The 57,671-nt window shown below is 45.5% G+C and carries 42 protein-coding genes (2 of these 42 running past the window's edge); 17 read left to right on the forward strand and 25 right to left on the reverse strand.

Annotation, left to right across the window (positions count from 1 at the left end; genetic code table 11):
• A protein-coding gene (pruA, locus tag B7P33_RS16750; protein ID WP_097443371.1) for an L-glutamate gamma-semialdehyde dehydrogenase crosses the window boundary here: on the reverse strand, positions 1–846 show its 5' portion. Its footprint begins 783 nt before the window's first position; 846 of the gene's 1,629 nt are visible here — the first part of the coding sequence; the start codon lies at positions 844–846; its stop codon lies off the left edge, out of view.
• Between the two features lie 195 nt (positions 847–1,041).
• Between pruA and B7P33_RS16755 the strand changes: the two genes are divergently transcribed.
• Positions 1,042–1,692 carry a lysoplasmalogenase gene (locus B7P33_RS16755; RefSeq protein ID WP_172435981.1) on the forward strand — a complete coding sequence of 217 codons (651 nt, stop codon included), beginning with the start codon at positions 1,042–1,044 and terminating at the stop codon, positions 1,690–1,692.
• A gap of 91 nt (positions 1,693–1,783) precedes the next feature.
• Here B7P33_RS16755 and apaG read toward each other — a convergent pair whose 3' ends face one another.
• Genes apaG through B7P33_RS16770 form a run of 3 tightly spaced genes read right to left on the reverse strand, consistent with a single transcriptional unit; the run spans position 1,784 to position 4,549 of the window.
• A complete protein-coding gene (gene apaG, locus B7P33_RS16760; RefSeq protein WP_097443559.1) occupies positions 1,784–2,170 on the reverse strand; it encodes a Co2+/Mg2+ efflux protein ApaG in 387 nt (128 codons plus the stop codon).
• A 7-nt stretch (positions 2,171–2,177) separates the two neighbouring features.
• On the reverse strand, positions 2,178–3,305 hold the full coding sequence (locus B7P33_RS16765) for a DUF3667 domain-containing protein (protein ID WP_097443373.1): 1,128 nt from the start codon (positions 3,303–3,305) through the stop codon (positions 2,178–2,180).
• Positions 3,305–4,549 carry a type IX secretion system plug protein gene (locus B7P33_RS16770; protein ID WP_097443374.1) on the reverse strand — a complete coding sequence of 415 codons (1,245 nt, stop codon included), beginning with the start codon at positions 4,547–4,549 and terminating at the stop codon, positions 3,305–3,307. The genes B7P33_RS16765 and B7P33_RS16770 overlap by 1 nt, the downstream gene beginning before the upstream one ends.
• A gap of 183 nt (positions 4,550–4,732) precedes the next feature.
• On the opposite strand from B7P33_RS16770, the gene B7P33_RS16775 reads away from it, so the two are divergent.
• The 8 genes from B7P33_RS16775 (at position 4,733) to B7P33_RS16810 (ending at position 12,228) form a co-directional block, all read left to right on the forward strand.
• Entirely contained in the window at positions 4,733–6,085 is a 1,353-nt protein-coding gene (locus B7P33_RS16775) for a Na(+)-translocating NADH-quinone reductase subunit A (protein ID WP_097443375.1), read from the forward strand.
• 2 nt (positions 6,086–6,087) lie between these two features.
• Positions 6,088–7,338, forward strand: coding sequence for an NADH:ubiquinone reductase (Na(+)-transporting) subunit B (locus tag B7P33_RS16780; RefSeq protein ID WP_097443376.1), 1,251 nt, complete (start codon positions 6,088–6,090; stop codon positions 7,336–7,338).
• A 3-nt stretch (positions 7,339–7,341) separates the two neighbouring features.
• The gene (locus tag B7P33_RS16785; RefSeq protein ID WP_097443377.1) at positions 7,342–8,097 is read left to right on the forward strand and encodes a Na(+)-translocating NADH-quinone reductase subunit C; all 756 of its coding nucleotides are present in this window, start codon (positions 7,342–7,344) and stop codon (positions 8,095–8,097) included.
• A 5-nt stretch (positions 8,098–8,102) separates the two neighbouring features.
• Complete coding sequence (locus B7P33_RS16790) at positions 8,103–8,747, forward strand: NADH:ubiquinone reductase (Na(+)-transporting) subunit D (protein WP_097443378.1); 645 nt, start codon at positions 8,103–8,105, stop codon at positions 8,745–8,747.
• Between the two features lie 25 nt (positions 8,748–8,772).
• Positions 8,773–9,510: an NADH:ubiquinone reductase (Na(+)-transporting) subunit E gene (gene nqrE, locus B7P33_RS16795; protein ID WP_097443379.1), complete on the forward strand. Its 738-nt coding sequence runs from the start codon at positions 8,773–8,775 to the stop codon at positions 9,508–9,510.
• 2 nt (positions 9,511–9,512) lie between these two features.
• Positions 9,513–10,820 carry an NADH:ubiquinone reductase (Na(+)-transporting) subunit F gene (gene nqrF / locus B7P33_RS16800; RefSeq protein ID WP_097443380.1) on the forward strand — a complete coding sequence of 436 codons (1,308 nt, stop codon included), beginning with the start codon at positions 9,513–9,515 and terminating at the stop codon, positions 10,818–10,820.
• 66 nt (positions 10,821–10,886) lie between these two features.
• Entirely contained in the window at positions 10,887–11,243 is a 357-nt protein-coding gene (locus B7P33_RS16805) for a Na(+)-translocating NADH-quinone reductase subunit F (protein WP_097443381.1), read from the forward strand.
• The gene (locus tag B7P33_RS16810) at positions 11,221–12,228 is read left to right on the forward strand and encodes an FAD:protein FMN transferase (RefSeq protein ID WP_097443382.1); all 1,008 of its coding nucleotides are present in this window, start codon (positions 11,221–11,223) and stop codon (positions 12,226–12,228) included. The genes B7P33_RS16805 and B7P33_RS16810 overlap by 23 nt, the downstream gene beginning before the upstream one ends.
• Before the next feature lie 34 nt (positions 12,229–12,262).
• On the opposite strand, the gene B7P33_RS16815 is transcribed toward B7P33_RS16810, so the two are convergent.
• The 5 genes from B7P33_RS16815 to gpmI all read right to left on the reverse strand — a co-directional run bounded on the left by B7P33_RS16815 (position 12,263) and on the right by gpmI (position 18,153).
• A complete protein-coding gene (locus tag B7P33_RS16815) occupies positions 12,263–13,027 on the reverse strand; it encodes a class I SAM-dependent methyltransferase (RefSeq protein WP_097443560.1) in 765 nt (254 codons plus the stop codon).
• Positions 13,028–13,057: 30 nt separating this feature from the next.
• Positions 13,058–13,468 carry a GxxExxY protein gene (locus B7P33_RS16820; RefSeq protein ID WP_245871819.1) on the reverse strand — a complete coding sequence of 137 codons (411 nt, stop codon included), beginning with the start codon at positions 13,466–13,468 and terminating at the stop codon, positions 13,058–13,060.
• A gap of 109 nt (positions 13,469–13,577) precedes the next feature.
• On the reverse strand, positions 13,578–14,384 hold the full coding sequence (gene map, locus B7P33_RS16825) for a type I methionyl aminopeptidase (protein ID WP_097443383.1): 807 nt from the start codon (positions 14,382–14,384) through the stop codon (positions 13,578–13,580).
• A 53-nt stretch (positions 14,385–14,437) separates the two neighbouring features.
• Positions 14,438–16,588: a glycoside hydrolase family 97 protein gene (locus B7P33_RS16830; protein WP_216359400.1), complete on the reverse strand. Its 2,151-nt coding sequence runs from the start codon at positions 16,586–16,588 to the stop codon at positions 14,438–14,440.
• A gap of 65 nt (positions 16,589–16,653) precedes the next feature.
• Entirely contained in the window at positions 16,654–18,153 is a 1,500-nt protein-coding gene (gpmI, locus tag B7P33_RS16835; RefSeq protein ID WP_097443385.1) for a 2,3-bisphosphoglycerate-independent phosphoglycerate mutase, read from the reverse strand.
• Between the two features lie 214 nt (positions 18,154–18,367).
• On the opposite strand from gpmI, the gene B7P33_RS16840 reads away from it, so the two are divergent.
• On the forward strand, positions 18,368–18,760 hold the full coding sequence (locus B7P33_RS16840; protein ID WP_097443386.1) for an ankyrin repeat domain-containing protein: 393 nt from the start codon (positions 18,368–18,370) through the stop codon (positions 18,758–18,760).
• A 270-nt stretch (positions 18,761–19,030) separates the two neighbouring features.
• Here B7P33_RS16840 and B7P33_RS19420 read toward each other — a convergent pair whose 3' ends face one another.
• The 13 genes from B7P33_RS19420 to pepE all read right to left on the reverse strand — a co-directional run bounded on the left by B7P33_RS19420 (position 19,031) and on the right by pepE (position 48,000).
• Complete coding sequence (locus tag B7P33_RS19420; protein ID WP_172435982.1) at positions 19,031–19,198, reverse strand: DUF6747 family protein; 168 nt, start codon at positions 19,196–19,198, stop codon at positions 19,031–19,033.
• Positions 19,199–19,321: 123 nt separating this feature from the next.
• The gene (locus B7P33_RS16845; RefSeq protein WP_097443387.1) at positions 19,322–20,092 is read right to left on the reverse strand and encodes a M48 family metalloprotease; all 771 of its coding nucleotides are present in this window, start codon (positions 20,090–20,092) and stop codon (positions 19,322–19,324) included.
• 29 nt (positions 20,093–20,121) lie between these two features.
• The gene (locus B7P33_RS16850) at positions 20,122–20,862 is read right to left on the reverse strand and encodes a M15 family metallopeptidase (RefSeq protein ID WP_097443388.1); all 741 of its coding nucleotides are present in this window, start codon (positions 20,860–20,862) and stop codon (positions 20,122–20,124) included.
• A 74-nt stretch (positions 20,863–20,936) separates the two neighbouring features.
• Positions 20,937–22,088, reverse strand: a complete 1,152-nt coding sequence (locus tag B7P33_RS16855; protein ID WP_097443389.1) for a gliding motility-associated C-terminal domain-containing protein — start codon at positions 22,086–22,088, stop codon at positions 20,937–20,939.
• A 115-nt stretch (positions 22,089–22,203) separates the two neighbouring features.
• Positions 22,204–23,712 (reverse strand): hypothetical protein, encoded by a 1,509-nt coding sequence (locus B7P33_RS16860; RefSeq protein WP_097443390.1) that lies wholly within the window; start codon positions 23,710–23,712, stop codon positions 22,204–22,206.
• Entirely contained in the window at positions 23,713–25,641 is a 1,929-nt protein-coding gene (locus B7P33_RS16865) for a hypothetical protein (RefSeq protein WP_141402505.1), read from the reverse strand.
• Complete coding sequence (locus B7P33_RS16870; RefSeq protein ID WP_097443392.1) at positions 25,641–26,027, reverse strand: hypothetical protein; 387 nt, start codon at positions 26,025–26,027, stop codon at positions 25,641–25,643. The genes B7P33_RS16865 and B7P33_RS16870 overlap by 1 nt, the downstream gene beginning before the upstream one ends.
• 101 nt (positions 26,028–26,128) lie before the next feature.
• Positions 26,129–35,875, reverse strand: a complete 9,747-nt coding sequence (locus tag B7P33_RS16875; protein WP_141402506.1) for a hypothetical protein — start codon at positions 35,873–35,875, stop codon at positions 26,129–26,131.
• Positions 35,876–36,404: 529 nt separating this feature from the next.
• Positions 36,405–40,445, reverse strand: a complete 4,041-nt coding sequence (locus B7P33_RS16880; protein ID WP_097443394.1) for a beta strand repeat-containing protein — start codon at positions 40,443–40,445, stop codon at positions 36,405–36,407.
• A gap of 167 nt (positions 40,446–40,612) precedes the next feature.
• On the reverse strand, positions 40,613–41,752 hold the full coding sequence (locus tag B7P33_RS16885; protein WP_097443395.1) for a gliding motility-associated C-terminal domain-containing protein: 1,140 nt from the start codon (positions 41,750–41,752) through the stop codon (positions 40,613–40,615).
• Positions 41,753–41,761: 9 nt separating this feature from the next.
• On the reverse strand, positions 41,762–44,596 hold the full coding sequence (locus B7P33_RS16890; RefSeq protein ID WP_097443396.1) for a beta strand repeat-containing protein: 2,835 nt from the start codon (positions 44,594–44,596) through the stop codon (positions 41,762–41,764).
• 192 nt (positions 44,597–44,788) lie between these two features.
• Positions 44,789–47,191, reverse strand: coding sequence for a hypothetical protein (locus B7P33_RS16895; RefSeq protein WP_097443397.1), 2,403 nt, complete (start codon positions 47,189–47,191; stop codon positions 44,789–44,791).
• Positions 47,192–47,304: 113 nt separating this feature from the next.
• A complete protein-coding gene (pepE, locus tag B7P33_RS16900) occupies positions 47,305–48,000 on the reverse strand; it encodes a dipeptidase PepE (RefSeq protein ID WP_097443398.1) in 696 nt (231 codons plus the stop codon).
• Between the two features lie 208 nt (positions 48,001–48,208).
• Here pepE and B7P33_RS16905 point away from each other — a divergent pair, with 208 nt between their 5' ends.
• From B7P33_RS16905 to B7P33_RS16930, 6 genes are all read left to right on the forward strand, one after another.
• Complete coding sequence (locus B7P33_RS16905; protein ID WP_097443399.1) at positions 48,209–48,952, forward strand: hypothetical protein; 744 nt, start codon at positions 48,209–48,211, stop codon at positions 48,950–48,952.
• 22 nt (positions 48,953–48,974) lie between these two features.
• Positions 48,975–49,721: a carboxypeptidase-like regulatory domain-containing protein gene (locus B7P33_RS16910; protein WP_097443400.1), complete on the forward strand. Its 747-nt coding sequence runs from the start codon at positions 48,975–48,977 to the stop codon at positions 49,719–49,721.
• A 37-nt stretch (positions 49,722–49,758) separates the two neighbouring features.
• Positions 49,759–50,262: a DUF6702 family protein gene (locus B7P33_RS16915; protein WP_097443401.1), complete on the forward strand. Its 504-nt coding sequence runs from the start codon at positions 49,759–49,761 to the stop codon at positions 50,260–50,262.
• Positions 50,263–50,322: 60 nt separating this feature from the next.
• On the forward strand, positions 50,323–52,626 hold the full coding sequence (locus B7P33_RS16920; protein WP_097443402.1) for a M1 family metallopeptidase: 2,304 nt from the start codon (positions 50,323–50,325) through the stop codon (positions 52,624–52,626).
• Between the two features lie 108 nt (positions 52,627–52,734).
• Positions 52,735–53,004, forward strand: a complete 270-nt coding sequence (locus tag B7P33_RS16925) for a Sec-independent protein translocase subunit TatA/TatB (protein WP_245871820.1) — start codon at positions 52,735–52,737, stop codon at positions 53,002–53,004.
• A gap of 2 nt (positions 53,005–53,006) precedes the next feature.
• Positions 53,007–53,585, forward strand: coding sequence for a phosphatase PAP2 family protein (locus B7P33_RS16930; RefSeq protein ID WP_097443404.1), 579 nt, complete (start codon positions 53,007–53,009; stop codon positions 53,583–53,585).
• Here the strand turns inward: B7P33_RS16930 and B7P33_RS16935 are convergent.
• Positions 53,563–54,204 (reverse strand): O-methyltransferase, encoded by a 642-nt coding sequence (locus B7P33_RS16935; RefSeq protein WP_097443405.1) that lies wholly within the window; start codon positions 54,202–54,204, stop codon positions 53,563–53,565. The two genes, B7P33_RS16930 and B7P33_RS16935, sit on opposite strands and share 23 nt — an antisense overlap.
• Positions 54,205–54,503: 299 nt before the next feature.
• Between B7P33_RS16935 and kynU the strand changes: the two genes are divergently transcribed.
• A complete protein-coding gene (gene kynU / locus B7P33_RS16940; RefSeq protein ID WP_097443406.1) occupies positions 54,504–55,781 on the forward strand; it encodes a kynureninase in 1,278 nt (425 codons plus the stop codon).
• Between the two features lie 65 nt (positions 55,782–55,846).
• Here kynU and B7P33_RS16945 read toward each other — a convergent pair whose 3' ends face one another.
• Together B7P33_RS16945 and B7P33_RS16950 are read right to left on the reverse strand one after the other, a co-directional pair.
• Complete coding sequence (locus B7P33_RS16945; RefSeq protein WP_097443407.1) at positions 55,847–57,004, reverse strand: peptidase associated/transthyretin-like domain-containing protein; 1,158 nt, start codon at positions 57,002–57,004, stop codon at positions 55,847–55,849.
• Between the two features lie 53 nt (positions 57,005–57,057).
• Positions 57,058–57,671, reverse strand: partial view of a hypothetical protein gene (locus tag B7P33_RS16950; RefSeq protein WP_097443408.1) — the 3' portion only. Its footprint extends 85 nt past the window's final position; the window shows 614 of its 699 coding nt (coding positions 86–699); the start codon falls outside the window, past its right edge; it ends in the stop codon at positions 57,058–57,060.

Here is a 57,671-nt window from a genome sequence, read left to right on the forward strand (position 1 = left end):
GTGTATATTGGTACCGATCTGTTGCCAAAGGCTTTTGAATACATGGGTAGAACCGGTAAAGTGCAATCCAGAGAAATCAGGACTTTCCAAAACGGTTTCGGTTACCATTACTGGGTCGCCATAAACCACGTTGATTACGCCATCGGGTAATCCGGCTTCCTTAAAAATATCCATCAAGACCTTGGCAGAGAATATTTGACTATCACTGGGTTTCCATAGCACAACATTACCCATCATGGCGGCACTGGCCGGTAGGTTACCTGCGATAGCGGTAAAGTTAAAAGGGGTTACGGCGTATATGAAACCTTCCAACGGACGGTATTCTACTCGGTTCCAAATGCCGTCTCCCGATTCGGGTTGATCATCATAAATATCGCTCATAAAGGCTACGTTGAACCTTAAAAAGTCGATGAACTCACAAGCGGCATCAATCTCGGCCTGGTGAATGTTCTTAGATTGGGCGATCATAGTTGCGGCATTGATCTTGGCGCGGTACGGACCGGCAACCAATTCGGCGGCCTTTAAAAATATGGCAGCACGTTGTTCCCATGCCAAGTTGGCCCATGCGGTACGCGATTCCAACGCATTGGCTATAGCGGCCTCAACATGTTTCTTTTCGGCAACATGGTAGGTGCCCACAACGTGTTTATGGTCGTGAGGTGGGGTCATATTACGGGTGTCTCCCGTACGAACCTCTTCGTTGCCAATGTACATAGGCACATCTACGTTGCCGTTAAAATAGGTTTTGTATTGGGCCAAAACGGCTTCCCTTTCGGGGCTTCCGGGAGCGTATCCCTTAACAGGCTCATTTATGGCCGGAGGAACATGAAAAAATCCTTTACCCATGGTGTTTCTTTTTGTTTTTAATGGCGCAAAGGTACTAAATAGGTAAGGCTTTGAAAAGTAGTAAGGATGGGTTTCTGCTTAATTAAACATAAGTTTGGGGCTGGGATAATTTTGAATTCCGCATTTTTTGGGTAAAATGGCCTTTGTTTGATGAAAGATTTATATTTTCATACACCGACCAAACCAAAATCTATTATGGGAAAACTGGATAATTTTTCATGGATCTTTGCGTGTATCCTAGCATTTGAACTTGTAGTGATCAATGTGCCTGCCTTGGCTGAATTACGTATGATCAGTAAGCCGGCCATCGTAATATCATTATTGGTATTTGTAAGCACGCGTACCTTTGGGGGAGAAGGCAAGCTTTTGTTGCTGTTGGCCCTGTTGTTCTGTTTGGCCGGTGATCTGTTCTTAATGTTCGATGGCTATTTTGTAGCCGGACTGGCGGCATTCTTGGTCGGGCATGTTTTTTATACGCTATTGTTGTTCCATAATAATGGGTTGCGGTCGCAAGGTATATTGCTTCTTTCGGCTTGTTTGGCCTTGTTGGTTGGGGTCATTTTGTATTTGGTGTTACCCCAGTTAGGTGAGTTGCTGCCTTATGTGATAGCTTATATGTTGGTGATTTCGGCTATGGCTATAAGTAGCTTTACGACTAAAGTGGCCTATCCGAAATTGGCGTTTACCCTATGCTTGGTAGGGGCTTTGCTCTTCGTGATTTCGGACTCCTTATTGGCGCTCAATGCTTTTTATAAACCTTTTGAAGGCGCGGGTACGGCGGTTATGGCCACTTACGGATTGGCACAATACTTTTTGGTAAGGGGTGTGGTAAAGGCGAAAGCTTAGGGGTTGTTTTAGAAGGTGATAGAATTGGCGTATGACCGTTTTTTCCAACTACGGTTGCCTGGGGAGAATTTAAGAATTTTAAAGTACACTCTTAATTCACAGAGAAAGGGGCACAAAACTTAAAGGTAGGTACATAAACCCTGAATTTTTCGGAGTTTTTAAAATCGACCATATTATAATGCCCGTTCATAGCGCCGATGGGCGAGGCCAATAAACAGCCCGAGCTGTAGGTGTGGGAGTCGCCTGGTTTGATAACCGGTTTTTTGCCGATAACACCTTCACCGTCCAAAACTTCCCTTTCGTTCAACGAGTCGAAGATGTTCCAGTGTCGGGAAGTTAATTGTACCGGGCTTTCGGTCTGGTTTTCAATAGTTATGGTATAGCCAAAGGCATAGTGCATTTTGTAATTCTTGAAGAAGGTGCCTTCAAACGAGGTTGATACCGAAATTTTAATCCCTTTGGTTACTTGTGTTACCATAATCATTCTAGTATGTAAACGCCGCCCCAAGCAATAGCATAGTCACGGACAAGAGCGCTAAAGTAAAAAATATGGTATTCAGCGCACTGTATTTAACAAACGTTTTAAAGAAGCCCTGTTTGTAAAATTTCTTCATGGAGAGAAAGAGATAAATTCCGAATACCATCAGGAAGAATCCTATGCTCGACCAAGCGAAAAAATAGTCTAAAACAGCACTAAGGATGAGCAATATAAATAAAAGGGACTGGTTGTGGAAACTAAAGATAAGATGATCGGTATAGGAATGTTTTTTCCTGATGTACGCCACTTTTAGGAAGAGTGAAAACACCGGTAGAAAGAAAAAAACCAGGAATGGCAACTTCGAAACGAAGTCGCTAAAGAAGCTTCCGGGGCGTTGGCTCGTCTTTAAAATTCCTTTGCTCGTCATTAATGAAAATTTGTTCTCACGGGTTTCGGGAACCTCATAGCGTTCCGCGATTTCGTAAAAGTTGTCCACCTTATCCTTGCGTAGCACGGTATTGAAGAAAAATTGCTTTTGTGCCATCCGATCGAAAAAACTAAGGTTCTGCACAGAGTCTAAAAAATGGACGCTATTATTCAGCATGCGTTTTTCAGATTTCGATATGGTGTTCTTTAATCGGTCTATGCCTTCCAAAGAATCTAACTCAACTGATGCGTTTACCCCAGTGTCCGGGCCAAATATATCCAAGGAATTGAAGGCATTGGCGTTGGGGTCGCTGTGGTCGTATCCGAACTTGTCGTACGAATCAAAGTCGCCTTGAGTGTTTAATAAAAGAAAATATATAATGGATAAACTGAGTAAGAACCGAAAAGGGTTGGTGTAGGTGATGCGTTTACCTGCAATAAAATCGAGACTGATCTTGCCTGGTTTTAAAAGGAGGGCTTTTAGCGTACGTAGCAATTTGGAGTCGTAAGACACCAGACTGGAGAAAAACTCATCGATAAAATCTTGAAGGCTTAAGGGCTTGGTCGTGTTGGCTTGAGAACAATTGGGGCAATACCGATGGCTTATCTTTAGGGGTTGCCCGCAATTAAGACAACTAACACCACGGTATTTGCTTAAATATCGTTTTTGCCTTTTAAATTTACTGGGTAAGCGTAATTTGTTGGCCATTAGTTGCTAATGTCTTTTGAGTTAGCCGTGCCAATGCCGATTACGCTGTCGTAACGCTGGCCGAAATCGCGGTAGTACACCAAGATAAGATACTGGTTTTCGGTAAAATGGAAATCCCCGCCTATGGTGTTGGTTTCTATAGTGCCGTTTTCTCGTTCTATAGCGTATTTGTAATTGTAGAAACCCTGTTTCATGGTAATCTGGCCTTCCATATTTCCGGTATCGGGGTTAAAACTCAATTGGTTCTCTTCGTTTATGGCGTAGTTGTTGAACTTGCCGTGTACATAAACCTTGTCCATGCCCATGAATTCTTCGTAAGGTAAGCTGAAGTGTACCACGGTATATTCGGCTTCACGCGAAACGTCGGTACCTTGTAGGGTGCGAACAATAAAATCGCCATTGATGTCGGGATTATAGGTGTATTCGTCTTGGTTTCTGATACGATTGGTGAATAGGTAGTGGTGGTACAGGTCTTCTAGGCTTATTTTGTGTATGGCAGAGCTGGGGGCCCTAAGGTCTTTGGTGTCGAAATAGAAGTATTCGTTTCCTCCGAAAAAAGAGGTTTCCTTATCGTATTTGTAGGTCAGTTGTTGCCCAAGCGTAAATTGGGGTTTAACGTCGTCTATAATGGTGGCCCAATCGTAATTCTGAATCAGGGCTACTTTAACTTCCTGTTTGGGGTTTACTAAATTGGCGTTGGCCGTATTAATATTGAATTGAACCGATTGTTTGGTGTACAGATAATCGAAGTCCCTAGAGCGTTTGACTTGAGCACCAACGGTTACTCGGTCTGTGTATACCACAAATCGTCGAGCAAAGACCAAATCGTCGCGGCTGTCATAAATTTCCAAAAGATAGTTGCCGGTGAGCCGGATGCGGGTGTTTTCGTTCGGCAGTCTTAATTTATAGTTGGAGTAGGATTGCAGGGTGCTATAGCTGTTCTCGTAATCCAATATACGCTGGTTGTCGGTCCCGCTTAAATATTGTGATTTTAGTATACGTGAAGGCTTCCAGTCGTAATCGGCATGTTTTATTTGGTAATAGTAGTCTTCTTCGGTGGCGTTGAGGTCGTCGAACTCCAAAGTAATGGTTTCGCCAATCTTAACCAGGGGGAATTGATCTTCGGTAGGCCCTTTAAAGATAATGGTCTTTATATGGGCAGGGGGCTCTACTTCTACCAGTTTGTCCTGCGACCAAAGCCAACCGCAGGTCAGAAGTAAAATGTAAGCTATTTTATTTGGCATAGTGTCCCTTTGTTTGGGGTAAATATAGGAAAAACCGCTCCCACCGACCTACTGGCATCGACGAGTGGTAATTTATTATTTAGAACAGGTATAAATAATATTTACCAAGCGCTATCACAAGGTTATCTGCACTAGAAATTTTAAATTTGCACGAAATTTTGTTAACCTAAAGGTTCGCGCTTTATGTCTAAAGACATTCGTATCAAAAAAGGGTTGGATATCAACCTTTTCGGCGAAGCCGAGAAAACTACTTCAAAAGCGGTTCCTAGTAACGTATACGCCTTAAATCTTGACGATTTCCATGGTATTGCCCCAAAGATGCTCCTGAAACAAGGAGAATCTGTAAAGGCAGGCGAGCCCTTGTTCTATAACAAGGAGAACGCTGATATGGTTTTCGTGTCGCCGGTAAGCGGTGAGTTGGTAGAAATCGTTCGTGGAGCCCGTAGAAGGATATTAACGTTGAAAATTTTGGCCGATAAAGAGCAAGAGTATGTGTCGCACACTGCCCTTGATCTTGCCAAGGCCGATGCCGATGCCATAAAGGCGCACTTGTTGCAAAGCGGGTGCTGGCCTTTCATCAGACAACGCCCGTACGATATAATTGCCAATCCGGAAGTGGCCCCTAAAGGCATTTTTGTTTCCGGTTATGCATCTGCCCCTTTGGCGGCTGATCTCGATTATGTACTGCAAGGGAAAGAAAATGAATTGCAAACCGCCGTGAATGCCTTGGCTAAACTTACTTTCGGAAAAGTACATGTTTCCGTGGGTAAAGGAGCCCAGTCGCCCTTGGCAGGTCTGTCCGGTGTTGAAAAGCATACGGTTTCCGGGCCACACCCGAGTGGACTGGTAGGTACCTTGATCAATAGGGTGGATCCCGTGAACAAAGGTGAGGTCGTTTGGACCGTTACCCCGCAAGACTTGGTAATGATCGGTGAGTTGTTATTAACCGGTAAGTTCAATGCCGAGCGTACCATTGCCTTGGCAGGTTCTTCGGTAAAAGCACCGAAATACTACACCACCAAAATCGGGGCCGAGGTTTCTACCTTTTTATATGCCGCTGGTGTTTATGGTGAGAATATTCGTGTGATCAATGGCGATGTGTTGACTGGTGCCAAAAGTACGCCAGATGGCTACTTGGGCTACTACAACAATACCGTAACGGTTATTCCGGAAGGCGATGATTATGATCTTTTTGGTTGGAACCGTCCTATCTTCGATAAAGTATCTACTTCTAGGGCTTTTACCTTCTCTTGGCTGAACCCGAAGAAAAAATACAAATTGGATACCAATACCAACGGAGAGCATAGGGCTTTTGTGGTGACCGGAGGTTACGAAGAAGTGTTTCCGCTGGATATCTATCCCATGCAGTTGCTAAAATCCTGTATGATCAAAGATCTAGACGAAATGGAGCAGTTGGGCCTTTATGAGGTAGCTCCTGAAGATTTTGCCCTTACCGAGTTTATTTGTGTATCGAAACAGCCCCATCAGCAGATTATCCGCGATGGTTTGGACCTGTTGTATAAAGAAATAGGATAGTCATGGGAATGAAGCAATCGTTACATAATCTAAAAGAAAAGTATAAAGGCAAAAAGATGGCCCCGGCCTTCAATGCCTTCCATACCTTTTTATATACGCCGAACGAAACTACCCACTCGGGGTCTCATGTTCGTGCGGCAGATGATCTAAAACGTACCATGAATACCGTAATCATGGCCTTGGTGCCTGTATTGTTGTTCGGTATTTTCAATGCGGGCTATCAGCATTTTCATGCGATCGCCGAAGCGCAGGGTACGGCCCAGGCCTTTTCTTGGGATCTGTTCCTGACTTGGGACAACTTCTGGACAGGGGCCATTAAAGTACTTCCTTTACTTATCGTTTCCTATGGTGTCGGTCTTGGTGTCGAGTTCCTTTTTGCCGTGATCAAAGGTCATGAGGTGGAAGAAGGGTACTTGGTTACCGGTATGTTGGTGCCTTTGATCGTACCTATCGATATCCCACTTTGGATGTTGGCCGTTGCCGTGGTATTCGGTGTGGTTATCGGAAAAGAGGTTTTCGGGGGTACCGGAATGAATATCTTGAACCCTGCACTTACCATACGTGCCTTTTTGTTCTTCGCTTATCCTACCTGGATGACCGGTGACAAAGTTTGGGTGCACGGTGCCGTAGAACGTGCCGGTACACCGGATGCGATTTCTGGAGAGACCGTTCTTGGGTACTTGGCCCAGAATAAAGATGTAGGGAGTATCTACAGCTGGATGGATTACTTTATCGGTAATATCCCTGGTTCTGTTGGGGAAACTTCGGCCATGTTGATCTTGCTGGGCGGATTGTTCTTGATTTTTAGTAAGATTGGAAGCTGGCGCATTATGTTAAGTGGTGTGTTAGGTACCATAGCCATGGGCTTGATTTTTAACGGGGTCGTAGATGCCGGATGGATTACCGAGAGCAGTAAGTTTTATGGTCTCATGAGTTTCTCTTGGTGGCAACACCTATTAGTTGGGGGTATCGCCTTTGGTATCGTTTATATGGCTACCGATCCGGTAACCGCTGCCCAAACCAACAAAGGGAAATGGATTTACGGATTCTTGATTGGGTTTATCTCTATCATGATTCGTGTGTTCAACCCGGCCTTCCCAGAAGGGGTGTTCTTGGCTATTCTGCTTATGAACGTGTTCGCACCGACCATTGACCACTATGTGGTTCAGGGCAATGTGAAAAAGCGTATGAAGCGTTTGAAGAACATCGCCAAGGCGCCAGAGAAAAAAGAAGTTAACGTAGAAACGGTATAAGACATGGCAATCAATACGGAAAAAAATTCCTATACGGTCATATTCGCTGCGGTAATGGTAATCGTAGTGGGTTCGCTCTTGGCTTTTGTGGCTTCCGCCCTTAAACCTGCCATTAAAGAGAACCAGCGCTTCGAGAAGCAACAGAATATTTTGTACGCCATGGGGGTACATGAGAATAGCGATGCAGGTAGTGTAAACTTTATTCCGACCGATAAGGTGGAAGAGGCTTTTGCCAAGCATATCAAAGAACAATGGGTCATTCAAGGCGGACAGATTACCAAAGATGACACTGAGGCCTATTTGATAGATCTTAAAAAACAGAAAACCGCGGCTAAAGAAGGTAGACCGCCAAAATTGCCTCTATTCGTTGGGGAAAAAGACGGGGAGACCTTCTACATTATCCCTATGTTGGGTAATGGTCTTTGGGATGCTATCTGGGGCTATATGTCAGTAAACCAAGATATGGTGATTCAGGGTGTGTTCTTTGATCATAAGGCTGAAACACCTGGGTTGGGTGCCAACATCAAACAGCGTTATTTTATGGATGATTTCATTGGGGAGTCTATCCGTAAAGATAATTCCTACTATGGGGTAGATGTTAGCAAGACCAACAATGACCCGACCAATAACGATAAAGTGGACAACCAAGTAGATGCCTTGGCCGGTGCCACTATTACAGGAGATGGTCTGGCGGCCATGGTAAAGGCTACTGTTCGTCGCTATGCACCTTATCTAGAACAAATTAGAACGGAAAATTAAGCGATATGGGATTATTAACTAAAAAAGATCAGGCATTGATCCTGGATCCGTTAGCCGATAACAACCCGATTACCATTCAGGTTTTGGGTATCTGTTCGGCCCTGGCCATTACTGCCGAATTAAAAGCTTCCATAGTAATGGGTATTTCGGTACTCTTTGTTTTGGGGGTAGGTAACGTGGTTATTTCGCTAATCCGTAATATCATTCCTTCCAAGATCCGTATTATCGTTCAGTTGGTAGTTGTGGCTACCTTGGTAATTATCGTGGATCAAGTGCTTAAGGCCTTTGCCTATGAGCTCAGTAAAACCTTGGCGGTTTTCGTAGGTCTGATTATTACCAACTGTATCATTATGGGACGTTTCGAGGCGTTTGCCTTGGGTAACGGGCCTTGGAAATCGTTCTTGGACGGTATAGGAAACTCATTGGGTTACGCCGTTATCTTGATTATCGTAGGTTTCTTTAGGGAGCTTTTAGGTTCCGGAACTTTGTTAGGTTTCCAGGTTTTGGGTGATCCCGTCGCCAAAACCGGATTGTATGCCTTGGGCTACGAGAACAATGGTTTTATGGTGTTGTCTCCCATGGCATTGATCGTGGTAGGTATCATCATTTGGGTACAGCGTTCGCGTAATAAAGATTTGATAGAAGATTAATCGAATACCATAAAAATTTGAAAAGATGTTAGAGCATTTAGAACTGTTTTTTAAGTCCGTTTTCGTTAGTAATATGGTATTCGCCACCTTCTTGGGTATGTGTTCTTATTTGGCCGTATCTAAAAAGGTGTCCACTGCCGTTGGTCTAGGGGCTGCCGTAATATTCGTATTGGCGGTAACCGTACCTTTGAACTGGTTATTGGATCAGTATTTATTACGAGATGGGGCCTTGGCTTGGTTAGGCCCGGAATATGCCGATTACGATTTGAGCTTCCTTTCGTTCATTTTGTTTATCGCCACCATCGCTACTATGGTACAATTGGTAGAGATCGTAGTAGAAAAGTTTTCACCTTCCTTATATAACTCCTTGGGTATTTTCTTGCCCCTAATCGCTGTAAACTGTGCCATCTTGGGTGGTTCTCTGTTTATGCAGTCTAGGGATATCGCCACTATAGGCTTGGCTTTCAATTATGGGTTAAGCTCTGGTATCGGTTGGTTCTTGGCTATTTTGGCCATTGCAGCCATTCGCGAGAAGATACGTTATTCCAACGTACCTGCGCCCTTACGCGGATTGGGTATCACCTTTATCGTTACCGGATTAATGGCTATTGGTTTCAATAGTTTCGGTGGTATGCTTACCGGGGGCGACGAAGGCGCCAAGGAAGAGCTTCAGCAATCGGCCAAAACCGAAGAAGTGAAGGAAGACGTGAAAAAAGAATTGGAAAAGAACGAGGTTTCGTTCAATAACGTACAAAACAATTAAGTATGTTTTTAGCCGCAAGTACTTCTGGTACCATTTTAATTACCGTAGTGGCCTTTATGGTCTTGCTACTTTTGTTGGTGGCCTTGTTGTTGTTTACCAAAGAAAAACTTTCCCCTTCGGGACCGGTAACCATTACCATTAATGGTGAGAAAAAAGTGGAAGTAGGTTCTGGTGGAACGCTACTTTCAACATTAGGTAACCAAAAGATATTTTTGCCTTCGGCCTGTGGTGGAGGTGGAACCTGTATCCAATGTGAGTGTCATGTTTTAAGTGGAGGCGGAGAGGCGCTACCTACCGAAACACCGCATTTTTCTCGAAAAGAGTTAGGGCACGGCGCCCGCTTGGCCTGTCAGGTTAAGGTAAAGCAGGATATGGAAATTACCATTCCTGAAGAGGTATTCGGAATCAAGAAATGGGAAGCTACCGTAGTTCGAAATTATAACGTAGCCTCCTTTATCAAGGAGTTCGTAGTTGAAATTCCAGAAGATATGGATTATAAGGCCGGTGGTTACATTCAGATCGAAATTCCGGAATGTGAGATTAAATATAGCGATATAGACATTACGGCGCACCCCGAAGAGCACGAGACCCCGGATAAATTCCAGGCCGAGTGGGATAAATTCAACCTATGGCCCTTGGTAATGAAAAATGGCGAGCTGGTAGAACGTGCCTATTCTATGGCTTCTTACCCTGCCGAAGGACGTGAGATTATGCTTAACGTACGTATCGCAACGCCACCATGGGACCGTTCCAAAAACGGTTGGATGGATGTAAATCCTGGTGTGGCCTCATCTTATATCTTCTCAAGGAAGAAAGGCGACAAAGTTACCATCTCCGGACCTTATGGTGAATTCTTCATCAATGAATCTGAAGCCGAGATGTTATACGTGGGTGGTGGAGCCGGTATGGCGCCAATGCGTTCGCATTTGTACCACTTGTTCAAGACCTTAAAGACCGGTAGAAAAGTTACCTATTGGTATGGTGGTCGTTCCAAGCGTGAATTGTTCTACCTAGATCATTTCTATGCTTTGGAGAAAGAATTCCCGAACTTTAGGTTCTTCTTGGCCCTTTCTGAGCCTTTGGAAGAAGATAACTGGAAAGTAAAAGAAACTATTGATGCACCTGGTGACGGATTCGTAGGGTTCATTCACAATTGTGTGATCGATAACTATCTAAGTCTTCACGATGCACCGGAAGACATCGAGCTGTATTTCTGTGGACCACCTTTGATGAACAAAGCCGTTCAAAAAATGGGAGAGGATTTCGGAATACCCGATGAAAACATCCGCTTCGATGACTTTGGAGGATAAAACTAAAAGCCGATATGAAAGTATCGGCTTTTTCATTGGTTCTTAACGTAAATAGAGGTTAAATTCATGAGGGCACTTACCGAACAAGAACTGCACAATTTGGCTATGAACACTGTCGGAAAGGAATTGGAGGAAGATGGTTATGAGTTTATGGCCGTAAATAGTACCTTGAAAAAGAACCCGCAATTCGTATGTTTAAAAGAAGGTAAACTGCATTTTATTGTAGTTAGGGCTGTATCGTATCCGAACGACCCCACGCGCTTCGATATCAATTTAATGGGCACTATAAAAGAACATGCCCAAAAGCACAATGCCAGGGCTTATTATGCTGGGGTAGGTTTGATTAACCCAGTAGATTATAATGCCCCGGTACAGTTAAACGAAGAATATATAGTTCGCTATGAAGGTTTGGTGGAAGTATAGTTGGATAATGGTCTTAATCGCCTGCCAACCAAAAAAGGCCGAGGTAAAAAACGTAAACTATGGGCCAGCCTTGGGAACTAGTTATTCCCTGGTGTATTTTACCGAATCAGAAGTAGATTATCAGCAACAGATCGATTCGGTCTTTGAGGTGGTGAATAAATCGATGTCTACCTATATCCCTGATTCCGATATCTCAAAGATCAATGCGGGTAATACGAATATAGCCGTAGATCATATGTTCCGAGAGGTTTTTGAACTCAGTAGTGACATCCACAAAAAAAGTGGGGGCTATTTCGACCCTACTGTGGGTACTTTGGTCAATGCCTGGGGTTTTGGCCCTGGTAAGCAGATCCAATTAGATAGTGCCCGTGTAGATTCCCTGTTAGATTATGTAGGGTTTAATAAGGTGTCCCTAGGTACCGATAATCAAATTACAAAGGCCGATGCCCATATCTATTTCGATTTTAACGCGGTGGCCAAGGGCTATGCCATAGACCGCTTGGCGGTAATGTTGGAAGAAAAAGGTGTGGAAAACTTTTTAGTCGAGGTCGGGGGCGAGATTGTGGTCAAGGGGCGACAGATAGAAAAGCAAAAACCCTGGACGGTAGGAATCGACGATCCTCAGGGGTTCGATCGTAACCACCCTAAAATTTTGTTGCATTTAAAAGAGGGCCAAGCATTGGCCTCTTCTGGGAATTATAGGAAATTCCGGGTCGATTCGGTTAGTGGTCAAAAATATGTGCATACCATTGATCCGAAAACTGGCTGGACGAAAAATTCGAATATTTTAGGTACAAGTGTTATCGCGCCCAATTGTGCTACCGCCGATGCTTATGCCACTACTTTTATGGCCCTAGATCTTGCTGACTCCAAAGCCCTGGTGCAATCGCTTTCGGATATCGAGGCTTTTATCATTTATGTAGACGAGGCCGGAAATACCCAACAGTTCATTACCGAAGGGTTTCAGCGTTGCATTGTTAATTAGATTTGACAGGTTTTCGAAACCTGTCAGGTCTATGTTATTTTCGAACCAACGGAATAATTTCCCCAGGGGCCAAACGGTATTTTTCTACTAGTTCCTTGGGCATCTCTTGGGTAAGGTTTATTTCATCTACCTGAAACCCAAAACTGCGGAGTTTATCAAAATAATCACGACCGTAAATGCGTACATGGTCGTACTGGCCAAAAATACGGGCCCTTTCCTTGGGGTCTGTAATGCTATCATCGGTAAAGGTTTCGGCCCGATTCAAATCTTGCGGTATTTGAAAAATGCCCCAACCGCCTGGTTTTAGAATGCGGTACAGTTCGCTTATGGCCTTGTCGTCGTCCGGTATGTGCTCTAGCACATGGTTACATAAGATAACATCGAAACTAGCATCTGGAAACGGTAGGTTGCAGATGTCGGCTTTTACATCGGCCAAGGGTGATTCTAGGTCGGTAGTAACGTAGTCCAGGTTTTTCTGATTGCGAAAACGTTTATAAAAAGCTTGTTCGGGGGCAAAATGCAACACCTTAAGGGGGGCTTCGAAAAAATCGGTATGTCCGGTTAAAAACAACCATAACAGCCTATGCCTTTCCAAGGATAGGGTGCCGGGGGCCAATACGCTTTCCCTAGGGTTCTCGTAGCCATAGGGTAAAAACTTGCGGTACGATCGTCCGTCTATGGGGTCGGTATGGCGGTTACCCCTTAACCAAAAAGCCAAAACCGGCCTAGCCAAATAACTAAGCTTAATAAGCCAGGGCCTAGGAATAGTGTTTAGGATAAGTTTGAAGAGTTTTGACACGAATTTCACGAATTTTCACGAATGTCCGTACTAAAGTACTATTCGTTTGTAATTTAAACTATCCTCCCCAAAATTGACCAAAAGCCCCAGTTTTAGTTTGGAGACGGCAAGATAGTTCAAAACTTGTTTGGTGTGACTAGAAGTTAGTCTTTCAATAGCTTTAAGCTCCAATATAATCTTATTGTCTAGAACAAAGTCAGCGTAGTAGTGTTTGTTTAGTTTTATTCCTTTGTAGTAAACGGGATATTTTTTCTCTCTTAAGTTGGGAACACCATTTTCCTTTAACTCTATTTCCAATGCTTCGGCGTAAATAATTTCATTAAAACTTTTACCTAGTTCATTGTAGACATTCATGCAAAGACCGATAATGTAATAGGCTTCGTTTTTGTAGATTAAATGATTCCCCATAATCCGTGCAATTAGTGAAATTCGTGTCCACATACTACATGAATATAGTATTGACCTACATTGCAAGCAATCTAAACCGATTAACCGCAATAAGAACTGTTGTTCTTTAAGTATAAGAAAACTTGTTTCGGGTATACCTGTCTTAAGAAGCCCTAAACTCAACCTCTTCATCGGTTTCAATACCCAGCGCATCGTAAATGTATTGAAAGGTAGAGAGTAGTTCTGGTTTACCGTTAACTATGGCCACATTATGTTCGAAATGGGCGCTGGGTTGACCATCGTGGGTTAAAATAGTCCAGCCATCACGAAGTTGCTTTATGCGTTTGGTGCCCATATTGATCATGGGTTCTATGGCGACTACCAGTCCTTCTTGAAATTTCTTTCCACGGCCACGTCTGCCATAATTAGGCATTTCCGGACTTTCGTGTAGTTTCTTGCCCAAACCATGGCCCACCAATTCGCGAACCACGCCATAGCCTTGGGCTTCGCAATAGTTTTGGATGGCAAAACCTACATCGCCCACGCGATTTCCGGCTTTAAATTGGCGTATACCTACATATAACGATTCTTTGGTCACCTGAAGTAATTTGGCGGTTTCAGGGGCAATCTCCCCTACGGGAAAAGTATAGGCATGATCTCCATAATAGCCATTTTTAAGGGCACCGCAATCCACCGAAATAATGTCTCCTTCTTTCAAAGGTTCGTCGGTGGGTATTCCATGAACTACTTGTGCATTCGGACTCCAGTTTAAGGTGTTAGGGAAATCGTACATACCCAAAAAACCGGGTTCGGCCCCTTGTTCTCGAATAAAATCCTCGGCCAGTTTGTCGAGTTGTAACCCGCTTACTCCTGGCTTTATCTCCGAGGCTAGCATGCCCAAGGTTTTAGAAACTACCAAAGCGCTCTCGCGCATTAAAGCTATCTCTTCAGCTGTCTTAAGTTTGATCATGCGGCAAAGGTAATGTTTTGTGTGTATACGGATTTTGGTATCTGTAAGAACCCTTAATAGGCCTTAAGTCTTCGTAAGCCTTTGAGTTTTTCAGGTTGTTCGGTAACATCGAGAATACTAATGGCAAAACCACCGCCGGGTGCACTGTACACCTGTAGTTTAGAACGGCTGCCTACTTTGAACTTCTCTACGGCATAGCCTTTGGGGTTATTTTTATAATGCGCATCCTTACTGTCGCGGTAAAGGGTCAATAGATATGTTTTTTCTGGGTCTAGAAAATCAAAAGCCAGTTTAGAGGTTCTTGGGTTTTCATCGTTGGTATTACCTATAAACCAATTATCCTTTCCTTTTTCTTTTCGGGCGTAGGTAATAAAGTCGCCGGGCTCGGCAGCAAGTACCATGGTTACGTCCCAGTCAAGGGCCACCTCCTTAATGAATTGAAAAGCATCGAGATGTTGTTGGTAATGTTCAGGCAGATCAGCGGCCATTTGCAAGGGGCTGTACATGGTTACATACAAGGCTAGCTGACGTGCCAAGGTTGAATTTACCCAAGATTTGTTTTTGGGGTTCAATTTGCTGACGTCCATTTCAAATATACCGGGGGTATAATCCATGGGGCCGCCTATTAAACGGGTAAAAGGTAAAATGGTGGTATGGTCTACTTTGTTGCCTCCAAAAGCTTCATATTCCGTACCTCGGGCCGATTCGTTACCAATAAGATTCGGATAGGTTCGGGAGAGTCCGGTGGGTCGTACGGCTTCATGGGCATTGACCATAATTTTATATGCGCCAGCTTTTTTTAGGGCGTATAGGTAATGGTCTACCATCCATTGACCGTAATGATATTCGCCCCTGGGGATAATATCGCCCACATAGCCACTTTTGACCGAATTATAGCCGTGTTGTTGCATAAAAGCATAGGCTTGGTCTAGATGCCTTTCGTAATTACGTACCGACCCCGAGGTTTCGTGGTGCATCATCAGTGCTATGCCTTTGTCTTGGGCGTACAATTCCAGTTCCTCTATGTCAAAATCGGGGTAGGGGCTCATAAAATCGAAAACGTAATCCTTCGATTTTCCGAACCAATCTTCCCAACCTTCGTTCCAGCCCTCTACCAAGAGTGCATCAAAGCCATGTTGGCTAGCAAAGTCTAAATAATCTTTTACATTATCGGTATTGGCCGAATGCGTTCGGTTGGGTAGGGTGTGCACATAGTTGGTTTTACCTAATTTAACACTGTTTAGGGCATCGGTATAGGCCCAACTGCCCTTGCCGGTGATCATCTCCCACCAAACGCCCATGTATTTTACGGGTTTGATCCAAGAAGTGTCTTCGTAGGCGCAAGGCTCATTTAGGTTTAGGGTGAGCGTAGACAGCAGGATGTCCGATGCCTTGTTACTAGCGATAACCGTACGCCACGGGGTTTGGGTGGGTGTTTGCATATAGGCCATATTACCTAAAGCATCAGGGGTTAAGTGTGATTCGAAAACCAAATTATCGTCGTCGAGCTCCAAATGCATGCAGCTATAATCTACCAAAGCGGCTTCGTGTATGTTGATGTACGTTCCCTTGTCAGTTTTCATCAATAAGGCCGTCTGAACGCCTGTGGGTGAAAATGAGGTCTGGGAGGCATTTGGGGTAATGGCCTTTTTCATTTTTCCCCTGATCTCCGATAGCTTCGAGTGGGTATAATCGTATTCTTGAGTATCGTAGTCGCCAGGAATCCAAAATGCGGTATGGTCTCCGGTCATGGCAAATTGGGTGCGCTCATCCTCCACGATAAAATAAGTGAGGTTGGGCTGCTCGGGAAATTCGTATCGAAATCCCAAGCCATCATTAAACAGACGGAACCTGATGTGCATCAATCGGTTACTGCCTTGCTGCTCCATAGCGACCAACAGCTCGTTGTAATGGTTACGGATCTCTTTGTATTCGCCCAAAACAGGTTCCCATGTCTCGTCTAAAGTAGTACGTTGGGTATCGACGATTTGAAATTGGGCCAATAGTGATTCCGTATCCAATAGGTCCAATCCTAAAAAACTTTTGGCGATAACAGGGCTGTCGTTAAGTTCCAATGCATAGGTTGGTCGCCCTTTTTCTATGGTAAATACCATTTTAAACTTACCATTGGGCGAATTAAGGGTGTGCTGCCCATAGGCTGACAGCATCGTCCCCAAAAAGAAAACAATAGCTAGGGTACGCATCATATATTAGTCCTTATGGGGGGCTAAGATAACTTACATAGTACCTCTCTTAGTCCCCTGTGATATTATACTAAGGATTTTTGGGTCATGGCTGCGGGTTGCTCTACCCCGATCATTTTAAGGATCGTTGGTGCCATGTCGCCCAAAACCCCGTCTTTTATCTCTTTCAAATCCGAATCTACCAAAATCAAAGGTACCGGATTGGTCGTATGGGCCGTATTGGGGCTACCATCTGGGTTTACCATAGTATCGCAATTGCCATGGTCTGCTATAACCAAGGTAGAATATCCGTGCTCCAAGCCCTTGGTAATAACAGCCTCAGCACATTGGTCTACCGTCTCACATGCCTTAATGGCGGCATTCATATCGCCGGTATGCCCAACCATATCGGGGTTGGCGAAATTCAGACATACGAAAGCGGCTTCTTCTTTTTCTAATTCGGGAATAATGGCATCACGAATCTCAAAAGCGCTCATCTCTGGTTGTAAGTCGTAGGTAGCCACCTTTGGTGACGGACATAATATACGGGCCTCGCCTTCAAAGGGTACTTCGCGACCACCGTTAAAGAAAAAAGTTACGTGCGGATACTTTTCCGTTTCCGCGATCCGAATCTGCTTTTTTCCTGCTTTGGCCAAGACCTCACCCAGGGTATCGGTTAGGTTCTCTTTATTGTAAACGACCTTAACGCCATTAAAAGACTCATCGTAATTCGTTAGGGTAACATAATACAGATCCAACTTTTTCATGTCGAAATCCGGAAAATCTTCTTGGGAAAGTACCTGAGTAAGTTCCCGGCCCCGGTCGGTACGGAAGTTGAAAAAGATGATGACATCGCCTTCTTGAATGTTCCCTTTGCCCAAACTGATTGGTTTGATAAACTCATCGGTGGTGCCGGCTTCATATTGTTCGGTGAGACTTGCAATGGCATCGGTTGTTTTTTTGCCCACTCCGGAAACCAATAGGTCATAGGCCTCTTTTACACGTTCCCAACGTTTGTCGCGATCCATGGCGTAATACCGACCGATGATGCTGGCCAATTCGGCATTGGTGTTTTTGCTATAATCCAATAGGTCGGTCAGATAACCCACCCCGCTTTTTGGGTCTACATCGCGCCCATCGGTAAAGGCATGGATGAACATTTGGGCCACTCCGGCTTCTTGCCCGGCGCCGATCAAGCCTTTCAGATGGTCGATATGGGAGTGTACCCCACCATCACTTAAAAGGCCTAGAAAATGAACAGGCTTGTTGTTTTGCTTGGCATAGTCAAAAGCCTGTTGTAAAACGGTTTCGTCTTTAAGGCTGTTTTCCTCTAAGGCTTTATTGATCTTGGCTAAATCTTGATATACGATTCGACCTGCCCCTAAATTCATATGGCCTACTTCACTATTGCCCATTTGGCCTTCCGGAAGACCAACATTCATACCGTCGGTCAATAGTTCGGCACTGGGGTATTGGTTGTAGAGACTATCTATAAAAGGGGTATTGGCCTGCGCAATGGCAGATACTTTGGGGTCGGGAGATTTACCCCAACCGTCTAAAATCATCAAGATCGTTTTTTTGTTCATGGTAGCATGGAATTATCCTTCAAAAATAGGATGAATTCCGGTTTCAAACTACGGTTAGCCCCTTTTTTTACAAGGATTTAGCATTATCAAAAAATGAAAACGTTGTAGTTAAGAAATGTTAAGGAATGTAAAAGAATTGATAAATGTTGTAACAAATACGTGTGGGTTAAGTCTAAATCGTACATTTAATCATCATTAATCAAAAATCGCAATCATGAAAAAAATGTTTATCATGGGTGCCCTGTCTCTTGGTGCCCTAACTTTCACGAACACCCTTTCCGCTTCTGTTGTTAATACCCCAAATACAGGGGCGAATATCAACTTGGTAACACTTGATGTAAGTTCTTTTTGTAAGGCCATTATGAAGGGTGACTTGGAAATGGTCAACCGTATGATAGACCTTGGGGAAGATATCAATCAGAAATCGGTTGGAGGAATGACCCCTGCCATGTTCGCCGCCAAGTATAACAAAGCGGAGATACTAAAATTACTTATTGAAAAAGGTGCTAAGCTCAATACCAAAAGTAAAGAAGGTTTTACCGCAAAAAAATATGCGAAACTTTCTAAAGCCAGTGATGCCCTTGCTGTTTTGGAAGCCCAAAGCTAAAACCCCGTAAACGACAGAATTCTAAAAGCCCGAGTAGCTTAAAATGTTAATTTTTTGTTATTCGGGCATTAAAGTGAAACATTTTCGACTTTAAGGAGTCTGTTATATTGTATTTGCATCGCAAACTCCAGTAAAAAAAATCCCAAAACTTGTTGGAGTTGGTTATGTATAACTAACGAACCATCTGAAAAGAATTAGGAGTTTATCATCAATCCAATCAAAAAAACCACGGCATTGCCGTGGTTTTCCTTTTTAGAACGTTTCTTTTTTCTAGAAGTGGAATCCGGTAAAGGCTCTATACACCAAGGCGTACAATCCTAAAACGAACATGGCCACACAGAAAAAAGTGTACACTTTCAAAAACTTCACCAAATAGTCTGGGTGACAATCCCGAAAGGCTTCGAAATAGATCTTTTTAAATTGTAATAGTGTTCCCATATAGTGTTCTTTAAATGATTAAATCACAGCTACAAGGGGTTAAATTTGGGACCTAATAGAAGATTTGTGGATTACCAAAAATAGAAAAAGTGGGCTGAAAACCAAATTAATGATCGTTTTATTCTATGAACGGTCGCCTTTATACTTTCGAATGGATTCTTGTATCTTTTCAATTCTGTTTTCGGGATCAGGATGGGTACTTTGGAATTCGGGTACCCGGTTTGGCCCGGCTGCAGCTTTAAGGATCTTCATCACTTGGATCATCTCTTGGGGATCGTAGCCCGATTGAATCATAAAAAGTACGCCGAGATCATCACTTTCCAACTCATCGCCACGTCCATTTTTTAATAATACGTTCTGACCAATACCGGAAACAAGGTTACCGGCATCGGCCCCAACCGAGGCTCCCATGGATATGGTTTGCCAATAGTTGCTTTCCGCAATGCGTTCTGCAGAATGTTTACCGATCACGTGACCTATTTCATGGCCTAAAACCCCAGCTAACTGAGCCTCGTTCAATTGTGAGAATAAGGCATGGGTTATAAATATTTGCCCGCCAGGTAGTGCAAAGGCATTTATGGTACGGTCATCGGCCAATAAATGGAATTCGAAACGATAAGGGGTTTCACGGGCAACACTATTTTGTACCAATCGGTTACCCACGGCGTCTACGAAAGCCTGTAGACGCTTATCAGGATAAAGCCCACCATGCTGTTGGGCCATTTCAGGAGCCGATTGTAAACCAATGGCGATTTCTTGATCGGTGGTAATATCTATATTCTGAACCCTTCCGGTATACGGATTGGTCTGTTTGTTATTACAACGTTTCACCATGGCAAAGCCAACGATGGCCAAACCAATGATTATCCGGATTTTCCAACTTCCGCGTCTCATAATGATCTTTGTGTTTAGGTTGCCCTAAACTACAAAAGATCTGGATTAATGTCCAGTATATGGTCTTGAATATAGTTTTTAAGGAAAGGTCCGGTAAAGTACTCGGCCCCCTCGAAGTATTCGGCTTTATATTCGGCCAAGATGTTTATACTTCGGTATTGTTCCAACATAGGTTTTGAGAGTGGGGCATAGGTGTAATGCCAAGGCTCGTATTTAAAACCCCTTCGTCTTGGGTTGTCTGTATATACTAAATGAAATCCGAAAGATTCGGCATGTTGGTCCATCCATTTTTTTTGATCGGCATAAGGACCGCCTTCCTCGAACTTTTGAGGGTCTAAAACATCGCCTTTTACTGGTTTGCTAGAATCAATTATGTCGGCATCGGTACCCCAATGATGCCTACTTGTACCAGGAATGGTAGAATACTCAATGATTTTCTCGATGGCGTCCATGGGTTCCAACCCGTCGCGGGTATAGGATATAAACTTCCGTTCCCAAATCCCTTCTTGTCTTTCAAAACTGCGATATCCTGAGGCGATTTTCAAGGTTATGCCATCTTGGTAGGCTTTCTTTTTCATTTTTTGGAAAGCCTCAAAGGCCTCAGGTCGTAATTGCCCACCCTTATCGCCAGAAAGTGGTATACTGGCCTTACCCATAAGCTCGGGAATACTGTATTCCGTGGTAAAGCCGTTGGCCCAAATATGATGGGGTATCAAACCTAATCCTAAACCGAAAACGGTACTGTTCCTTATAAATTTTCTGCGTTCCATGGCCCTGTGTGTGTTTAATTTTCAAAAGGATATATGATGTTCGTTTGGGGACGAACTATCCCCTTGAATACGGTTTATTGAGAGGTAAGGTGTAAATATCCTTGATGTTTTATTCCGGTGTCCTTAAGTTCAATCACATAAAAGTAAACACCAGAAGGCAACCCGGAACCTTTATCGTATACAATACCCTGATTGGCTTTACCCACGAATTCATCGGAATAATCTTCTTGTTGGAAAACCAAGCCTCCATGGCGGTTATATATTGATAAAAGATTGTTCGGGGAATCTTCGGTGGCAGCAATTTCTAGAAAATCGTTGATGCCATCGCCATTCGGACTTAGAATATAATTGGCTAGATCCGATTCACTGATTACATTGGAAAGACTACCAAAAGATAGGGCAGTATATTCGTTAGGGACAAAATTCTGTGAGGTAATGGCCCCGGTGGTCAAATCACCATCGGCTTGAATATTGCCTAGGTTTACCCATTGTTGGGCATCGCGGTCCCAGCCAACCACAACGAGGTCGTTAATATCGCTGGCCAATAGACCAATTTGACTAAACGCATCCCAACCAATTGTAATATTTGAAGGCAAACTACCTTCGAGTTTCCAATATTCTACATCACTGATTCTTACAATATCACCCTCTTTACTATCGGTGTCGAAAGCTACGGGCGAAGTAGATGGGCTATTCGGGTTTTCAAAGAAATAGGCACATTTGGCCAATACATTAAGGTCAGAAGAATTAAGCATTAGCGGACGTAACCTGCCTTCCAAACCAACCGGAAAAGTAAAGTCGGATTGTGCGGTAACGGCACTGTAGCCGTAAACCTTGGTATTGGCACCTTGACCCACATAAAAGCCATCGGTAGTAAACCCTAGATAGATAGTGGGAAATGCCTTGTCGGTAATAATATTACCCGAAATAAAATTGGCATTGTTATCTACTAACAAAGGAATTTCTAAATTAAAACCGCCATCGGTTGCGAATTCTACATCCTCAAATTTAGGGGTAAAGGTTCCCGATAGGTTCCGCAGGCCGGAACTGCTGTAAAAGCCTACCAAACCACGGTTTTGGTCGAAACTGCCATCATTTACCAAGTCGGTATGGAAACCGACAGTGGCATTTTCGTGAATACGCATACCACCAAAATGATGCACGGCGTTTTGTGCCGATATGGTCAGTGGTATCAGTAAAAGTAAATAAAACCAATTTTTATTCATGGCGTAATCTTCATATACTTAATCGTAGAATTCCTTTAAAAATTGTTCGTTTAAGGGCGTTTTCTCCCTTTTTTCGATGAGTTGGGCGGAAATCCGGTTACCCAACCTTCGGTTATTAATCCCCCATTTTCGTAAGCGTAAACAAGCTAGTGGCCGGTTGTGCCTGTGAGTTACCCGAATTGGCCTCACGTTGAGTTCGTATTTGTAAGGTGTCGTTCTGGGAGAGGCGTAAAACTACACTGAAATTAGCTGAAGCGGTTTGGTGCCCATCTAAATTCCGTTTATAGTTATTCGCCGAAACTACCCTACTCGCCGCGTTGTTCACAAACAATTGAACCCATACATTGGTTCTTGGGTTTATGGTATTTATACTACTGTTAAAGGTTATTTGGTAGATTCCGGCCTCATCAATACGTAAGGTACTGTTATTGGTCCGGGTTACCATACCATCGTTGCTGATCTCGGTGCTGAAAAAATCCTTGGCCGTTAGCGAGGCGGTATTCAATTCTAGGGCCGATCCGAACCCGTACTCGGCATGTTTTATAAGGTTTCCGCCATTTTGGTTGATCTGTTGCCATTGGGTACCATCACTTTGTAACCAAAGGACGCTGTTGTTGTTCACCGTACCGATTCCCGTTGTTCCGGCTGTATTGGTATAAGCCGAAATGGTAGTGGCAAAAGCGTTCGGGTTTTTTATCATATACACCCGTCCCGTACAACTAGAGGCCGGTGGTAACCCTAAGCTATGGTTGCCACCTAGAATAACCGAGTAATGGTCTTCGTTTAGGGTTAGGTTTCCCGAAGTGGTAACGATTGCGGTAGCCAAAGAACCTCCTATCTGAAGGGTGGAATTGGCCATGGACCCGGCATCGGGTACATCGTAGTAATTGGCGGGTATGGCTACTTGGGCCGGATTGATGTTGATACCAAAACGGGTTTTGGCGTTTGCACTTCCGTCACTTCCCTGAACCCTGAAAAACTCGGTATGGAAACGGCCGTTCCGGTAATCGTATCGTTTAAAGATGAAGGGTTCGTTTCCGTCGTCACCTATGATGAACTCCATACGGCCATTGTTAGCGTTTCCGGCCGAGCCCATTTCAAAAAGGTCGGTACCACCAGCACTTCCCTTTAAACGGAAACTACCATTGGTCGTGGTAAAGAACATGGGCCGATAAAAACTGGCCCCCGATGCGGTAAACTGTAAGGCGGAGGTGCTCCCGTTCCCATTTAATAGCACTAAAGGTTGGTCGTTATCGTCATAATCGGGAAAACCTTGTGTTAAACCAAGGGTTTGTCTTCTACCAAACCGGAGCATGGGTAGATTGTTCGAGCGTATTTCAAATACCTGGTCATTGATAATGCCCAAAAACTGACCGGTAGTAACCGAAGTATTACCACCCAATAACCAAGAACTACCATTTCCGTTCGTACCAATTTCCCTTAAGGTACCCGTTTGGATTCCCATATACAACCTGTCAGTGTCAGAGGTTAGGTATAGATCACCTTCACCTGCATCGGAAATTCCTGCAACACTGGCTTGGGTAACGGAGGTTTGTCCGAACCCTAGATTTGCCCCTAGTAGTGCCAAGATGAACCAAATGCTATGAACGCTACGTAGTTTCATTTAATTATTGCCAAGTTGATTTTTGATTACAGTGGTGTTCAATAAGACTCTTTGGGCCAATTGGATGATTTCTTCTTGGTTTTCCTCAGCGGGTGCTGAGCCTGAGATCGAATTGGTCGTCAGGTTGATAGGGGTGCTACTTTGATCGCCGATGGTGGCTTTAATACCCGAAGAATGCTGAAGCATTTTGTGCAATAAAAATTTAATACTTTCCTGATTGGCCAGGGTAGCGGCATTACCTGCCAAACTACTCTGTACCACCACAAAACTGAAAACGTCGTCCCCATTGCTTAAATCGAGGTCTACGGCCCAATTCGAATAGCCATCTCGGGTAGCCTTTACACTTACGGAATTACTGTTACTTTGGGTAACCAAGCTATAAACCCCCGAAATATTGGGAAAATTGGCCAGTTCCGTACTACTGTTGTTATCGGTAAGGGTGAGTACGTTGTTTTGTAGGTTGCTCAATCGGACCAACTTATATGAGCCGTTGGGATCGGTAAAGGCAATGGCCAAATTGTTCGTCGGATCCGGAATGGTACCGACCACATTACTTTGTACTTTATTGAATTTATCACAGGCAGCCACCTTATTGGTCCCGGTAATTACCAGTTGATAGTTGCCGATATCCAAGGTACCCCCCGATACCGTTGCGGCCAAGCTGTTTAGCGTAGGGGAGTAGGGACTGGTGCTTACCTTTTCCCATTTCAGGTAATCGTACAGTTGGCAAAGATCGATATTGGCCGAAACCGTTATGGTCTCGGCTACATGGTCAACGGCAATGCCTGCAATGGTCGCCGCATTGGCCGGATTTTGTTCCGTAATGTTGCTATCGTTGAACAATAGCACGTTAGAGATATAGTTCTCACCATTGACCCCCGGAACAAAATCTACGGTATGGTTGTTGGCGTAGAGACGCAGATTGTAATCCAATAATCCGATACTGTAATTGTTCTGTTGGCTGGCCGTTAAGGTGCCATGGGGCACGAGATATTGTAATAAACGAACGGTTTGTTCCCCATTGCCATCGAGGTTTAGGTTTTGGGTATAGGCGGTTCCGCCGATACGTTCCACTAAAAGGCGAACTCCCGCGGCAGCGCTACCATCTTCACGAACGGCATTGATGTTAACATCGCGGTGTACTTCCAAAACACCTCCTGTACTTGATCCTTTTGGGATATTGCCCAACGGATTGTTCAATTGGGCAATAAAACCGGAGCCTTCATGTATGGATACGTTACGCGATTTAAAGTTATCAAGTTGGTAGCGGGTATCGGTATTGTTTATAAAAACAAAATGACGGTGTGATGAGGTAGGATTGTTATCTACAAGATCTAGCCCATTAAGAACCGTTGGAATACCATCACGAGCAAATTCCAAGGCTACTTGGCCTCTTTGATTGTCAATTCGTAAGCCGTTGATCTCAACATCGGCACTGGCAAAATGAACAAAGGTATTGTTGGCGCCATCCAAGACTATCTCGGAATTGTTAAAACGCACCGTAGCACCCGTTCGAATGTCGAAATCACTCCGACTACTGGTTTTGGATATCCAGGTTACCCCATTTAGGGTTATATCACATCCGCTTTGAAAACGGGCGTTTCCGTTGTTGTAATTATCAACCCCATGGGTTACGGAGTTCGATTCCTCAATGATTAGAACGCGTCCTTTTACCTTGGGTAGGCCATCGTCACCTACGCCATCTACTTCGCCAAAAACAGCTTGGGCATTTGGCCCGAACCGTAAACGTCCGTTGTTTCGAATCAAAATAGTGGCGTCACTAATATTGGCAATGGTACTATTGACGTAAACATCTTGGCTGACTTGATATCTCGATCCACTTCGCGAGACCCCGGTATATCCTTCCAAAGTGGCCTGCCCATACATTGAAGTGAGACTGAATAGGAAAAAAGAGAGTAGTAGTCGCATCAATTGTAGGTTAAGGCTTCAACACTGGCTAAATCAGAAGGTTGTGCACCGGTCCCCGTAGCTTGGTCTTCTTGGTTTATGTCGCTTTTATCGTAACGATTAACCACATAGGCATTGGTGCCTTTTTGCATAGAGATGTAAATGTAATTGGCGTTTTCGAACAATTGTTCGTTCGAAATTTCCAAGGCCATAAAATCAGAAACCAATTGTAATCCACCTGAGTCAAGACCCATATAGTACAGGTTATTATCCGTATCGTGGTACATATCACCGGATATGGCGGTGTTATTGGTAATCAAATCATTGATCTGGGCTTCAGTTCGATCGGTTTGTGCATGAAGGGTTACAGATAGTCCCAAGCAAATAAATAGCAATAGGTGTTTCATTTCCAATATGAAAAAAGATGGGATTGAATGGTGTTTCCTGTATTATAGCACTGTACCTGATATAATCGGAAGGTAAAGGCCATTCGCTCCCATCTGTAAGATTACTTTATTCTTTCTACCAATAAAGATGTTCCATCTGGTACGATGTTGATCGTACCCTTACTTGAGTATCTACGCCCCCTTACGGAGATGGCGTCACCAGACGAAAGTTGAACGATCTTTACGATGGTAGCCGAGCTTTTGTCTACATCGGCATTTCTATGGTAGGTGGCTGCCAAGGTTCCCGCAATGGCCGTTGTACCGTTGTATAATTGGAATTCCGCCCCGGTTCTGGTATTCCCGCCAGCGGTTCCTGTACCGGCTACTTGGGCCGTGGCCCTAAAAGTGATACGATAACGCCCGTCGGCCGGAATCGTAATAGCGGTAGCAGATGTGGTGTATCCTGTATCTACAATGCCATTGGTACCATAGGTAATGGTCTGTGCCGTGGCAAAAGGATTATTGTTCAACGTAACACCCGTGCCACTAGAGGCCAAATATACTTCGGCCATGGTCGGACTAAATACGGTTTGCCAGGTGGCCGCTCCAGAACCATCGGTAGTAAGAACCTGTCCGTCGGTTCCCCTGTCGGTTGGTAGGGTAGTAGAGGTGGCACCAACATTAATGGTGGTTTGTCCAGTGATACCTAATGTACCTGTTACATCTGTATTGTTTTGTAAATCGATTCCGCTTGCACCTGAGATCTGTACAGCATTCGGACCAGTTAATTGTAAGACGTTAGAGGCACTGATTTGAATATTGTTCGTAGCAGCCAATTGAAGGTCACTAACATTATTGATCGTTAGGCTGTTTCCTCCGCCATCAACCGTTCTTGCGCCACTTAGGGTGCCATTGGCAGAATACAGGTTGTCTCCGCCATCGGTATCGGCACTCCAAGCCGATCCATCCCATTTTAAAACTTGTCCGGCAGCGGTGGCTCCAAGCGCACTAAGATCGGTAGAAGCAATGGTGCCATCATCGATTTTTGCGGATGTTACCGCATCATTGGCGATAGTATTGGCGGCTAAGGTACCTGTAACATCACCCCCTAGGTTTGGAACATTGAAGGTGGTACCAGATAATGAAATATTGGTTCCGGCGGAATAGGTAGTGTCGTCATCCCCGTCGGCGATATCCGCTGGAATGCCGGTGAGGCTACCCCAGGCACCATCGAAATCATCTGTGGCATCTGTATCAAGGTTAGGGAACTCGTTGTTAACGGCCGTGGCCACCTGGGCATCGGTCAGTTGTGTATCGTTATCCACGTTATCGGCAAAACCTGCTGGGATACTGGTAATGTTGGTCCAATCGGCGGCAATGGTACTGTTGTCCACGGCGAAGGTAGTTCCAGTGAGGGTCATACCCGCTCCGGCGGAATAGGTAGTGTCATCGTCCCCATCGGCGATATCCGCTGGAATGCCGGTAAGGCTACCCCAGGCACCGTCAAAGTCGTCAGTGGCATCAAGGTCCAAGTTGGCCGGGATTCCGGTAAGACTTCCCCAAGCGCCATCGAAATCATCTGTGGCATCGGTATCAAGGTTAGGGAATTCATTGTTAACGGCGGTTGCCACTTGGGCATCGGTCAATTGTGTATCGTTATCCACGTTATCGGCAAAACCTGCTGGGATACTGGTAATGTTGGTCCAATCGGCGGCAATGGTACTGTTGTCCACGGCGAAGGTAGTCCCGGTGAGGGTCATACCCGCTCCGGCGGAATAGGTAGTGTCATCGTCCCCATCGGCGATATCCGCTGGAATGCCGGTAAGGCTACCCCAAGCACCATCGAAATCATCTGTGGCATCGGTATCAAGGTTGGGGAACTCGTTGTTAACGGCCGTGGCTACCTGGGCATCGGTCAATTGTGTATCGTTATCCACGTTATCGGCAAAACCTGCTGGGATGCTGGTAATGTTGGTCCAATCGGCGGCAATGGTACTGTTGTCCACGGCAAAGGTAGTCCCGGTGAGGGTCATGCCCGCTCCGGCGGAATAGGTAGTGTCATCGTCCCCATCGGCGATATCCGCTGGAATGCCGGTAAGGCTACCCCAAGCGCCATCGAAATCATCTGTGGCATCGGTATCAAGGTTAGGGAATTCATTGTTAACGGCGGTTGCTACCTGGGCATCGGTCAATTGTGTATCGTTATCCACGTTATCGGCAAAACCTGCTGGGATACTGGTAATGTTGGTCCAATCGGCGGCAATGGTACTGTTGTCCACGGCGAAGGTAGTCCCAGTGAGGGTCATACCCGCTCCGGCGGAATAGGTAGTGTCATCGTCCCCATCGGCGATATCCGCTGGAATGCCGGTAAGGCTACCCCAAGCACCGTCAAAGTCGTCGGTGGCATCAAGGTCCAAGTTGGCCGGGATTCCGGTAAGACTTCCCCAGGCGCCATCGAAGTCATCGGTGGCATCGGTATCAAGGTTGGGGAACTCGTTGTTAACGGCCGTGGCTACCTGGGCATCGGTCAATTGGGTATCGTTATCCACGTTATCGGCAAAACCGGCAGGAATGCTGGTAATATTGGTCCAATCGGCGGCAATGGTACTGTTGTCCACGGCAAAGGTAGTCCCAGTGAGGGTCATACCCGCCCCGGCGGAATAGGTTGTGTCATCGTCCCCATCGGCGATATCCGCTGGAATGCCGGTAAGGCTACCCCAGGCACCGTCGAAGTCGTCGGTAGCATCAAGGTCCAAGTTGGCCGGGATTCCGGTAAGACTACCCCAAGCACCATCGAAATCATCGGTAGCATCGGTATCGAGGTTAGGGAATTCATTGTTAACGGCGGTTGCCACCTGGGCATCGGTCAGTTGCGTATCGTTATCCACGTTATCGGCAAAACCGGCAGGAATGCTGGTAATGTTGGTCCAATCGGCGGCAATGGTACTGTTGTCCACGGCAAAGGTAGTCCCGGTGAGGGTCATACCCGCTCCGGCGGAATAGGTGGTATCGTCATCCCCGTCGGCGATATCTGCCGGGATGCCAGTTAGACTACCCCAGGCACCGTCAAAGTCGTCAGTGGCATCAAGGTCCAAGTTGGCCGGGATTCCGGTAAGACTTCCCCAAGCGCCATCGAAATCATCTGTGGCATCGGTATCAAGGTTAGGGAATTCATTGTTAACGGCGGTTGCTACCTGGGCATCGGTCAATTGTGTATCGTTATCCACGTTATCGGCAAAACCTGCTGGGATACTGGTAATGTTGGTCCAATCGGCGGCAATGGTACTGTTGTCCACGGCGAAGGTAGTTCCAGTGAGGGTCATACCCGCTCCGGCGGAATAGGTAGTGTCATCGTCCCCATCGGCGATATCCGCTGGAATGCCGGTAAGGCTACCCCAAGCACCGTCAAAATCGTCAGTGGCATCAAGGTCCAAGTTGGCCGGGATTCCGGTAAGACTTCCCCAAGCGCCATCGAAATCATCGGTGGCATCGGTATCGAGGTTAGGGAATTCATTGTTAACGGCGGTTGCCACTTGGGCATCGGTCAATTGTGTATCGTTATCCACGTTATCGGCAAAACCTGCTGGGATGCTGGTAATGTTGGTCCAATCGGCGGCAATGGTACTGTTGTCCACGGCAAAGGTAGTCCCGGTGAGGGTCATGCCCGCTCCGGCGGAATAGGTAGTGTCATCGTCCCCATCGGCGATATCCGCTGGAATGCCGGTAAGGCTACCCCAGGCACCATCGAAATCATCTGTGGCATCGGTATCGAGGTTGGGGAACTCGTTGTTAACGGCGGTTGCCACCTGTGCATCGGTCAGTTGCGTATCGTTATCCACGTTATCGGCAAAACCTGCTGGGATGCTGGTAATGTTGGTCCAATCGGCGGCAATGGTACTGTTGTCCACGGCAAAGGTAGTCCCGGTGAGGGTCATACCCGCTCCGGCGGAATAGGTAGTGTCATCGTCCCCATCGGCGATATCCGCTGGAATGCCGGTAAGGCTACCCCAAGCACCATCGAAATCATCTGTGGCATCGGTATCAAGGTTGGGGAATTCGTTGTTAACGGCCGTGGCTACCTGGGCATCGGTCAATTGGGTATCGTTATCCACGTTATCGGCAAAACCGGCAGGAATGCTGGTAATATTGGTCCAATCGGCGGCAATGGTACTGTTGTCCACGGCGAAGGTAGTCCCGGTGAGGGTCATGCCCGCTCCGGCGGAATAGGTAGTGTCATCGTCCCCATCGGCGATATCCGCTGGAATGCCGGTAAGGCTACCCCAAGCACCGTCAAAGTCGTCGGTGGCATCAAGGTCCAAGTTGGCCGGGATTCCGGTAAGACTTCCCCAGGCACCATCGAAATCATCTGTGGCATCTGTATCAAGGTTAGGGAACTCGTTGTTAACGGCGGTTGCCACTTGGGCATCGGTCAATTGTGTATCGTTATCCACGTTATCGGCAAAACCGGCAGGAATGCTGGTAATATTGGTCCAATCGGCGGCAATGGTACTGTTGTCCACGGCAAAGGTAGTCCCGGTGAGGGTCATGCCCGCTCCGGCGGAATAGGTAGTGTCATCGTCCCCATCGGCGATATCCGCTGGAATGCCGGTAAGGCTACCCCAAGCGCCATCGAAATCATCTGTGGCATCGGTATCAAGGTTAGGGAATTCATTGTTAACGGCGGTTGCTACCTGGGCATCGGTCAATTGTGTATCGTTATCCACGTTATCGGCAAAACCTGCTGGGATACTGGTAATGTTGGTCCAATCGGCGGCAATGGTACTGTTGTCCACGGCAAAGGTAGTCCCAGTGAGGGTCATACCCGCTCCGGCGGAATAGGTAGTGTCATCGTCCCCATCGGCGATATCCGCTGGAATGCCGGTAAGGCTACCCCAGGCACCGTCGAAGTCGTCTGCGGCATTGGTATCGTATGAACTCAGGTCAATTGTTGTCGCACCAGGATCTAGGCTTAGTGCAATTACTCCTGCATTGAAGGTTAAATCTTGGATTTCGTTGTTTGGGTTTGCATCAGCGTCATCGACATTTAGTGCATCTACATAAGCCTTTGTTGCGGCATCTTGGGCATTGGTAGGGTCGGCCAAATTGGTTATGGCATTCCCGCCAGCACTAGCATCTATTCCTATTACATCCTCTAGGTCTTGATTGTCGGTCCCAGTAAAGGTTATGGTACTACCATCTCCATTATCGAAAGTATAGGTGCCATCCGAATTATCTGTAAGGTCGGCTTTGTTGACTGTTTGTGAAACACCATTTTCATTGGTATATGTAATGGTACCATTGTTATTGTCAACCAAGTTGGTTATGGTTTCTGCAATAGTTACTGAAGCTACGTTAAGGTATAGAGCACCATCTGATCCAGCTGCCAAGTCGTTGTTGGCATCGGCACTTATCAATCCTATGGTTTCAGTTCCGCCTCCATCAGTAATGGAAATGGCACCTGCTGCGATTCCGCTTCCTGTGTTATGTTCATTCGTAGGATCGGCATCGGCATCGTCCGTATCCAAGGCGGCCAATTCGGCATCTGTGGCAAAGGTGGTATTAAGATCTACCCCGGTTGCCCCGGCAGCGGCGTTGGTCAGTTCCAAAGTGGTACCGGTCAATTGCACATCCGAAAGTTCGTTGGTCGGATCGGCATCGGCATCATCGGTATCCAAGGCGGCCAATTCGGCATCTGTTGCGAAGGTGGTATTAAGGTCTACCCCGGTAGCCCCGGCGGCGGCGTTTGTCAGTTCCAAAGTGGTACCGGTCAATTGCACGTCCGAAAGCTCGTTGGTCGGATCGGCATCTGCATCATCGGTATCCAAAGCGGCCAATTCTGCATCCGTGGCAAAGGTGGTATTAAGATTTACCCCAGTAGCCCCGGCAGCGGCGTTTGTCAGTTCCAAAGTGGTACCGGTCAATTGGACATCGGAAAGTTCGTTCGTTGGATCGGCATCGGCATCATCGGTATCCAAAGCGGCCAATTCTGCATCCGTGGCGAAGGTGGTATTAAGGTCCACCCCGGTAGCCCCGGCAGCGGCATTGGTCAGTTCCAAAGTGGTACCGGTCAATTGCACATCCGAAAGTTCGTTCGTTGGATCGGCATCTGCATCGTCCGTATCCAAGGCGGCCAGTTCTGCATCTGTGGCAAAGGTGGTATTAAGGTCCACCCCGGTAGCCCCGGCGGCGGCATTGGTCAGTTCCAAAGTGGTACCGGTCAATTGCACATCCGAAAGTTCGTTCGTAGGGTCGGCATCGGCATCATCGGTATCCAAAGCGGCCAATTCTGCATCTGTGGCGAAGGTGGTATTTAAGTCCACCCCAGTGGCCCCGGCAGCGGCGTTGGTCAATTCTAAAGTGGTACCGGTCAATTGCACGTCCGAAAGTTCGTTGGTCGGATCGGCATCGGCATCATCGGTATCCAAAGCGGCCAATTCTGCATCCGTGGCAAAGGTGGTATTAAGATCCACCCCGGTAGCCCCGGCGGCGGCATTGGTCAGTTCCAAAGTGGTACCGGTCAATTGCACGTCCGAAAGCTCGTTGGTCGGATCGGCATCTGCATCGTCCGTATCCAAAGCGGCCAGTTCGGCGTCCGTGGCGAAGGTGGTATTAAGGTCCACCCCGGTTGCCCCGGCAGCGGCGTTTGTCAATTCCAAAGTGGTACCTGTAAGTTGAACGTCCGAAAGCTCGTTCGTTGGATCGGCATCGGCATCGTCCGTATCCAAGGCGGCCAGTTCTGCATCTGTTGCAAAGGTGGTGTTAAGGTCTACCCCGGTAGCCCCAGCAGCGGCGTTGGTCAATTCTAAAGTGGTACCGGTCAATTGCACGTCCGAAAGCTCGTTCGTCGGATCGGCATCTGCATCGTCCGTATCCAAAGTGGCCAGTTCTGCATCCGTGGCGAAGGTGGTATTAAGGTCCACCCCGGTAGCCCCCGCAGCGGCGTTGGTCAGTTCCAAAGTAGTACCGGTCAATTGCACATCCGAAAGCTCGTTCGTAGAATCGGTATCGGTATCTGCTAAAATATGATTATTGATAGCAGTAGTATTATTACCAATGTTTGTAGTATTGGTAGCAATATTACCGGCATTAATGGCAATATCTGCGGATTCTTCCAAGTCTGATAAATTGGCACTAAATGAAGTGGCGCCTTCCAATACGGTTAAGGTCTGGGTACCACTGGCATAATTCACACCGGTAATATCGTCATCTGTTGAGGCTGCAAAAGTGGCAATTTCTACTGCTGTTTCCTCCAATGCTTCCTGAACAGTGGTTTCAGCAGTACCATCGCCATCAATGTCCACTCCAGGACTTAACAAAACTTCGGTGGCATTTTGATCATCCGTATTATCAAGATAAGTCGTTAGATCTACTCCAGTTGCACCTGTGGCGGCATTGGTCAATGTAAGCTGATTACCGGTTAAATCTAAATCCGAAAGTTCGTTCGTAGGATCGGCATCGGCATCATCGGTATCCAAGGCGGCCAGTTCTGCATCTGTGGCGAAGGTGGTATTGAGGTCTACCCCGGTTGCCCCGGCAGCGGCGTTGGTCAATTCCAAATTGGTACCGGTCAATTGCACGTCCGAAAGTTCGTTCGTTGGATCGGCATCTGCATCGTCCGTATCCAAAGCGGCCAGTTCTGCATCTGTGGCAAAGGTGGTATTAAGGTCTACCCCGGTTGCCCCAGCAGCGGCGTTGGTCAATTCTAAAGTGGTACCGGTCAATTGCACGTCCGAAAGTTCGTTGGTCGGATCGGCATCGGCATCATCGGTATCCAAAGCGGCCAATTCTGCATCCGTGGCAAAGGTGGTATTAAGATCCACCCCGGTAGCCCCGGCGGCGGCATTGGTCAGTTCCAAAGTGGTACCGGTCAATTGCACATCCGAAAGTTCGTTCGTAGGGTCGGCATCGGCATCATCGGTATCCAAAGCGGCCAATTCGGCATCTGTGGCGAAGGTGGTATTTAAGTCCACCCCAGTGGCCCCGGCAGCGGCGTTGGTCAATTCCAAATTGGTACCGGTCAATTGCACATCCGAAAGTTCGTTCGTTGGATCGGCATCTGCATCGTCCGTATCCAAGGCGGCCAGTTCTGCATCTGTGGCAAAGGTGGTATTCAAGTCCACCCCGGTAGCCCCGGCGGCGGCATTGGTCAATTCCAAAGTGGTACCGGTCAATTGCACGTCCGAAAGTTCGTTCGTTGGATCGGCATCTGCATCGTCCGTATCCAAGGCGGCCAGTTCTGCATCTGTTGCAAAGGTGGTATTAAGGTCCACCCCGGTAGCCCCGGCAGCGGCGTTGGTCAGTTCCAAGGTGGTACCGGTCAATTGTACGTCCGAAAGCTCGTTGGTCGGATCGGCATCTGCATCGTCCGTATCCAAGGCGGCCAGTTCTGCATCTGTTGCAAAGGTGGTATTAAGGTCCACCCCGGTAGCCCCCGCAGCGGCGTTGGTCAGTTCCAAAGTGGTACCGGTAAGTTGCACATCCGAAAGCTCGTTGGTCGGATCGGCATCTGCATCGTCCGTATCCAAGGCGGCCAGTTCTGCATCTGTTGCAAAGGTGGTATTAAGGTCCACCCCGGTAGCCCCGGCGGCGGCATTGGTCAATTCCAAAGTGGTACCGGTCAATTGCACGTCCGAAAGTTCGTTCGTAGGATCGGCATCGGCATCCGCCACTGAAAGATTATCTACATAGTTTTTGGTGGCTGCATCTTGGGCATTGGTAGGATCAGCCAGGTTGGTAATGGCATTTCCTCCTGCACTGGCATCTTGCCCTATTACGTCTTCAAGGTCTTGGATTTCGTTGGTGGCATCGGTATCTAAATCAGCGGCCACATGGTTGTTTATTGCGTTTTGATTTGCCGTGATAGCGGCAGTATTATTCGCAATGTCCGTAGCGTTTGTAGCAATATCCGTGGTATTTGTGACTATACTGGCTGTATTGTTCCCAATATCGGTACTGTTGGTAGTTATATTAGCGGCATTGGCAGCTATCCCTGAGGAATCATCCAATTGAGAAAGGTCTACCGTTTGAACGGTTGTGCCTTCTTCAATACTTAGCACATTTGCACCATCTATAGAGGCATTGGTAATGTCATCATCTGAAGTAATGCTTCCCACCTGTGTGTCTACATAGGTCTTAACGGCTTGTTCGGTAGGGAAATTGGTTGCTGAGTTTCCTGCTAAGGTGCCGTCATTGGTCTTATTGGCGGCATCTTCTTTTAATCCAATAGCCGTGGCATTGTTTCCAATATTTGTAGTATTGGTAGCTATATCGGCCGTATTTGCGGCAATGGCTACCTGGTTGGCAGCGATGTCAGCAGATTCCTCAAGTGTCGATAGGTCGGCACTAAAACTGGTGGTACCTTCTAAAACGGTCAATGTATTTGAACCCGGGGCATAAACCAATCCGGTTACGTCGTCGTCACCGCCGCCGCCTGTATTGATGGTGGTGGAATCCCCAGCTTCATTGATATACGTAAATGTACCGTCTCCATTATCGGTTAAGGTGGTTACGGTGTCATTGGCCCCATTGAAGGTTATGTTACCTCCAGAACCGGCATCTACGGAATAGGTGCCATCCCCATTGTCGGAAACGGTTACACCTCCGCTACCACCGGCACAGAGGTTCTGCCAAGCGCTACCGTCAAACAAATGGACACAGGAAGTATCCGTGTTATATACCAAAGCTCCGCGTAAGGGAGTTAAGGCATTCATTTGTGCGGCAGACATCCTGGATAGTACCAGGGCTTTGTCCGTACTTTCCAACTCTATCAGAGAGCTTGGGTCAATGGTGTCTGGATTATCTCCAATCTTAACCTGGGCTATAGTTACATTGATGCATAAGAATGTCAATGCCAAGAATAGCTTTTTCATGTTTGAAATTTGCATGGTACAGTGCGTATACAATTATTCGAGCGTAAAAATAGCTTGTGACCTTTGCTCCATTAAGTATTTGTTGTGTAACGTTCGTAGAGGGTGGTGTAACGTAAAATTGGAGGTATCAGGGATTTGCTTGTTTTTCGATATATGACACTTTTTATCGGATAAAGTCACGATTATGAAAGAAAAAACTTGTTAAATAGCGTATTTTTGTTAGTGTTGATTACACTTTTTCATAAAAATCATGGGCTATATTATCTTTTTGGGCCTTTTTTGGCGAAAAACAGCACCAATTTTTGAAGTAAGGTTGATTCCGGGATCCTCTCGAATATTTCCGGTAATAGGGAGTAGGTGTTATCGCCCGATTTCCGCACTAGGAGAGGCAACATGATTTATGACCAAGTTGTGAGTTACCAGCTAGTTTTATGGCACCGAAGACAAGGTCCCATCGTTTTTCCCAATCAGATTTTCTGAATGAAGTACCAGGATCTGATAGATATTGTGGTCTGTAAACTGATAGATATTATGGGGTAAGAGCAATTTCATACCAATTGTTGCCATCGCTGATTAAGGTCATACTGCCTAAATTCGTAATGGGGGTATTGGCATTGTAGGTATGAATAGGACTCCTTAAACTTTGTACCTGTTTATCGAATTGGATAGGATACTGTCTGGATACTATTCTATATTCGCGGCCCGGACAAGTCGCTGGATTTGGTAAAGAAATTGTCGTAGGGCCATTATAAATTAGGGTATGGTCGTTTTGATCAAGGGTAACGGCCCCTCTGACAATTCGAACCGGGAATGCTACCGAGCCTCCAAGATCCATAACCGATGTTGGGTTGGGTTCGTTTATACCTACCTTCTGATAAGGGTCAATACGAATAGCCTCCGTTCCTGCTGTAACTATTCCCAGTCCGTCCGTCTCGGGCTGATATAGTCCTTCGCGACCACCGCCATTAGATCCGAAATGAAAACTTGGGTTGACTGCCGAACCTGAGCTGGCTTGGTAGTCATTGCTTCTTGTTCGGCCATTTACTTCCAAGGTGTTACCCGGCTCCATACTGGTGGTGCCAATCGCTATGTTGCCTCCATTAAGAAACATGTCGAAACCATTTAGATTATGGCGTCGGACATCTGTAAAAGTTAAATCGGTGGTGGCCATATTACCTGAAGGAAGACTTATGGTTCCTCCACCTTTGGATAGGCTTAATTCGTTACCACTTAAGCTCAGGGTCTGGATTTCGTTGGTGGTGCTGCCATCTACTTCGGTGGTTAGGTAGCCGTTATTGGCAACGAAATTGTCTACTTGGGCTTCGTTGAGTTGGGTGTCCAGGCTAGAAAGGTCGACACTGGCGTTGAAGCCGTTGTTGCTTCCTGTGAAATTTAATGAGGAGCCACTCAGGGCTACATTTGTGATAACGCCATCTGCGCCACCAGAGGGAAGGGTAATACTACCCCCACCGCTTGAAAGGCTTAACTCGTTACCACTTAAACTTAGGGTCTGGATTTCATTGGTGGTGCTACCATCGACCTCTGTTATCAGGTAACCATTATTGGCAACGAAATTGTCTACTTGGGCTTCGTTGAGTTGGGTGTCCAGACTAGAAAGGTCGACACTGGCATTGAAACCGTTATTGCTTCCGGTAAAATTCAAAGAGGAGCCACTCAGGGCAACATTAGTGATTACGCCATCGGCATCACCAGAGGGAAGGGTAATACTACCCCCACCGCTGGAAAGGCTTAACTCGTTACCGCTTAAACTTAGGGTCTGGATTTCGTTGGTGGTACTACCATCTACTTCAGTGGTTAGGTAGCCGTTATTGGCAACGAAATTGTCTACTTGTGATTCGTTGAGTTGGGTATCCAGTCCGGAAAGGTCGACACTGGCGTTGAAGCCGTTATTGCTTCCGGTAAAATTCAATGAGGTTCCGTTCAGGGTTACGTTGGTGATTACGCCATCGGCGCTTCCGGTGGGTAGTGTTATGGTTCCACCACTACGGGAAAGGCTCAGTTCGTTACCGCTTAAACTTAGAGTCTGGATTTCATTGGTGGTGCTACCATCGACCTCTGTTATCAGGTAACCATTATTGGCAACGAAATTATCTACTTGGGCTTCGGAGAGCTGGGTGTTTAGGCTAGAAAGGTCGACACTGGCGTTGAAGCCGTTGTTGCTTCCTGTGAAATTTAATGAGGTTCCGCTCAGGGCTACATTTGTGATAACACCATCTGCGCCACCAGAGGGAAGGGTAATACTACCCCCACCGCTTGAAAGGCTTAACTCGTTACCACTTAAACTTAGGGTCTGGATTTCATTGGTGGTACTACCATCGACCTCTGTTATCAGGTAACCATTATTGGCAACGAAATTGTCTACTTGGGCTTCGTTGAGTTGGGTGTCTAGGCTAGAAAGGTCGACACTGGCGTTGAAGCCGTTATTGCTTCCGGTAAAATTTAATGAGGTTCCGCTCAGGGCTACATTTGTGATAACACCATCTGCGCCACCAGAGGGAAGGGTAATACTACCACCACCGCTTGAAAGGCTTAACTCGTTACCACTTAAACTTAGGGTCTGGATTTCATTGGTGGTACTACCATCGACCTCTGTTGTCAGGTAACCATTATTGGCAACGAAATTGTCTACTTGGACTTCATTGAGTTGGGTGTCCAGGCTAGAAAGCTCCACACTGGCATTGAAGCCGTTGTTGCTTCCGGTAAAATTTAAAGAGGAGCCACTCAGGGCAACATTAGTGATTACGCCATCTGCACTTCCGGTGGGCAGGGTTATGCTACCCCCACCGCTGGAAAGGCTTAACTCGTTACCGCTTAAACTTAGAGTCTGGATTTCATTGGTGGTGCTACCATCTACTTCAGTGGTTAGGTAGCCGTTATTGGCAACGAAATTATCTACTTGGGCTTCGGAGAGCTGGGTGTTTAGGCTAGAAAGGTCGACACTGGCGTTGAAGCCGTTGTTGCTTCCGGTGAAATTCAAAGAGGTTCCGCTCAGGGCTACATTGGAGATTACGCCATCTGCGCTTCCGGTGGGTAGTGTAATGCTACCCCCACTGTGGGAAAGGCTTAATTCGTTACCACTTAAACTTAGGGTCTGGATTTCATTGGTGGTGCTACCATCTACTTCGGTAGTTAGGTAACCGTTGTTATTTGCAAAAGAATCTACTTGGGCTTCTGAGAGTTGGGTGTCGAGACCAGATAAATCAATAGTGGCCCCAGCAGCTCCGCCACCCGTGAGCTCTAAGTTTTGACCGTTTAAGTTACCGCCCGTGATATAATCATTTGTATCTAACCCGGTACCTCCCCCGGTAAGGGTGGCCCATGTATAGTTACCTGCGCCATCGGTAACCAAAACATCCCCGGCTGAAGCCGTTGTATCACTCGGCAGTTCCAATTCGTTGGTAGGATCGTCATCGAGTTCCACGGTCAGAAAGCCGTTGTTGTTTACAAAAGCGTCTACTTGGGTTTCGGAGAGCTGGGTGTCTAGGCTAGAAAGGTCGACACTGGCGTTGAAGCCGTTGTTGCTTCCGGTAAAATTTAAAGAGGAGCCACTCAGGGCAACATTAGTGATTACGCCATCTGCGCTTCCGGTGGGCAGGGTTATGCTACCACCACTACGGGAAAGGCTTAATTCGTTACCGCTTAAACTTAGGGTCTGGATTTCGTTGGTGGTGCTGCCATCTACTTCAGTGGTTAGGTAGCCGTTATTGGCAACGAAATTGTCTACTTGGGCTTCGTTGAGTTGGGTGTTCAGGCTAGAAAGGTCGACACTGGCGTTGAAGCCGTTGTTGCTTCCGGTAAAATTTAAAGAGGAACCACTCAGGGCAACATTAGTGATTACGCCATCTGCGCTTCCGGTGGGCAGGGTTATGCTACCCCCACTGCGGGAAAGGCTTAATTCGTTACCACTTAAACTCAGGGTCTGTATTTCGTTGGTGGTGCTGCCATCGACCTCTGTTATCAGGTAACCATTATTAGCAACGAAATTGTCTACTTGGGCTTCGTTGAGTTGGGTGTCCAGGCTAGAAAGCTCCACACTGGCATTGAAGCCGTTATTGCTTCCGGTAAAATTCAAAGAGGTTCCACTCAGGGCTACATTGGTGATTACGCCATCTGCGCTTCCGGTGGGTAGTGTAATGCTACCCCCACTACGGGAAAGGCTTAACTCGTTACCGCTTAAACTCAGGGTCTGGATTTCGTTGGTGGTGCTGCCATCGACCTCTGTTGTCAGGTAACCGTTGTTGGCGACCATGGCATCAACCTCTGCTTCGCCAAGTCGCGCACTAGCATTACAAAGATTTAACCAAGATGAACCGTTATAGTAGTAAACACAGCTACTATCGATATTATACACCATAGCCCCTGCCAACGGATGGATCGCTTGCATTTGGACTTCGTTTAACCGTGGTATTACAAAGGCCCGTTCGGTACTTTCCAATTCCAATACCGATGCCGGATGTAGGTCTTGTGGGTTGTCTCCGATTTTAATCTGTCCTAGGGCTAGTTGTGCACTTAAAACAACCATTAATACCAAGGTCAATCGCTTCTTCATTCCTTCCCGATTTGTGGTTTGGGATAGGGAATTTGGAGTAATCCGCGGAGAAACTGTTAAACCGGGGGACTAGTCGTAGTTAAAAAACGATTAGCGGGAGCACTATTAGGGTTTTCCCTAGGTTGGGTGTTTCCTGAAAATAGTGTTTTTCAAATAGCTGCTTTGAACTAGTTCGAGAGATAAAGATACCCTTGATATTCGCGATCGACATCGTGAAGGGTAAGCAGGTAAAAATATACGTCGGAGGGTAGTAATTTCCCTTTTTCCGGCAATAGGGATTCATTATTGGCTATTCCCTTAAACTCATCGGTATAGTTCTCTTGTTCGAACACTTTTACCATATACCTATTGTAGATGGTAAGTTTATTATTCGGTGAGTCTTCCGTTTCCGGAATAGTTAGGGCATCGTTGATTCCGTCTCCGTTCGGACTCATAAAATAATCATCTAATTTGGTAAGTCTACTGATATCACCTAAACTGCCTAAGGCAATGGCACTGTATTCGTCAGGTATAAAATAATCAGATGTTATGGTTCCTGTTCGAAGGTCTCCGCCTACATTGGTTTTACCTAAATCTACCCATAATCCGGTTGCCTTACTAAAACCAACAACGGTAAGTTTGTCCAAATCTTCAACGATTTGGTCAATAAGGCTATGTGTTAGCCAGGGTAAGGTTACTGCGGTTAAAGTGGTTGCATCTAATTGCCAAAATTCTATTTCACTTACGTTGTCAATAGTAAAATGTCTTTGGGTAGTCGGAAAACTTAAGCCCCCATTTATGGGCGAGTTCGGGTTTTCGGGGCGGTAGATTGCTTGTGCGGTCATTGCCCTAGTATTTGAAATGGCGGTTAAGGGCATATAGGTACCGTTGGCACCCAAAGGGAATTCAAAGTTCAATTGTCCAATAACAGAAGCGTAGCCATTAATGTGGGTATCGTTACCCGAACCGGTGTGAAAGGCCTCCGGATTAAATTGAAGACTTACGTTCTCATCGCTACGGTCGGTTCGTATGCTGCCTTCTATTAAATTTAGATTGTTCGAAACGCCTAAAGAGTTATAAAGCGATACATGGGCGGGGTTCATCACTTCCAAATCGTACACAACGGGCATTACCTGACCTTGTAGCTGTAGATGTCGATTACCATAAAACCCGGCCAAACCTAGGTTTTGGTCCATAGGGCTATCGTTAATCCAATCGGTATGTACTCCCAGCTTACCCTCGTCATGAATACGCATATTACCGTTTACATATAGGGCGGTTTGGGCCTGAAGTTGAAAAACGAAAAGTAAACCGAATAAAATCCTCATGTTTTTGCTTTAGTTGATTTGTTGCCAGTTGGTACCGTCGCTTTGCAATGTAACGGTTGAGTTGATTTGAATTAACGTAATATTTGCTCCAGAACTTGAGATGAAAATATTAAGTGTACTTGGATGGATTACATTTACATTTCCGCCTGTTAAGTTTTTTAAGTTAATTACACGCCCGATACTTGCATTTGCAGGTGGTAATGTGACTTGGGAAACTCCTGGATTTAAGATAAGGGTATAATCATTGTTGCCGACAACAATATCGGAGTTTACAGGTCTTATAGGTAGGGTAAATGAACTATTTATAGTAGTTGCCCCTATTTGAAGGGTGCCTGTGCTGTTAATGTTCTTAGTGCCAAGGGATTCATCTAGCTCTAAAGCTCCAGTTGTAGCATTTTGGATCAATCCGTTTCCGGCTACATCGGCATTTATCCTAGTTCTATCCACTCCATCAGTGTTGATATCCAATGTGTAAGGGTCGACATTTGTACCCATTCCGTTTCTGGTCAGAGCACCACCAGCGGTGGCATTGGTAACCTCGTTTCCTATGGTTCCATCGGTTTCGGTGATATCAAGTGTCGAATCGTCTACCAAAACCCAATCGGTACCATTCCATTGCATGATTTGTCCTACTGCGGTTCCATTGGCAATGTTTGTTAGGGCAACACCGTCCAAATCGATTTCTATGGAGCCGTCGGCATTTTGTGTTAAGCCAGTTCCGGCCACATTGGCGTTTATCCTAGTTCTATCCACTCCGTCAGTGCTGATATCCAATGTGTAAGGGTCGGCATTCGTACCCATTCCGTTTCTGGTCAGGGCACCACCAGCAGTGGCATTGGTAACCTCGTTTCCTATGGTTCCGTCAGTCTCGGTGATATCAAGTGTCGAATCGTCTACCAAAACCCAATCGGTACCATTCCATTGCATGATTTGACCTACTGCGGTTCCATTGGCAATGTTTGTTAGGGCGACACCGTCCAAATCGATTTCTAAGGAGCCGTCGGCATTTTGTGTTAAGCCAGTTCCGGCCACATTGGCGTTTATCCTAGTTCTATCCACTCCGTCAGTGCTGATATCTAAAGTGTACGGGTCGGCATTTGTACCCATTCCGTTTCTGGTCAGGGCACCACCAGCGGTGGCATTGGTAACCTCGTTTCCTATGGTTCCGTCAGTTTCGGTGATATCAAGTGTCGAATCGTCAACCAAAACCCAATCGGTACCATTCCATTGCATGATTTGACCAACTGCGGTTCCATTGACAATGTTTGTTAGGGCGACACCGTCCAAATCGATTTCTATGGAGCCATTGGCATTTTGTGTTAAGCCAGTTCCGGCCACATTGGCGTTTATCCTAGTTCTATCCACTCCGTCAGTACTGATATCTAAAGTGTACGGGTCGGCATTCGTACCCATTCCGTTTCTGGTCAGGGCACCACCAGCAGTGGCATTGGTAACCTCGTTTCCTATGGTTCCGTCAGTTTCGGTGATATCAAGTGTCGAATCGTCTACCAAAACCCAATCGGTACCATCCCATTGCATCACTTGGCCGTTGGTGTTTCCGTTGGCTAAGTTATTTAGTCCTACCCCATCGATAGCAATTTCCAATGAGCCATTTCCTATATTTTGCGAAAGTCCAGTGCCGGCTACATCGGGATTTAACTTGGTAGCTGTTATCACATCATTAGCAATACTCAACGTCACATTTTCCAAGGTGGCGTTCGCTCCTCCAGTCACATTTAGGTCGGTAGAAGTTATTGATCCATCTCCCGTAAAATTACTTAAATCAACGGTTTGTACGGGTTGATTGTCATTTTCAACCGCTAATGAAAGGGTGTTTGAAGCAGCATCGAAACCGAAGGTCTCAATTTGTTGGTCGTCAGAGCCAATATCGGATAGGGCGACACCTAAGGTGCCTTGGCTATCGGTTATTTCCAGATTACCACCGTTTACCGCAAATTGGGTGTTGGTCTCATTTGATGCACTTATATCGCCATCGTCGGTAATATGGGTGTTGATAGCCGAAGTATTATTCGTAATATTGGTACTGTTGTTGGCTATCTGCCCACTAACGGAGGTAGCCAATTGAATTGGATTTGTTACTGAACCGTTCCCCGTTATGGTAGTGCCATCGGTTTCTACACTGATCAAAACATCGCGGGCTACCCATTCTACCGAAGTACCGTTGGTATTGGTCATTAGAACCGATTCCGGAAGCCCCTGAGGATCCATTTTTATTGGCGTAATGGTAGTGTTAGCTATTTTTTCGTTGGTAACTGCGCCTTGCGACAGCTTTTCGTTGGTAATGTTCAGGTCGTTGATTTTTTCAGAGGTAATAGATCCGTTACCAATGTCTACACTGCTTAAACTACCGTCTATGATATGTTCGCTTCCGATAATACCTACTTTAAGATCGTAACTATTATTGGCCGTATCGTGTTCTATGACCAGACTTCTGTCAGAGGTAAAACCAGGATTGATATCGACCAAACCTATATCGACGGTATTGTCGTCGCTATCGGTCAGTATCAGTCTATTGTTTTCCATGGTTAAACTTACATTGGTCGTGTTGGCATCTACGGTTGAGCAAAGACTGGTCCAGGCGGTGCCATTATAATAATGAACACATTGAGAGTCGGTATTGTAAACCAAGGCGCCATGCAGGGGCTGTATGGCTTGCATTTGTATTTCCGTGACACGCGGAATAACCAAGGCACGATCCAAACTTTCCAATTCCAATACCGAAGCAGGATGTAGGTTTTGTGGATTATCACCAATCTTGATTTGGCCCCAGCTGAAATTGAAGAGCACAAAGCATAACCCAAAAAGAAGGGGTTTTACATTCATATCATAGCATTTTTAGGTCAGGTCAGGGTGGTAAAAATATGGAAGTCAGATAGTCAAATGTAATACGATGGACAAGTGGAATGGTAATACCGATAAAAGGGAACAAGTTATAAAATGCCTTACAAACAACTAGTGGGTCACTAACCAAAGGAAAGGTGCTATTGTAACTATTTATGCGTTCCATTCTTGTGCCTATTCGTTTTTTGTATCCATAGTCAAGACATAGCTTTTAAGGGCTTGTAATTCCGATTTAAGGATTCTCAATTCTAGTTCGTTTCGTTGGTTCTTTTTTTGAAGCTCCATGATTTTTTTATGTTGGCTTATGGTATGTAAGTATAGTTCTTCAATCTTCTCCAAGTTTCTTTCTGTAGCCAAATTGATTCTTAGGCCACCTTGTTGTTCCACTTTTTTTGCAGATGGCATTCCCGGTAGGTGAAGGTGTTTTTTGATGTATTGCTCTAATTCGAAAAGATTGAGCATTTTATAGGTAGGTTTAAGAGCGCTATAGCCTGTAAAATATTTTTCAAAAACATAATCGGGGGTAATGGTTCCGGAAGCCAATATATTACCGACGACATGTAGTTTCTCGGCAGGATTGTCCGTGCCGATTCCTACGTTTTGCGAATTGTCGATTCGTATGGCTTCGGTTCCTCCGGTAGTGAGCCCAATTTGGTCGGCCGCAGCCCTGAACATTCCTGTGTTGGAATCGTTATTGGTGTAAAAACCATATCCAGGATTGTTCGCTGTACCGCCCGTTGATGCGAATCCGTTTCTGGCACGTATTTGTCCACTTACATCGAGTTTGTTTTGGGGTGCCCCGGGTAAATTTCCGATACCAACATTACCTGCTCCAGAAAATACTAGATTGTTGCCTGCTAGGTCATGTTCCCGAGCGGTGTTCAATACTAAATCGGTTGACGCCATATTACCAGTATTCGCTGCTAATTCGGCTAGGGCCGTCTCTACATTTTCGGCCGTAAAATGGTTGGCGGAATCGGTAATGGGTACTTCATTGGCGTTTTGTAGTTCGTTCGTGGTATCCCCATCTACTTCTATGGTAAGGAATCCGCTTAAGTCTGAATCTAGGGCAAAAGGTGATAGGTCTATGGAAGCGCCAGCAGTTCCGCTTCCGGTGAGAACCAGATTTTGGCCATTCAAATTTCCGGCGGATACAAAATCGTTGGTATCGGTACTACCAGCGTTTGGGGTGGTCCAACTGTAGTTGCCGTCACCGTCGGTAATCAAGACATCGCCATTGGTGGCCGCGGAATCGTCTGGGAGTTCGAGCTCATTGGTAGGATCATCGTCCAGTTCTTCGGTCAAGAATCCGGTTAGGTCGGTATCCAAGGCGAAAGGGGAGAGGTCTATGGTAGCACCAGCAGTTCCGGTTCCGGTGAGTACTAGGTTTTGGCCGTTCAAATTTCCGGCGGATACGAAATCGTTGGTGTCGGTTCCGCCCCCGCTAGTGGGTGTGGCCCAATTGTAGTTTCCGTTACCGTCGGTAATCAAGACATCGCCATTGGTGGCCGCAGAATCGTCTGGGAGTTCGAGTTCATTGGTAGGGTCGTCGTCGAGTTCTTCGATTAAAAATCCAGTTAGGTCGGTATCCAAGGCGAAAGCGGAAAGGTCTATGGTAGCTCCTGCGGTTCCGGTTCCGGTGAGTATTAGATTTTGGTCATTCAAATTTCCGGCAGATATAAAATCGTTGGTATCGGTTTCGCCCCCGCTGGTTGGTGTGGCCCAACTGTAGTTTCCGTCGCCATCGGTTACTAGCACATCGCCATTGGTGGCCGCAGAATCGTCTGGGAGTTCGAGTTCGTTGGTAGGATCATCGTCGAGTTCTTCAATTAAAAATCCAGTTAGGTCGGTATCCAAGGCGAAGGGAGAGAGGTCTATGGTAGCGCCAGCAGTTCCGGTTCCAGTAAGTATAAGATTTTGGTCGTTCAAATTTCCGGCGGATACAAAATCATTGGTGTCGGTTCCGCCCCCGCTAGTGGGTGTGGCCCAACTGTAGTTTCCGTCGCCGTCGGTAGTCAAGACATCGCCATTGGTGGCCGCAGAATCGTCTGGGAGTTCGAGTTCATTGGTAGGGTCGTCGTCGAGTTCTTCGGTCAAGAACCCACTTAGGTCGGTATCTAAGGCAAAATCGGAGAGATCAATACGTACACCTTCGCCATTTTCAATCGTAAGCTGGAGGGTTTCCTTTGTTAACACGGCCGGGCCCAGATTCTGATTGTTTCCAGTATTTGTTAATAAAGTGGAAATATCTATGGGTTGGCCTCCATCTTCCAAGGTTAAAAGATTTTGGTTTAATCTTAATTGCTGATTGTCGGAGCCTAAATTTATCCAGCTGCGACCCTCAAAATAATAGACTCCGCCTGCCGTGGTGTTGTAGACCAAAGCCCCGGCCAAAGGGGTTATGGCTTCCATTTGACTTTGGTCTACGCGGGGGATAATTAGGGCCCTATCGGTGCTTTCCAACTCCAAAACGGAGGCCGGATGCAATTGCTGTGGGTTTTCACCAATCTTGATCTGGCCCCATGTACAATGTAGGAACCCCACAAAAATACAGATGGTTAGGCCTTTTATCTTCATGGCTAATGCTAGTGTTTCGATAGCCTAAAAAAGATAAAGGAAATAAACCCCCTCTTTAAAAAATGGAGATGAAATTGATCTGAAAATCGATTAAGGGTAATCTTATAATGTTTTTATTCAGAAGGGATTAGGTCGGTTTCTTCAGCGGCTTTTCCTTTTCTGAAAAGACGAACGGTACCCGGTCCGCAAAGTGTATAATCGTTCCCTTGAACCCGAATCCAATTCCCTTCGCGCAAACCTAATACCGGGGTTTCGTTGTAGGTGTGGAATTCTTGGATACGTGTTTCCCGGGTTTCCCCCTTATGGGTACTTTTGGGGTCGGGGTCTAGGTAGTGGGCATTGAAATTAAAAGGAACCATATGCAAGGCCAAGAACGATGGCGGGTATACTATAGGCATATCGTTGGTTGTGGCAATACTTTTACCAACCAAATTAATACCGGCACTTGAACCTAAATACGGAATTCCGGCCTTAATTCTTTCCCTCAAGGGCTCTAGTAGTCCGTTTTCATAAATGGCATTGAGCAACACAAAACTATTACCACCCCCTACGAAAATGGCCTCAGCTTTTTCTAAGCCCTCAATGGCCGAATCGTAAGTGTGTATTCCAACTACTTTTTTACCAATCTTTTTAAAAGCCTCTTGGGCTGTTTGGGTATAGCTGTCATGACTTGCTCCGCTGGGTCGAGCGTATGGAACAAAGGTTATGGTGTCCACATTTTCGAAGAAAATTTCCAGTTCGGGTAGCAAGTATTCCAAAAAAGCACTCCCGAACATAGTTGAAGTGCTGGCTAACAGCATATTAGTCATAAAGATGGCTTTTGAATAGAATTGCAAATTAACAAAAGTTTAATGGGATGCTTCTTTTTTATGCCAAAGACAACCCGTTTCTTTATAATTTTGGAGCAGCTTTGTTTACATTTTTCCTTAAAATTGGACGGTTTATGTGTATATAGATCGGTTCGGTAAAAAAGTGGGCTGTCTTTAATAGGTAGGGTTTTTCCCTTAAAATAATTGTATGAAAAAATTTTTAACCCTGTTCGTAGTTTTGGTGAGTTGTTATGCTTTTTCACAGGATGGCCGTAGATTATTGCGTGGACAGGTTTTGTATCGCGATTCTAATGTGGCAAACGAGAACGTGATAAACACCACTTCCGGTGAGGCTACCATTACCAATGCACAAGGGCGTTTTGCCATTGCGGTTGCTTTAGGCGATCAGTTGGCGTTTACTGCGGTAAATTATGAATTGAAAGTGGTTATGGTAACCCAAGATATCTTAGACAATAACCGATTGGTAGTAGAGGTGAAGGAAAAAGTGACCGAATTGGACGAGGTGGTCGTTGGGCCCGAGAACCAAAAGAAATTCCTCGAGCTTAAAAACGAATCCTTTAAGGAGCAGAACTATGATACGGATATTATTTCGGAAAGCGAGAATATTGCCCTTTCTCAAGTAGACCAAGGCGGTATGCAAGACGGTATCAACTTCGTAAATATCTTCAAGGCCATTTTTAAATCGAATAATAAAGAGGGAGGGGAAAAGAAAGATATAAAGATGAGCCAGGTGCTGCGACAGGTGTACGACGATGAGTTTTTTGTGGTCGATTTGGGCCTTCCCCAAAACAAGATCAACGATTTTCTCTTTTACTGCGATGCTAAAGTACCCCCACAATCCTTGTTAAAAAAGGATAACGAGTTTGAATTGATCGAATTTTTGGTTAGCCAAAGTAAGGAATATCTAGATCAGGCCGATTCCGATAAATAATATTCTGGGGCTTTTTGTTTTATTGCTCGTATTTCCTGCATCGGCCCAGGAGGAAGCCACCCTACATAAAATCGAAGGTACTCTAATTGCCGAAGAAGGGTCGGTAATGGCGGTACATGTATTGAACATCAGTTCGTTTCGGGCCACCACTACCGATGCCGAAGGTAAATTTGCCATTGGGGCCAAACGCACCGATACCCTTATGTTTTCTGCCGTACACTTTAAAAGGAAAGAAGTGGTTGTTACTTCAGAGATTATGCAACAAGGACATATTACGGTTAGCATGGAGGCAGGAATAACCCAGCTCGATGAAGTGGTTTTGTTGCCTTATAACCTTAGTGGTGATATAGGGCGCGATGCCGAACAGGTGTTTCAAGGAGAGGCCGTTTCGGCCTCAACCCTGGGACTTCCGAACACTAATGCCTGGGTACCTACCCAAAGCGAACGGAGGTTACATGAAGCTGGCGGCGGATTTTTATCGCCAACGAATTGGATTAACTCGGTCTCGGGGCGAAAGAAACGATTGAAAACTTTGGTCAGGTTAGAACAGAACAATTCCCTTTGGGAAAAAGTTCGCCATGCCTTTCCCGATTCCGTTTATGTAAAAGAATTGGGCCTACCCAAAAACCGCTTAGACGATTTTGTGTATTATTGTGAAACCGACCCGTCTTTTAAAACCATAGCCAAAGAGGCCGACCCACTCCGCATTTGGGATTTTGTTGTGCTCAAGAGTAAAGGCTACAAAAACCTGAATAAGATAGAACCATAATGGCATTACATTTGTATTTACTATTTAAAAATATCCCATGAGAAAATTACTAAGTATAGGGTTTCTGGCCGTAATTCTTATGTCGTTTTCCCAAGTACATAAGTTTTACTTGAGTGTAACCAGTATTAATGTCGTCGAAGATTCCGATGCCGTACAGGTTACCCTTAGGCTGTTTACCGATGATTTAGATGCTGTCTTGGAAACCCGATATGGCCTACATGCCTATTTAAATACCAAAGATGAATCTAAGGTTGCGGAAGAATATCTCGAAAAATACCTCAGGGCCAAATTTGCCATAGAAATAGACGGACAAGAGAAGTCTTTTACTTATTTGGGTCGCGAATACCAAGACGATCAGACCGTTTGTTATTTGGAGATAGAAAAGGCTGGTGTAAAAACAATGAAATCTTTCAGAGTAGAGAATGCCGTACTGACCGATCTATTCGAAGATCAACAGAATATCGTCCATATCAGGGCTAAAGGCAAGAAAAAAAGTTTCAACCTGATCAAAGGTAATGATAAAGGAATGTTAAACTTTTAACGCTTTTTAACGCATTCTTTAAAATTGGAGTACTTTTCAACGGTTAAAATTAATTGAAAAATGAATAAGTTCAGAAACGGTTTATCCGCATTACTCTGTCTGTTCGCCTTGGTTGCCAGCGCACAGGAAGAAAAAAAAGAGAGGGAACCCGGACACACCAATCAAAGTAAGTTCAAACAATTGTATGAAGAGTTCGCTACACCAAATATGTATCGAACGGCCTCCGGAGCTCCCGGCCCGGCTTATTATCAGCAACGTGCCGATTATAAAATGGACATCAAACTAGATGATGAAAAAGCACGTTTACACGGTGAGGAAACCATTACCTATACCAACAACTCCCCAGACGACCTAGAGTTCCTTTGGGTGCAGTTAGACCAAAACGTTAGGGCCAAAGATTCTAAATCGCCTTTGCGTAACGGTAGTGGTGCGCGTCCGTATTATCAGCCTGGTTCTTTTTCCGGCGATTTTATGGGAGAGCCTTTTGACGGTGGTTTTAATATTGAGTTCGTAAAGGATGCCAATGGAAAACCATTATCGTATACCATTAACCAAACCATGATGCGGATTAATATTCCGCAACCATTGAAGAGCAAAGAGAAGATTTCCTTCTCTATCAAATGGTGGTACAATATTCCCGATCATACCGTAAACCGTGCCCGTTCTGGATACGAGTACTTTGCCAAAGACGACAACAGGGCTTATGTAATTGCCCAGTTCTTCCCTCGTATGGCTGTGTATAGCGATGTTGAGGGCTGGCAGAACCACCAATTCTGGGGTAGTGGCGAGTTTGCCCTTCCTTTTGGTGATTATGAGGTAAATATTACCGTGCCCGAAGATCATATTCTCGATGCTACCGGTGAGCTTCAAAACCGCAAAGAGGTATTCTCCAAAGAAATGATGAAGCGTTACGAGCAGGCCCGTAAGTCTTTTGACAAGCCGGTTATTATCGTAAACCAAGCCGAGGCCGAGGCCAATGAGAAAACCAAAGCCACCAAGACCAAAACCTGGAAATTCAAGGCCCAAAACGTGCGTGATTATGGTTTCGCCACTTCACGTAAGTTTATTTGGGATATGCAGGCCGTTAAATTGGGCGGGCGTACCATAATGGCCGTTTCTATGTACCCGAAAGAGGGTAACCCATTGTGGGAAGAGTATTCTACCAAAGCTGTAGTGCAAAGTCTTATCACCTATTCAAGACATACCTTCGATTACCCATACCACAAGGCCATTTCGGTACATGCCAAAAACCAAGGTATGGAATATCCTATGATCTGCTGGAACTATGGTAGGCCTAATGAAAAAGGAGAGTATTCCGATCGTACCAAATTCGGTATGATATCGGTTATCATTCACGAAGTAGGTCACAATTTCTTCCCCATGATCGTAAATTCAGATGAGCGCCAATGGGGCTGGATGGATGAAGGATTAGATACTTTTATGCAATATTTGACCGAGCAGGATTTTGGTAAAACTTACCCAGAATCTATTACCGGTCTAGAGAAATATCCTTCGCGTAGGGGTGAGCCAGCCAAGATCGTACCTTATATGGCCGGAGACCAAAGTTATTTGGCCCCGATTATGTCAAACCCAGAGAACGTTTACCAGCTTGGGCCAAACGCCTATGGTAAGCCTGCTACGGCCTTGAACATTCTTCGTGAGACCGTTATGGGGCCAGAATTGTTCGACCATGCCTTTAAGACTTATGCCCAACGATGGATGTTTAAACATCCTACTCCCGAAGATTTCTTCCGTACCATGGAAGATGCTTCTGCCGTAGATCTCGATTGGTTCTGGAGAGCTTGGTTCTATACTACCGATTATGTGGATATAGGTGTGAAAGGTGTTAAGAAATTCTATGTTTCCAACAAGCCTGGTGCCGAATTAAAGAAAATTATGGATGCCAGAGGTATGACCGAGGCCGATTTACCACCACTGGTTTACTTGGCCGAAGAAGGAAGTGCCGATGTTGATCCGAATATGATTGGTAAGAAGCCTTCAGAAGTATCCCAGAACTTGAATGAGTTTATGATGGACAATATGAGTGCCGAAGAGCGCGCCCAAGTAAAAGAGCCTAAGTTCTTCTATGAGGTTACTTTTGAAAAACCAGGCGGCATACCTATGCCGTTGATCGTGGAGTATACCTATGCCGACGGCACTACAAAAAGCATAACTTACCCTCCTGAAGTTTGGCGTAAAAACGATGCCGAAGTAAAGGTAATGTTGTCTTCGCAGAGTGAATTGACCAATATCGTTGTGGATCCTAAAGCAGAGACCGCCGATATCGATACAGAAAACAATTCTTGGCCAAAGGCCGAGACCAAATCCGATTTCCAACAGTTTAAAGACAAGGTGAAAGGATAATCGAATACCCCATAATTTTTTAAGCCCACTCCGCAACGAGTGGGCTTTTTTTTTCTTTGGGTGCCGATAAAAGTCTGCAATCGCTATATTTGTAGCATGTTTGTAACTATGCCTTTATTTATTAGCGGACCAGAGATTTTCTTTATCATGTTTATCGTGGTCATGGTTTTCGGTGCCGATAAAATTCCCGATATAGCCAAGGGTTTAGGAAAAGGTATGCGCCAACTTCGCGATGCTACCGACGATATCAAACGTGAAATCCATAAAAGTGCCGAGAAACAGGGAATTGACACTTCTTTTACCAAAGACATCCAAGAAGAGATCGATAAGGTGAAAGATAATGTGAACGAGGTAACCGGGGTAATCAAAAGAAAATAACCATGCTCAATGGGGTACTGGAATGGGATCGCGACCTGCTGGTTTTTTTAAATACGGCTGGTGGCGAAACCTACGATGCCTTTTGGCAATGGGCCACCGTGGCCGTTAACTGGGTCCCACTTTTTCTAATATTACTTATACTAATCTACAGGAAACTGGGTGCCAAATCTTTGGTGGGACTCTTACTTGTACTTGCGTTTTGTATGTTGTTCACGGCCACCTGTACCGATTTGGTAAAATTGACTTTTGCACGCTTACGACCGGTGAATGATCCCGATATTCGACCTTTATTACGGGTAATACGTGGGTCGTCTAGCTATAGTTTTTTCTCTGGGCATGCGGCCAATAGTTTTGCTGCCACCACCCTTTTGTATTTGATGTTGCGAAAAAAAATGGTGTGGATCGGGGCCTTTTTTATCTGGCCAATGATTTTTAGTTATAGTCGATTATACCTAGGACTACATTTTCCGACCGATATTTTAGTCGGGGCCTTGTTTGGTGTTTTGGCGGCAAGCTTATGTTATCTGATATACTCACGGTCTAATTTGTTCAAGGCCTTTAAAGTACTCGACTCAAAGTAAGCCCGTCGCGTATGGGTAGTAATACGGTTTCCAGACCAGGGTGCTCCTTTAGCATGCGATTATACTCCAAAAGGGTCTGGGTGGCCTTGTCTTTTTGGGACACGGGCTCTACTACCTTGCCGGTCCAGAGTACGTTGTCACTCATAATAATACCGCCTTTGTTCATTTTTGGGAATACCGCCTCAAAATATTCTAGATAACTTTTCTTTTCGGCATCTATAAAGGCGAGGTCAAAAGTCAGGTCTAATTCGGGTACAATACGCTGGGCTTCGCCAATATGTTGGTGTATTTGTTTACCATAGGTACTTCGGTCAAAATACCGGCGCTGCATATCGTAAAGTTCTTCATTAATATCAATGGTGTGTAACTCACCCTCCTCTTGTAGGCCTTCTGCTAAACAGAGGGCGGAATAGCCGGTATAGGTGCCTATTTCCAAAATGTGTTTCGGTCGTATCAATTTAGAAAGCAAAGCCAAGACCCTACCTTGAAAATGTCCGGTTATCATTCGGGGTTGTACCACCTTCATATGGGTTTCCCGGGTAAGTTCGCTGAGTAATTCCGGTTCGTTTTCTGAATGCTCTGCAATATAGGCTTCCAGTATTGGCGATAAAAAATGCATATGAAACAGCTTTAGGTCTTCTGTCTTGCAAAAATAACAATTGAGCGGGCTTTATATTTTCCGTAACTAATCAGTATCTCCAATTTTGAAGCGAGAAGCTGGTATTTTGGGTTATGCCGCAGTATTTTTTTAAGGGGCACCCGCCTGCCGGTCGGGCAGGTAGCACCGCTATGTGAGAAATAAAATACAAAGGCAAGATCCTAAAGACCGCATCGTAGCCAAAAGTGTGGGGTGCTGAATAGTTACTATTTTCCGAATTGCAGACCAAAGATCCTTATTTTTGAAAAAAATCGCCCGATATGCATTTCGAGAACAGCTTGACTTTTGCCCAAAATTTGGATGCCCAAGATGCCCTGGGTAAATACCGTGAGGCTTTTCATTTTCCGAAGGTCAATGGAAAACAAACCATTTATTTTACGGGGAACTCTTTGGGATTGCAGCCCAAGAACAGTCAAGGTTTTGTGGATGCCATTATGGAAGATTGGCGTAATCTGGCGGTTGAAGGCCATTTTTATGCCGAAAAACCTTGGTGGGACTATCACGAAAGACTTATTCCGAGCTTGGCCAAAGTGGTAGGTGGTAAGCCCGAAGAGGTGAGTGTGATGAACACGCTTACCGTAAACCTGCATATGTTGATGGTATCTTTCTATAGGCCTACCAAGCAACGTTATAAGATCCTTTGTGAGGAAAAAGCATTTCCGTCAGATCAATATATGCTTAAAAGCCAGCTTAAAGTGCACGGTTTAGATCCAGACGAGGCTTTGATTGAGGTAAAAAAGCCGGAAGGAAAACATCATTGGGAGACATCAGATTTTATAAACGCCATTGAACAGGCGGGCGACGAACTGGCCTTGGTTTTGATCGGGGGCGTAAATTACTACAATGGTCAAGTGCTCGATATGCAACGCATTACCGAGGCTGGCCAAAGGGTGGGTGCCAAAGTGGGCTGGGATCTGGCCCATGCCGCCGGTAATGTGGTTTTAAATTTACATGACTGGAATGTCGATTTTGCAGCTTGGTGTTCGTATAAGTATATGAATTCAGGGCCCGGAAATGCCTCGGGTATATTTGTGCATGAACGGCATTTAAACCAACCCGACATACCTCGTTTCGAAGGTTGGTGGGGAACCAAAAAAGAAACCCGTTTTTTAATGGCGCCCGAATTCGATCCCACTCCAACTGCCGATGCCTGGCAATTGAGCAATCCACCGGTATTGGCCTTGGCTCCCTATTTGGCGGCTTTGGAGCTCTTTGAAGAGGTGGGTATGGAGGCCTTAATACAAAAGCGGGATGTGATTACGGCCTATCTTGAGTTTATTCTCACCGAAATAGATGCCCAAACCCCGGGCAATTTCGAAATCATTACGCCTAAAGACCGTGGGTGCCAGCTTTCGGTATTGTTACATGGGCAAGGACGGCCCCTGTTCGATTACTTGATGAAGGCCGGTGTTATCGTAGATTGGCGCGAGCCCAATGTAATTCGATTGGCCCCAGCGCCGTTTTATTGTTCCTATGAAGATATGTTCCGATTCGGACAAATACTCAAAGCAGGTATTTTGGAAACTTATGGGAAATAGGGGGCTAAAAGTATGGAAAAGCCAATAGGAGTTTGATTCTGGAGTTTTTTATGGGAATTTCCACCTTAACGTAAATTGGTTTTTACCTTAAACTCATTTGTTCCACTTACGAGTTGGTCTATAAAGGCCTGCATTTCTTGGGTCAACAACAAGCGGTTTTGGTTTTGCCAATAGGTAGGCTCATACGCATGCCTGATTTTAAAGAGGTCTTTATGAGCGTTTACGTTTTTCTTGACCTGAAAATCTGAAAAGGGGTCTGTGGTGTCGAGCAGGTATTCGGCTTCGTAAATGGTTTTAAAACTACGATCGGCATCGGTGCAGCTCACTGATCCTTTGCTTTTGGCATTTTTCAGATAGTATTTTTGGGTGGTTCGATCTAGGGCAAAGTAGACGTCCAATTGATAGTTAAGGTCTTTGTAGAAAAGCCATTTGTTCTGGCGGTAGGGTTGGTCTAGCCCTTCCCGTAACAAATGAAATTCAAGTATGGCATGGTTTGCGGTATCGATCAAATAATGTCCGCTAATTTTTACTTCCGGATTTTCATTGATAAAATCCAGTTTAATATAATTTGAGCCTTCCAATGGTTTTTCGGTCAGTGTAAAACTAGGGCCTGTGGCGTTCATACGAACGAAACTGGTCAACAATTGGTAGAGGGTCGGGAACTTGAAATATATGTTTTGGCCATCGTCTTGAATTCCGGCTTTGCGCATCTGTTCTAGTTCTAAGGTAAAGTCCTTTTTGCCGAGTTCCATGCCTCGCCCGTAAATTAAAGTCTTACGTTTTAGCTTGCCTACCATATCTTGTAGGCGTACCAGGGTGTCGTTTCTACGTAATACACTGCGAATGAAAAAGCGCTCCTTATGCGGAGTCATATCGTAGTTTTTGGCCATGGCCTTCTTAACTTGGGTCAACAAATCCTTGCCATTGGTTACGACTACCTCGTCAAGCTTTACCGCAATCGGTTCCAGGAATACGGTGTCGGGTACCTGACTTATTTGAAAACTACCTTTATGGTAGCCCTGCCTAAAAAAGAATAGGGAATCTAACTGGGTTTCTATACTAAACCTGCCCTCTTCATTACTTACCTGATGTTGTTTTTGGTTGTAGACCGAAACGAATTCAATGGGTGAGCCATCCTCTGCATCAAGAATAACACCCTCATGGTTTTGGGCCGAAACAGAAATCCCAAAGCTAACTGCAAGATAGCATAGAAAATAGCGCATACGATTGGTTTTCCAATAGCCATCAATTTATATACCAAAAATTCCAATGGTCATTATTCCACTACGATATCCGTAAAATAGAGATGAAAACTTCCGTCTTCATTTTTGTGGCTGGTGGCCAAATCTAACGGGCCGTAATTTTTATAGGCTTCCCAAGTGGTGGTTAAAGAGGCTTCCGGCTGGTTGCCCTTTCGGAAAACCCATTCCTTGATTTTTAAATCGGCATCTATAAACAAGTCGTAGGCATCACCAGGGGTATAGCCACCCTCAGATCCATATACCACGGTGAGTTTGTCCATAATTTCTCCACTTATGGGTGTCTTGGCACCTTTTTCAAAGGTATAGGTGTAGTTGCCTAGGTCCCAACTTAGGTTAAACGGCATCATTAGCCAGAATTTATCGTTAATAAAGCCGCCATTGGTCTTTTGGGCTATGGAATCCATGGCATTTCTTTGGTACACCAAAGTGTCTTGTGAGCTTTTGGCTGTTATGGTATTGGTTTTGGTATCCCAGATCCAGCGTCTTTCAAAGTGTGAATCGCCCCGATCTACATTAAAGGTGAACCCTAATTTTTTAACCTTGTTCCATTGGCCAATTCCATTGGCTTGGGCTACTTTTTCCGGGTACTCGAGTGGGGCCGTTGTTTTTTTGGGAACAGCTTGCTCCG

Source organism: Sediminicola luteus, from assembly GCF_002514735.1.
In the GTDB taxonomy this organism is placed as follows: Bacteria; Bacteroidota; Bacteroidia; order Flavobacteriales; family Flavobacteriaceae; genus HQA918.

Bases quoted from the DNA above. Each gene is read 5' to 3' on its own strand.
- B7P33_RS16755 (WP_172435981.1), top strand. From the start codon at position 1,042: ATGGGAAAACTGGATAATTTTTCATGGATCTTTGCGTGTATCCTAGCA.
- apaG (WP_097443559.1), bottom strand. From the start codon at position 2,170: ATGGTAACACAAGTAACCAAAGGGATTAAAATTTCGGTATCAACCTCG.
- B7P33_RS16765 (WP_097443373.1), bottom strand. From the start codon at position 3,305: ATGGCCAACAAATTACGCTTACCCAGTAAATTTAAAAGGCAAAAACGA.
- B7P33_RS16770 (WP_097443374.1), bottom strand. From the start codon at position 4,549: ATGCCAAATAAAATAGCTTACATTTTACTTCTGACCTGCGGTTGGCTT.
- B7P33_RS16775 (WP_097443375.1), top strand. From the start codon at position 4,733: ATGTCTAAAGACATTCGTATCAAAAAAGGGTTGGATATCAACCTTTTC.
- B7P33_RS16780 (WP_097443376.1), top strand. From the start codon at position 6,088: ATGGGAATGAAGCAATCGTTACATAATCTAAAAGAAAAGTATAAAGGC.
- B7P33_RS16785 (WP_097443377.1), top strand. From the start codon at position 7,342: ATGGCAATCAATACGGAAAAAAATTCCTATACGGTCATATTCGCTGCG.
- B7P33_RS16790 (WP_097443378.1), top strand. From the start codon at position 8,103: ATGGGATTATTAACTAAAAAAGATCAGGCATTGATCCTGGATCCGTTA.
- nqrE (WP_097443379.1), top strand. From the start codon at position 8,773: ATGTTAGAGCATTTAGAACTGTTTTTTAAGTCCGTTTTCGTTAGTAAT.
- nqrF (WP_097443380.1), top strand. From the start codon at position 9,513: ATGTTTTTAGCCGCAAGTACTTCTGGTACCATTTTAATTACCGTAGTG.
- B7P33_RS16805 (WP_097443381.1), top strand. From the start codon at position 10,887: ATGAGGGCACTTACCGAACAAGAACTGCACAATTTGGCTATGAACACT.
- B7P33_RS16810 (WP_097443382.1), top strand. From the start codon at position 11,221: ATGAAGGTTTGGTGGAAGTATAGTTGGATAATGGTCTTAATCGCCTGC.
- B7P33_RS16820 (WP_245871819.1), bottom strand. From the start codon at position 13,468: ATGTGGACACGAATTTCACTAATTGCACGGATTATGGGGAATCATTTA.
- map (WP_097443383.1), bottom strand. From the start codon at position 14,384: ATGATCAAACTTAAGACAGCTGAAGAGATAGCTTTAATGCGCGAGAGC.
- B7P33_RS16830 (WP_216359400.1), bottom strand. From the start codon at position 16,588: ATGCGTACCCTAGCTATTGTTTTCTTTTTGGGGACGATGCTGTCAGCC.
- gpmI (WP_097443385.1), bottom strand. From the start codon at position 18,153: ATGAACAAAAAAACGATCTTGATGATTTTAGACGGTTGGGGTAAATCT.
- B7P33_RS16840 (WP_097443386.1), top strand. From the start codon at position 18,368: ATGAAAAAAATGTTTATCATGGGTGCCCTGTCTCTTGGTGCCCTAACT.
- B7P33_RS19420 (WP_172435982.1), bottom strand. From the start codon at position 19,198: ATGGGAACACTATTACAATTTAAAAAGATCTATTTCGAAGCCTTTCGG.
- B7P33_RS16845 (WP_097443387.1), bottom strand. From the start codon at position 20,092: ATGAGACGCGGAAGTTGGAAAATCCGGATAATCATTGGTTTGGCCATC.
- B7P33_RS16850 (WP_097443388.1), bottom strand. From the start codon at position 20,862: ATGGAACGCAGAAAATTTATAAGGAACAGTACCGTTTTCGGTTTAGGA.
- B7P33_RS16855 (WP_097443389.1), bottom strand. From the start codon at position 22,088: ATGAATAAAAATTGGTTTTATTTACTTTTACTGATACCACTGACCATA.
- B7P33_RS16860 (WP_097443390.1), bottom strand. From the start codon at position 23,712: ATGAAACTACGTAGCGTTCATAGCATTTGGTTCATCTTGGCACTACTA.
- B7P33_RS16865 (WP_141402505.1), bottom strand. From the start codon at position 25,641: ATGCGACTACTACTCTCTTTTTTCCTATTCAGTCTCACTTCAATGTAT.
- B7P33_RS16870 (WP_097443392.1), bottom strand. From the start codon at position 26,027: ATGAAACACCTATTGCTATTTATTTGCTTGGGACTATCTGTAACCCTT.
- B7P33_RS16875 (WP_141402506.1), bottom strand. From the start codon at position 35,875: ATGAAAAAGCTATTCTTGGCATTGACATTCTTATGCATCAATGTAACT.
- B7P33_RS16880 (WP_097443394.1), bottom strand. From the start codon at position 40,445: ATGAAGAAGCGATTGACCTTGGTATTAATGGTTGTTTTAAGTGCACAA.
- B7P33_RS16885 (WP_097443395.1), bottom strand. From the start codon at position 41,752: ATGAGGATTTTATTCGGTTTACTTTTCGTTTTTCAACTTCAGGCCCAA.
- B7P33_RS16890 (WP_097443396.1), bottom strand. From the start codon at position 44,596: ATGAATGTAAAACCCCTTCTTTTTGGGTTATGCTTTGTGCTCTTCAAT.
- B7P33_RS16895 (WP_097443397.1), bottom strand. From the start codon at position 47,191: ATGAAGATAAAAGGCCTAACCATCTGTATTTTTGTGGGGTTCCTACAT.
- pepE (WP_097443398.1), bottom strand. From the start codon at position 48,000: ATGACTAATATGCTGTTAGCCAGCACTTCAACTATGTTCGGGAGTGCT.
- B7P33_RS16905 (WP_097443399.1), top strand. From the start codon at position 48,209: ATGAAAAAATTTTTAACCCTGTTCGTAGTTTTGGTGAGTTGTTATGCT.
- B7P33_RS16915 (WP_097443401.1), top strand. From the start codon at position 49,759: ATGAGAAAATTACTAAGTATAGGGTTTCTGGCCGTAATTCTTATGTCG.
- B7P33_RS16920 (WP_097443402.1), top strand. From the start codon at position 50,323: ATGAATAAGTTCAGAAACGGTTTATCCGCATTACTCTGTCTGTTCGCC.
- B7P33_RS16925 (WP_245871820.1), top strand. From the start codon at position 52,735: ATGCCTTTATTTATTAGCGGACCAGAGATTTTCTTTATCATGTTTATC.
- B7P33_RS16930 (WP_097443404.1), top strand. From the start codon at position 53,007: ATGCTCAATGGGGTACTGGAATGGGATCGCGACCTGCTGGTTTTTTTA.
- B7P33_RS16935 (WP_097443405.1), bottom strand. From the start codon at position 54,204: ATGCATTTTTTATCGCCAATACTGGAAGCCTATATTGCAGAGCATTCA.
- kynU (WP_097443406.1), top strand. From the start codon at position 54,504: ATGCATTTCGAGAACAGCTTGACTTTTGCCCAAAATTTGGATGCCCAA.
- B7P33_RS16945 (WP_097443407.1), bottom strand. From the start codon at position 57,004: ATGCGCTATTTTCTATGCTATCTTGCAGTTAGCTTTGGGATTTCTGTT.